The following is a 57,671-nucleotide window of genomic DNA, read 5'->3' as shown; positions in this document are numbered from 1 at the left end:
TCGATCTGCGCCAGAACCTCGATCACGTGGACCGGTTTCAGGAAGCGTTTCCACTTTGGAGGGACGGCAAACTCCAGCGGAACATCGGAGAGGTCCTGTTCCAGCAGGAAGGCAAAACTTTCGAGGTGGCCGTTCTTCTCGGCAACCACGACTTTCCAGTACTTCTCGGGAATGCGGACCCGAATGTCTCCCTCCAGGTCCACGCCCAGGAACACCGGGTCGGTATCGGCCAGAACCGGTCCGCCGAACACCACCAGCTTCTCCGTGTCGGCCTGTCCGAGGATCAGGTTCTCCAGGTCGCCCCAATTGTCCTTGCCGCGGCTGGAGCGGTTGAAGCCGAGGACTTGCGGCGAGCAATTGGTAACGTGAAAGGTGTCGCCGTTGGCGTTCTGCATTTCTTCATAGGTGCGGCCCCAGGCAACATCGTCGCGGCGCACGATATGACCCTTGTCGAAAGCGCCTTTGTCCTTGGTGAAGAACTTGTCCGGCAATTGTTCGCTGGCGAGAATGCGCTGATCGGAAAACCATTTCTCCTGGTCGTTCGGTCCGAGTTTCCCCAGGCCGTCGCGCGTATAGTCGGCATCGGGACGGTTGCCGGGCCGCTTGGCGGCCGCGCTCGCATCGACATTGGCAGCCGTGAAGAGGGCAAGACGCCGCTTCTTGTGCACGGCGAGCGAGAAATGATGGTAGTGGAGCAAGTGCCCGCCGTCATCTACCCTGGCAAGGTCCTCCGGTTTCCTCGGGGTCGGCAGGGGAACTTCAGGGCCCAGAAAATGCGGGTCATACCCCGTGCGGGTGGAATAGTCCGTATCGTGGAAGGGTTCCAGCGCGCGCTCCGTCCCGCCGGCGATGCTCGAGGCTCCGGCGGCCGCGGTGGTTACGCCATCGCCGACCCTGATCGTGATTTCAAGCGGGATGCTGAGTCTGATTTCACCGGTTTTCTGGGCCATCGCACTGGTCCTGTCAGGTAATGGAGAAGAGCTTTTGTCGGGCACGGCCGCGGGAACGGCGGTTTCGGTGGCTTGCCAGTAGGCCTCCCAGGGAACGTTCGACCGCTGCACGGGTCCGGAAAAGCGGACGCCGGTATCGATCACACGGCCGTCACGCGCCAGGTCTCCCGCGGCGACACAAAAATTGGCCTTGCCGTAGTTGCCGCCGAAATGGACACCGAGAACGTCGCCGCTCTTGAGATCGAGTACGCAGGATCCCGAGTTCCCGCCGAGCGTCGAACTGTCATGGGTCAGCGCCTCGACCTCGTGGCGGTAGCTTTCCACCGGTGCGAGGGTCTTGAGGACGCCCGGCTGCAGCCGTTTGATCCCGTAGACGCCATCGAAGACAAAATTCTGCACATCCGCAGGGTTGCGGGGGTCATAGGCAGGGAAGCCGACCAGCGCGACCTCCCGTTCGAGGAGGTTTGCGCCCGGCTCGGTCGACAGCCGCAGCGGACGCCGGCTCTGCCCAAGACCTTCCGCCCTGACGATGGCGACGTCCCAGTAGGGATGGATCAGGACGACGGACGTGATCCTGATGTACTCCTGGCGGGTCGACCGGCGCTCGCGCAGGAAATCCACGCCGCTTTCGACACCGGTGATGAACCGCAGACCGCTTGTGCCGATCCCTTCGCAGAACAATTCCGCCACATGCCGGTTAGTCATCAGCAGACCGTCGCCGACGACGAATGCGGTTCCGCCATAGGGCACGGAGGGGTGGCCCGGCAGCTCGAGCCGACCGATGCTCGGAAAGGCCTGCCGCAGCCTGTCGCGAACGGGCGCCGCATTCAGATTCAGCCAGTCCTGATGCCGGGCCTCGAAGGATCCGTCGACAACGTCGATTGCCGGCCGCCGTTCCGGAATGATGATCGCTTCAAGATGGAAGCGTTCTCGGTCGTTCAGGCGCTGGTCGCTGGCGAGTTTTTCAAGGGTCTTGCGCGTCAGGCACCCTGTCACTCCGGCGGCTTCAAGGCTGCCTGGCTTTTCGATCATTTCCGCCAGATCGCCGCTCTGTGTCGTGCCTAAGAGAAAATTTTTGAGCTCAAGTTCTTTGGTGTGCGACATCAATTCTACCCACCACAATCTCGCAAAACAAACGTCTACTCAAAAATACAATTTTAACGTTAGTAGATGCAACAACCAAATCTCAGAAGGTGAACTGATGCGGTGGATGCCCCCACCCAGCGGCATCGAGTATACCAAGACGGTTCTATATTCACCGAGCGGAGGGCGCATCAATGACATCGAAGATCAGCATTCTGGCGATCGACTTAGCAAAAGGCAGCTTTCAGGTTTGTGCGGTCGGATGCGATGGGACGGTTCTGTATAATCGTGCACTGTCTCGGAACCGGTTGGCGACACTTCTGGGCGAGCAGCCGGCCTGTGTCGTTGCTATGGAAGCATGCGCCACGTCGCATCACTGGGGCCGGATGGCACAGTCTCACGGTCATGAAGTGCGTCTGGTGCCGGCGGCGTATGTGAAACCGTTCGTCAGGCGCCAGAAGAATGACCGCGCGGACGCGGAGGCTATCGCAGAGGCGGCCATGCGCCCGACAATGCGGTTCGTGGCAGTGAAGAGTGCCGAAACCCAGGGCCGTGCTGTCGCGTTCCGCACCCACCAATGCTTGGTCCGGCAGCGCACGCAGCTCATCAACGCGCTCCGCGGACATCTGGCCGAATTCGGCTGGTGGCGCCGAAGGGACCGGCGAGCCTGAAATTACTAGAGAATGCGCTGGCGGACGAGAGCAGCGACCTGCCTGACCCCGTTCGGGAGATGGGGGCGGTGTATCTCGAGCAGATAGCGCGGCTGACCGACGTGATCGAACGGCTGGCAAACGAGTTGGAGGATGCATCGAAGACAGATTGTGAGTTGCGGCGGCTTTGTACCATCCCCGGGATCGGCCCTGTGACGGCAGGGGCCGTTGCGGCGTTTGCGCCCGACCTCGACACTTTTGACAGTGGGCGGAATTTTGCGGCCTGGCTCGGCCTCGTGCCACGGCGGAGGTCCACGGGGGGCAAGGCCAGGCTGGGGGCGGTCAGCAAGATGGGGCAGACCGATATCCGCCGACTGCTAATCGTCGGAGCGATGAGCGTGATCCGCTGGGTGGTCCGAAAGGGTGGCAGCCCGAATCGCTGGCTCGCTGCCCTCGTGGCACGCAAGCCCAGGATGGTCGCGGCCGTTGCGCTGGCGAACAAAATGGCCCGGATGATCTGGGCCATGTCAACCAAGCAAGAGGATTATCGAATGGCGTGACCTGAAACCGTGAAGGGAAAAGGCACGACATGGCCGCAAGGCCTGGGTGAGCGATCGACGAGGAGTACGCGACACGGACTTCGAAGTTCAAGGCAGGGAAATTCAGCCCCGGGGCTCGAGCGCTTGCAGCTCTCTGAACCGATGTGAACCCAGCTTTCCGAACAGCATACCGGCCCGTGGCGTTATCGAAGGCCACAATTTGAGGCCTGACACACGTCCGATCGAAGACCCCGCCGAAAAATCGAAGATAAAGCTTGCCAAACAGGGGGCATCCACACACGGCACGTACGAGCGTTGCCGGGACATAGACGGGAATTTCTCCTGCCACCTAACCGAGTAGAGCACCATGACAGACGACAATCTCTCCGCACTGAACCTGCCATCCCAACAAACCCTGACACCGCTCGAGCGCGGGTTGCTGAGCTTGGTCGAACGCTTGACCAACGCCTTCGAACATTCGACCGCTCAGCTGGAGCATTTGGAAAGACGCTCGACCGACTTGCTGGAAGAGCGACTGACCGAGCTCGAGACGTTGCTCGACAGGTCCATCAGCTCGCAACAGGCTTTCAACGAGGCTTTGCTCGACTTGCTCAGTGCGCCAGAATCCTCAGGCAGATCGGTGGACGAGCTTTGCCGGGTCGTGCGCGAGCTCAAGGAGATCCGCTGCAAATCAGAAAGATAAGATTAATCAGCGCAGTCGGTTTAGAGCGGTAGCAAAAGGCGCGATGTTTATAAACGGGGTCGACCCGGTGCATCTTACTACTTCGGCAATAGCCGCTGACTATAGCTCGTTGTCCGCGAAACCGGCAGCAAGCCATCCAGCCCAGAATCGCAAGGACATTTTCTAAGTAAGTTTTAAGGGAAAGTTCGTCTCAAGCCAGTTCTGCACGCTAGCGACATCCGCATAGCCATTTTCCTTCAGCAGCTTCACGATATCTCCGGCTGAAATGACTATGATTGGGTGCTGGTCTTCCTTGATTTCTTGATAAGCCTGTCGGTCAACAAAGCTCGTTGTAACCAGTACACCAAACTGCCTGTGCCGTAACCGTGAGATTAGGCGGGACATAGGACGGACGCCTATGCTTGAGCTCAACTCATAGCATTTCGCCTCTAGGGCGAAGTCGACTAGAATAGCTGACGAGCCCGTCCCGACCCGCAACTGTCCGATCGCATCACGCCCGCCATCGCGGGAGGGACGCGTCACATCAAGACCTGCGACTTCTGGCAGCATTAGTCGTGCGATTTCCGCGGCGCAATATTCGAAGCTATGGGGATCATTCTCGAAATACCGATGTATACATTTAATAACAGCGACCCCACCGGTGCCGGTTGGCAGTTGCTCTTCTTTTGTTCGATACTCCAGAGACCGTGTTGCCAATAGCGGAGAAAAGTTACCTTTCTCAACCCAGTCGCGCCAAGCTTTGGGAGCATTTTCTGTATACGCGCTCCCAGCTATAATGTCGTTTATCCAAGAACGAGAAATGATCGGCGCATCAAGTATTGTGAAGCGCGCTCGATAGTTTTGAAATCTTGCACCTTCTGCAACTTTCCAAATGGCGACCAAATCTTCAGACGAACTAAGGCTAATCGAACCCGGGACTGCAAGCCCACGAAATCGATAGTCACGACCTTCACCGGTACTCGTAAAGATGAATATGGGCGGCACCCGACGTCGCCCGTCCGGCCCCGCATGCGCACTTTCAAAAATTCGACGCAGTAATTCGTTTCCATTGCGTGGCGTCTCATGCAGCGGTCGTCCGGGACGTTTGTTGTCACCGTAGTAAGTAAAGATACCTGTTTCCGGATTGAGCATGTCTGGCCAATCCGGATCCTTCAATGTCGAGGTCAGAGCAACAAGTTCTAGCGCATCGAGATTACCTCGATATCGGAACCCTCCATTATTGCTAACGCTGACTAGAGGCGGCAGAGGTTCGTCACCTGCATTCCCCTTACGCCCCCCCTGATAGATGGCATCAACATGAAGATCGACATGCTCAAGTTCGGAAAAAGGAACAATCTCACTGGCCATTTCTAATCAATCCTCTCAAGGTAAAAACTACGACTAGAGATAGAATTACAAAGGAACCACAACATTAAGTATCTGCATGAAATTACACATAAGTGTTGAGTTATACACATTTTGAGCGATACTGCCCCTTCCAGTGGAGGTAGGCGCAAATGAGCGACCCCAGTCGAATTCAAGTGCTAATATCAAAAGAAGAAGCTGATCGCTTCGAAGCCTATTGTCGCGAAAAGGGTTTTAAAAAATCGCCTTTGATTGTTCGGCTAATTCGAGAGCACATGAATCAGGCTGGCTACCAAACGCAGCGGGTTTTATTTAAGGGCAATGAAATTGAGTAACGGGGCAGTAGACCAAAAGTTACGTCGATTGAGCTGCGGCGCCGCGCCCCGAGTACTCGACCTCTTTTCCGGTTGCGGTGGCTTGTCCCTCGGCTTTCAAAAGGCAGGCTTCGAGATAACTGCCTCCGTTGAAAATAACCCGGTTGCAGCAGCTTCGCATGCTCAGAATTTTCATCCCGGTGATCATCTCCGCGCTGTCCCATTGGACATTACACAAGTAGAGCCCATCCAACTTGTCCAAGACTTAGGCATTGGCGACATTAAAACAGCGGTAGACGTGATAATTGGCGGACCGCCATGCCAAGCATTTGCGCGAGTTGGAAGATCTAAATTGCGGGAGATTGAAAATCATCCCGAGGCATTTCGACATGATCCGCGCGCCAAGCTCTACACCGCATACCTGAATTACGTCCAAGCGTTCACCCCACTTGCAATACTGATGGAAAATGTTCCTGACGTTATGAATTTTGGGGGGCACAATGTTCCTCAGGAAGTCTGCGAAGTTCTTGAGGATCGCGGTTATGTATGCGCTTACACGCTCCTCAATGCAGCATACTACGGCGTACCACAGATGCGGGAGCGCATGTTTCTGATTGCTTTCCGCCGGGAGCTTGCCCAGAGCATTCATTTCCCTGAGCCTACGCATAGGGTCAACCTGCCACCAGGATATAAAAGCTCGCGCAACGTGGCACTCAAGCTCGTTACCGCTGCAACTCAAACTGGAAACACGCACAACTACATAGCACCTCCTGAGGCTGTAGGCCCTTTGCCCCCTGCAGTAACTGCACATGAAGCGATTGGAGATCTTCCAGAACTTCGGGCACGAGAGATGCTGAAAAAAGGTATCTTGAAGCGAGGCGCGCGCCGCCTGGACCAGCTAACTTCCTATGATGCAAAACGTACGGCCTCGGCCTTTGCAAAACAGATGAAAGAGTGGCCAAACTTTGAAGCTGCGGCGGGTATCCGCGATCACGTTATCCGTTTTTTGCCGCGGGACTACGAGATTTTCTCTCGTATGAGCCCAGGGGATCAGTACCCTCAAGCCTATGAACACGCGCTCACAATGTTCAAGGAGAAGCTCAAGGAAGCCAGAGAACGAGGGGAAAGCATTGGTGCAAATTCACCCGAGTATGAAGACCTCCACAAAAGCATCGTTCCGCCATACGATCATACGAAATTTCCTAACAAGTGGCGGAAGATGTGGAGGGATTATCCAGCCCGCACGATAATGGCCCATCTGGGCAAAGACAGCTACAGCCATATCCACTATGACAGCAACCAAGCTCGAACAATTTCTGTCCGTGAGGCTGCGAGACTGCAATCGTTCCCTGACGGTTTTGTGTTTAGTGGCGCCATGAACCAAGCTTTCCAACAAATCGGCAACGCAGTTCCACCGCTGCTCGCTTTTGCATTGGCGAAAACGATGATGCAGGCGTTCTCAGAGGTAGGCTCTCTGAGTGAGGAGAGCAAAACTTCTTTCGTATCCGCGGGCTGACGTGATCATGTCAGACGTACTCACCCAAGAGCAACGTCGGCATAATATGCAGCGGATAAGACGAAGAAACACCAAGCCAGAGATGCATCTCCGGCGCGGTTTACATGCCAGAGGTTACCGATACCGTGTCGATTACAATGGCTTGCCCGGCCGACCAGATCTCGCTCTCCCAAAGTATAAGGCAGTAATATTCGTCCACGGCTGTTTCTGGCACGGACATAACTGCCCCCTCTTCAAATGGCCCAAGACACGTCAGGAATTCTGGCGGAATAAGATTGAAAGCAACCAGACTCGCGACAAACGTGTGATCGACGACCTACAAAAAGCGGGTTGGAGAGTCCTGATTGTCTGGGAATGCGCCTTGCGTGGAACCGAACGCAAGGTACTAGATGATGTCCTTTCTGAGGTCGAATACTTTCTAAAAACTCACCCAGGCACGTTCAAAGAAATTTCAGGCACTGGCGCGGGCCTCTCCCAGATAACTGAAGAGCCACCTAGTGATTAGACACAGCAGAAAATTCATGGAAACATCATTAGCTATGTTTCAGTTCAGCCAATTTTCATTATGACGCCACCTGTCACCGATCTAACTGGACAAATCGCATCAGCTCCTGATGCGGACGCGACATATGACATCGCACAGCCCGAACCTGCCGCTCTCGTAGAGAGCTTACGAGCGTTCGGCTACAGTCTTCGAACAGCCATAGCCGACCTGATTGATAACAGCATTTCTGCTGAGGCTAAGTCGGTCTGGCTCCACTTCGAATGGGATGGGGCTAATTCCTGGATCACAATTCGTGATGACGGACACGGCATGGCAGAAGACGAGCTTATAACTGCTATGCGTGCTGGTTCAAAGAACCCCCTCGCAGAACGCCCACCCCGCGATCTAGGCCGGTTCGGACTTGGGCTGAAGACAGCATCCTTTTCCCAGTGCCGGCGCCTGAGCGTGATGTCAAAACGCAAGGACCTGCCGGAAGCTACTCGCTGTTGGGATTTGGACTATATCAGTGAATGCGGAGAGTGGCGCCTCCTGAAAAATCTCGAAAAAGCAAAACAAGAAGGCCTTCTTGATACTCAGTCAGGAACAGTCGTTATATGGGACAAAATGGACCGTATTACCGGCGATGCTAAGACAGATGACAACGCCGCATACAAAAGGTTTTTGGAGGCAATCGACCAGGTAAAAGAGCACCTTGCAATGGTGTTCCATCGGTACCTGGAAAAGCCAGGCCGACTAAAAATCTGGATCAATAATCGTCCGATCGAGCCCTGGGACCCGTTCTTGAAAAATGAGGCTGCAACGCAGCAGCTTCCACAGGAGCGCTTGCTCTTTCACGGTCAGAGTGTCCTGGTGACCCCTTACGTTCTGCCTCACCAGTCAAAAATCACAGCAGAAACCCATAAGCGAGCCGCTGGACCAGCAGGGTGGAACGCACAGCAGGGCCTTTACATTTATCGCAACGAACGGCTCCTGGTACCAGGTGACTGGCTCGGACTGGGATTTCAAAAGGAAGAGCATCACAAACTGGCCCGCATGCAGGTAGACCTGCCCAATTCCCTGGACAGCGAATGGCAGATCGATGTCAAGAAATCCCGGGCCCGCCCACCGGGTCCGCTACGTACTGATCTAAAGCGGATCGCAAAATCAACCAGAGAAAGAGCGGTTCAGATCTATCGTCATCGGGGTAAAGTAACCGCTCGCCGCTCATCTCAGGAGCACGTCTTTCTTTGGGAACAGAAGGCGCGCCACGGCAAGTATTATTATGCGATCAACCGGAGCCATCCAGCAATTGAAGACGCATACCGAAACGGCAGCAAGGCCACTGTTGAGCCGCTACTGCGCATGCTTGAGGAAACGGTGCCCGTCGGTTTCATTAACGTCACGAGCTCTGAAACTCCTGAAAGCTTTGCAGCACCATTTGAAGATTGCACATATGAATCTGTTAAACGTGTAATAGAATCGCTTTACAACTCTTTTGTCTCCAGCGGCTGCAGTCGTGAAGATGCGATCGCAAGACTTCTAACGATCGAGCCGTTCAGCCACCGGCCCGAATTCATTCAGGCGTTTCAGGAAGAACAGGAAAGCGGCTGATCATGGCGCAGCGTAACTATGATGATGTCAAGGCAGATATACTCCGCCAGCTCCGCAAAGGGGGAGCCGCGACTGAGGAGAGCGTTCGCAATGAGATCAGCACCCTGCTTACTGCTTACCGCGCTGCAAACCTTGTCGAAGAGATCGATGACGAGGCTCTGTTTTTCGATATCACGACACTGATCAACATCTGGCAGGCTGATCCGTCGGTCTTGCGGGATAAGCACCGCAACTGGCTCCCGGACTGGCGGGGAGAAATTACCTGGGGCTTCTGGAACCGGTATCGAGAATATCTAGAGGAAGAGAAAAACTGGTCTTCCGTCGTCATCAATAAGCTCGACAGTGTAACTGACAGTATCCTCGGCGACATCGGCAACCCGAAGGAAAGTGGCAGCTGGGACCGGCGTGGCATGGTGGTCGGCGACGTCCAGTCCGGCAAGACAGCCAACTATACAGGGCTTGTCTGCAAGGCGACGGATGCGGGCTATAAGCTGATCATTGTGCTGGCCGGCATGACCAATGATCTGCGCAGCCAGACGCAGACGCGCCTTGATACTGAGTTCCTCGGCTTCGAGAGCGAAGTCGGCAAGGTGCAGCAGAATGGCAGCCGGATTGGGGTCGGCCTTCTGCCAGGCCATGACCAGCTGATCGCCCAGCCTCTGACCTTCAGCTCCAAAGACGGAGACTTCAGAAAAAACCGGAGTACGAACATCCCGCTCGGCGGCAATCCCTTGCTGCTGGTAGTGAAAAAGAACAAGGCCGTTCTTGAGCGTATCCTGGCCTGGGTCGAAGGTCAGGCGGTCACTAACCCGGAAACCGGGGAGAAATTGGTCCGGGATCTCCCGCTCCTGCTGCTGGATGACGAGGCAGACAACGCCTCGGTCAACACTAAGAAAGAAGATGAAGACCCCACAGCGATCAACCGGGTGATCCGGAGAATGCTGAAGACCTTCGCGCAGAGCTCCTATGTCGGATACACGGCGACGCCATTCGCCAATATCTTCATTCTGCCGGATGACGAGGCTGATCCCTCAGTGCATGGGGAAGATCTGTTTCCGAGGAACTTCATCTACTACATCAATCCGCCGAACCACTACATCGGTGCGGCCCGTGTCTTCGGGTTTCCGGATGACGTTGAGGATCTTGAGGTCGAAGACAGAAGCCTGCCACTGATCCGCGAGGCCGAAGACGCACAGCTTGCGTTTCCACCGAGGCACAGCAAGATCCTTCAAGTTGATCAGCTGCCGAACTCCCTCCTCGAGGCTGTCCGGGCCTTCGTACTCATCTGTGCGGCCCGTGCTGCCCGCGGTCGGCAAAGCGTCCACAATTCGATGCTGATCCATGTGACGCGCTTCAACAACGTGCAAAGCCAGGTCATCGATCTGGTCGACACCGAGCTCACTAGCATCCGCCGCATGCTGGAGTTCCGGACTGGACCACAAGCCGACGCCCTTCTAGCAGAAATAAAGCGGCTCTGGGATAAGGACTTCGTACCCACCACAGCTGCCGTCTGCGAAAAGACTGGCGACCGAATGCTTACGCGGCTGACCTGGGAGGCGGTGGAGCCTCGCCTGCTCGATGCCGCCCGTAAAATCGAGGTGCGTGGGATCAATGGCGATGCCGGTGGTGTTCTCGACTATGAGCAGAATAAGAACACCGGGTTGCATGTCATCGCGGTTGGCGGCGACAAGCTGTCTCGAGGCCTAACGCTGGAGGATCTGTCCGTCAGCTATTATATCCGCCCGGCCCGCAATTACGATACGCTGCTGCAGATGGGGCGGTGGTTCGGCTATCGGCCGGGATATCTCGATCTCTGCCGACTATACACGACGAATGAGCTGGTCGAGTGGTACCAGCACATCTCTGTGGCGACCGAAGAGCTTAAACGTGAGTTCCGCCTCATGGAGCTCAACAAACTGACTCCGGAGCAGTACGGCCTCAAAGTCCGCACGCATCCTGCCGGGCTCAACATTACGGCCTCGAACAAAATCCGCTCTGGCCAGACACTGCAAGTCAGCTTCTCGGGTCAGTTGTCTCAGACAACGGTCTTCCACAAAGATAATGGTCTGCAGGAGCGGAACTTCGCCCGCCTGGACAGCTGGGTCTCCGGACTTGGCTCAGTATACAAGATCGTTCGTGGCAACCATGTCTGGGAAGGATTAGAGGCCAATCAGATCATCGATCTTTTCGAAGGCCTCTCAACGCACCCGCTGAGCCGGAAGGCCGATACTGATCTGCTCGTCAAGTACATTCGAAAGATGAACAGGAACGGAGAGCTCGAGAACTGGACGGTGATGCTGGCTTCAAGCCAGAAGGGGTTGAAGGGTTCACCGCTGATAAAGCGAGAAATCGGCGGCCTCAATATCGGTCTTACGAAGCGCGCTGATCCTCGGTTGAGCGATATTCACGACGAAAAAAAGACAAGACCCAAAGACTACGACAAATATTTTATGAAAAATTCGAATATTATTGACCCGAAGGATCAATATGTTGATCTGAAAAACGAGCAAATAGACAGAGCACTCGAAGACACGATTGCTGCCTGGAGGCGTGGCGAAAGCCGCGCGAAGAAGGAGCCGACAGAACCCGGCGGCCCTTTCATACGTATGAGAAGACCTGCAGGAAATGGGCTGCTTCTCATTTACCCGCTCGACTATTTATACATTGCCGGTAAAGAAGATCCGGTCTGCGAGACCCCGATTGTCGGCTTTGCAGTGAGCTTTCCGCAGAGCGTCAGTCAAAACACAGCTGTCGAGTACAAAGTAAACACAAAATATTGGGAGGATCGTTACGGCAGCGAAGATGAGGACGAGGCGGATGTCTGAGGCGCTGTGGGAAGAGCTAGAACGCGATGCCGCCTCTCATGGAGCCCCCGGCACCCTCAAGCGCCGTATCGCTCCTTCTGCCCCCAGTCCGCTCTTCCTCGGCATACGCCAGCCAGGGCTCAGGCGGGCCTTCATCCTGCATGTTTCGCAGAGTATTGCCCCGCTGCCCGAGGCGCTGCCGCAATCCCGGGGCTTCAGCTATGAAGTGTTAGTTGCGGGCGATGAGACAAGCTCCGGGGAACTCAGCATTATCCTCTCGGCCTCAGATGCCAGCTACAATGATGTCTTCGCAGCGATCTGCGAGGATCTCACCGTAAAACTCACGCCGCTGACCACCGATCGGGACACAGTCCGGGAATTCCTGAACCGGGTGCGGCTTTGGCAGATCTTCTTCGAAAGACAGGGGGGCGAAGGCCTATCCCCTGAAGCCCAGCGGGGCTTATATGGTGAACTCTGGTTCCTTAAGGAATTCGTGCTGGCGGAACGTGCGGACGAGACTGCGCTCTCCAGTTGGCGGACAGAAGCCCATAGCCAGCATGATTTTCAATTTGGAACGCTCTCGGTTGAGGTGAAGACGAGTGCCGCCCGCAAGCACCAGACACTGACGATCAATGGTGAGCAGCAGTTGGACGAAACTCTCGTTGAGCGGCTCTGCCTCTTCTACCTCTCGGTCGCCATCGTTGAGAATAGCTCGGCCACATTGCCGGTGCTTGTCGATGAGCTCCGCAGGATGCTGAGTTGCAGTACGGCTGCGCAAGACCGTTTCAACAGCATGCTGCTGGGGCGCGGCTACGCGGACCGCCAAAGACAGATCTATGAAAGCACAGGCTACACCATTCGCCGCACAGGGGTCCTCGAGGTCCGGGATGAGTTCCCACGCATACGGGAGTGTGACCTTCGCCCTGGCACGGGTGAGATCAGCTATTCGATAGCGCTGGACGTAGCGTCTGACTATGCACTTGATGAAACAAAGTTCCGAACAGAGCTTCGGGAGGTGCTCTCATGAACGAAGCGGAGCTGATCAACAGCTTTGCTAAGGACCTTCTGCAGGAGGTGATCGCTTCTACGGACAGTCAGGAGGCAGGTAGTAGCCCTCATGAAGAATTTACAAGGGCTGCATCGGACTGGCTAATTGAAGCCGGAGAAATCGACGAAATTCATGTCGTCTATCACCGCTCGCGCGGAATGCAGTTTAGCGGTTATGCTATCAATGGAGACGAGGACTGCCTGGATCTCTTCATCAGCCTATTCGATCCGCAGCTCCCACCGGCATCGATTTCTAAGACACAATGCGGCACCGCTTTTAGGCAGGCAGAGGCCTGCCTGAAGAAAGGCCTAGCGGGGCACCACAGTGCGATGGAGGAAGCCTCCGAAGCCTATGATGCCTTTCAGCGCATATGGGAGCTCCGGAACCAGCTGACACGCTGCCGGGTTTATCTGCTTACCAACGGATTGGTCACACAGGAAGAGTTCCCGGCGGAGAACATAGGCGACATTTCCGTCAACCGGCAGCTCTGGGATATCCGCCGTATCTGCCGCTTCGCGAATTCAGGGAAGAAATTCGAACCAATCGAGATCGACTTCAGACAAGAATTCGGCAGCCCGATCTCATGCCTCTCCCTGGTCGACCCCGGCTCAGACTATCAGGGCTATCTCGCAGTTATTCCTGGCGCCATGCTGGCGAGCATCTATGACCACTACGGTCCCCGGCTGCTCGAACGCAATGTTCGCTCATTTCTACAAGCCAGGGGCAAGGTGAATAAGGGCATCCGACAGACCATCATCAAAGAGCCCCACCGCTTCTTCGCCTATAACAACGGAATTACTGCAACAGCCGACCACATTGATTTTGAAAAGAATGGAAGCTCTTTGCAGATCACGAAGATCCGTAACCTGCAGATCGTGAATGGTGGACAGACGACCGCTTCGCTGGCTCATACAGCAAAGAAAGACAAAGCCGACCTCAGTGGTATCTTCGTCCAGTGCAAACTCTCGGTCATTCCCGAGGAACATATCGACAATATCGTACCGCTAATTTCCCGCTATGCTAATAGCCAGAACAAAGTCAATGACGCGGATTTCTACGCAAATGATCCCTTTCATGTGAACATTGAGGAACTCTCGAGAACGGTCTGGGCTCCCCCTGCATACGGATCAAACCGCAACACTCGTTGGTTCTACGAACGGGCACGCGGTCAGTACGCCGATGCCAAGGCACGTGAAACAACTCCCGCCCGGAAGCGCCAATTTGAAGCTCTCTCCCCAAGCCGACAAAAATTTACAAAAACGGATCTCGCGAAATACGAAAACACCTGGATGCAACTCCCACACATTGTCAGCCTGGGGGCCCAAAAGAATTTCAACGACTTTTCGGTCCGTTTAAAGGAACGCGGTGCAGTTAAAGTCGATATCACGTATTTTCAGCACTTAATTGCCAAAGCAATCTTGTTCAAACGCGCGGATCGAATTGTCCAACAGCAGGCATTCGGGGGCTATAAGGCCAATATCGTCACTTATACATTGGCCTGGCTGGCGCACCACACGAAACAATGTATAGATCTCAACCGGATTTGGAGTGAGCAGGACATCTCCCCGACAATTCAGGAAGCGATCAAAACAGTCTCCCGCCAAGTCCATGCCGTAATTACAAACCCGCCCAATAATAGAAACATCACCGAGTGGTGTAAGCGCAAAGAGTGTTGGGACCAAGTCAGCGGGACAAAGATCGATATCGGGGAACAACTCCAGCAGGAGCTTATCACCGTATCCCCATATACAACTAACTCCCCCGATCGGGGGATCAACGCCCCAAATGAAGAAGACAGCGAGCTCATCAGGAAGGTCTCGGAAATACCGGCAGACGAATGGTTTCGCCTATCAAAGTGGGCCAAGGAAACAAATAATCTGCAGAGCTGGCAGCGAAGCCTCGCCTATTCCATCGGCCGAGCCATTAACAGTGGCCGACCTATCAGCGCGAAACAGGCTAAACAAGCTACAATCGTTATGTCCGAAGCAACACGCCTTGGGCTAAAGTTCTAATCACTGACCTGATACCCGATCCTCTTCCACTGCACTGAGCCCGAAGTTTGGAGCGCCGGAATCTGGAGTTTCCCGGCTGCTGCTCTGATCCCAAAGTCTGGATCGCCGGAGGTTGGAGTTTTCCGGCTTTTTTCACAGTGACGGGCTTGGGTCGCCACCGGGATTATGCATTGCGATCGGGACGTTGTAACCGATCGCCGAATGAGGCCGTTCCACATTGTAGTGTCTACGCCAATCCTCCATCTTTTCGCGGACATCCACAAGCGTCAGGAACCAATGGGCGTTCAAAAATTCCGCCCGGAACTTGCTGTTGAAGGCTTCGATGAAGCATCGAGGATGTCAGCGTTAAGCAGGCAATCGATGGGTCCGCCCCCTTGGCACTATTGAGGCAAGATTCAAACTTTTGCGCATATGAAACACGCGAAAGTCATAATTCTTTGACATTTGAGGCGGATAATCCTAACTTTCTCGTAGATTGAATACGCGAAAGTTAGAAGATTGCTCTATCTCGTTGGCGAAAATCTCGACAAAAGTCGCGCGCACTATCAGGCCGAAACCGGCAAGATTGTGCAACTCATGCGCGGCATCTACGTCGATGCCGGCGCCGATGCGGACGTCGATGTGCTTCGGCATTCCATCCGGATTGCCCGCTATCTCTATCCTCGCGCTTATCTCTCCGCTGCCAGCGCTGTCCTACTTGCCCCGACGCGCGATGGACGGCTCTTCATAAGCGGGCCGCGCAGTCAGCGGACACGTATCAGAACCCTGGAAATCATCCAGAACGTGGCACCCGGACACCCTGCCGTTGCCACCGCCGTCATCGATGATGGCATGGGGGAATTCCACGCCAATGTCTCGTCCGTTCGTCAGCGATTTCTCGAAGGCTTTCGCCTGCGCAGTGAGCATGCCGCTTCAATCGATGAAGCAATGCGTGCCGACATCGCACAGCGACTGGTGGACGAGTACGGCAGCCCCAAAGCCGCTGCCGATGCCCTATGGGCGCTGGCTCGTGAAAACCAGTGGTATCGCGAGGGCGAACAGGCAGAACGCTATCTTCTTCATACCGGCGCCAAAATTGAGATCCGCAACGAAGCGGCGCTCGATTTCATCGTTGCCTGGCACGGAACCCATATCGGGCATCTCTTGTATGACGGCTTTGAATGGCGCTGGAAACCGGACAAGGGGTTCGATCTGCCACTGATTCAGCAGCGCGTTCCCGGCCAGCTACCGCCTTTCATTCTCTCTCTTCTGCCTGAGGGGTGGCTGGAGCGCGTTCTCAAGGAAAGCGACGAACGCGCCGTTTTGCGCTCGGGCAAGCGCTACATGTCGAACATCACCATCAGCACCAAAGCTGCCGAACTTGACGCCTTGCCAGCCGACATTCTGACCTGTCATCTGACCGATTTCAAAACAGATGGCATCTTCACCGGCACCTATGCGGGGCCAGGCCGTGGGGACATCGAGCACAGCTTTGAAGAGAAGCTCGCGCGCCTTTACGCCAGCGCCGACACACCGCGGCTGTCCGGAGTGCAGATCAAGGCACCGATGTTCCTCGGTGACGACGGGAAGCTCGTTCCCAGTACCGGGCTGCCATTTACGCATATACTCAAGCCCGCCGGGACAAGCGGCTTCCAAGCACTGCCGGTGATCGAATTTCTCGCCATGGCACTCGGTCGCCACGCCGGGCTCGACACGCCCTCTACGGCGCTGGTTGCCATGCCGGATGGGATGCCGCCTGCGCTGATTGTCGAGCGCTTCGACATTCGCACTTCCCCTGACGACAAGCGGCGGATAGCGCTTGAGGATTTGTGTTCAGTTCTCGATCTGCCTCCCGAAGCAAAATATGACGGCACGATCGAGCGTATCGCGCGTGCAGTGCGGCCGGTCTCATCCGAGCCGGAAGCCGATCTGCTGCTCCTGCTCAAGCGCGCCTTGTTTGCCTGGCTCATTGCCGATGGAGACATGCACCTCAAGAACCTAGCACTGCTCAAGGTCGCCCAGCCGGATACACGCAGCTTCGAAACCGTGCGTGTCGCGCCGCTCTATGACGCCGTCACCACGGTCGTCTTTCCTGGCCTCGAACATGATCGCATGGCACTGAAGATCAACGGCAAGGACAATCGGCTGCGCCGCTCTGATTTCCTCAGGACGGCAGCGATCGCCGGCTTGACCGCCGGCGCGGCCAACCAGGCGATGGACGCCGTCCTTATTGGGCTTCGGGCGGGTATTGATGCGGTCACCATTCCCGATGTTCCCGGCATAGACGAAGACATCGCCGCCAAGGCCGAGCAAATGCTCAGGCTCTGCCGCGAACGCGTTGACGCTTTCGAATGATTTTGGACCCACAAGGCAATTGCTTTGACTGAACCGCGCCAGCCGTGGCCGCATAACTTAAGCCAAATGGTCTCCGGCAAATTCGGGGCGGTTCACAATCCAGAGACTGGAACCACGTCACCGTTATTAAAGAAAATGGCAATTTTGTTTATTAGCGGCTGCCGTTAATAAATTTCTGAAATTAGTGCCTGAGTAAACTTGGCGCAGCTTGGGGCAGAGACCTCATTGGCTCAGCAAAGCCCGCGCGTCCTGAATGGGAAGAAAGAGGCGAAATGGTGCGTTTTCCAGCTTTCTGAAACCATACCCGATGTAAAGATCCAGCCGTCGTTTGGTTACCTCCGCATCTCCGCAATCCAGGACATCCATGAGCACCACGGCAATGCCGAGCGTATCGGAAGCAAGGGCGAGGTTTTTCAAGGCCTCAACGAGCAAAATGCCGCCTAGTCCGTTCCCCTGGAACCTCTGATCAACGCCAATCATCGAAATGAAGGCAGCCGGAATTGAACCGTGAATCGGCCGCGTTCGAGCATACTTTTTTGGCAACTCGGCATAATCGACTGAATGGGCGTTGACAGCGTAGAAGCCCAGCAATTGCTCGTCCGCATCGAGCAGCACAGACACCCGAACATTTCCGGCTTTCTGGAGCTTGTTTGCTGTTTTCCTGAAATAATTGTCGACCTGGTCGACACCACATGAAAAAGCCGTTCGATCGTGTTTGTCTGGATCGAACGGCTCGAACTTGAGAGGCCGCGATATGTCACTCACTGTCGGCAACCATCTCCCTGTGCAGCTTTGCCGCGGCCAACAGCTTCTCTGTCGGAGCAGCTGGACGCTCAAGAGCATCAAAGAACGCGGCATGATCGACTGGCGCCAGCACCGTCCGTTCGTGCGCTGAAATCACATCCTGCGCGCGCAGCAATGCGGCGTTCGTCGTAAATGTGCTGAGATCCATACCAGAAAGTTCAGCCGCCTTTTCAATCGCCGCCTTAATCGAGGCTTTTGTCCGTATGTTCAGCCTGGCATCGCTCTTCTCTTGCCGAGAAGACGCGAGATCCGTTGCTCCCAACATAGTCGCCTCCTTTGTTTGAGTGGCATGGAAGGGTAAGTCCATGCACAATGTACGTCAAACAGACGCACAATTCAATGACAATAAGTTGACCAATATCCCGTCGCACGACATGCGCGAACGACGATTTATATGGCATTGAGAACCCACATCGGCAGCTCTATTTGGCTTCCCAGCGAGGCGGAACGAATTGCCAAACATGTCGAAAGGGTTTCCGCCAAGTCGGATCGGGGACTCCCAACCAAGAACCAAAGTAGAATTCCATTCTGCTAATCAAATAGAGAAAGACCGCTCCGAAAAGAATCATAAAAAAAAGCAAAGCTACAGTTACTTCACTAATTTCATATAGATTTAGATAGGAAACGACTAAAAAAACAATGGGAATAAGAAGCAAGATCGACGCCAAGAGCTTTACACGCAACGCATATTTGCGCCAATTTTCCGAAAACCCAGTATACAACGCATGAGACCTAAGCATCTCAACATCTTCTTTGGCGGACTTGATTTCCGAACCTTCTAGAATAAAGCCATGCGACAGGGCCGCATCTTGAAATTTCTTTTTGGCTTCATCGACAACAAGCCGGACCCAATAATCGTCTGTCTTATTCATAAACCTAGACCGTCTTGCGCTCTTCTATATTTACGACTTCTTCTCTTTTGTTGGCTTCTTGATAGAGTCTTGCGAACATTTTTTGAATCAAATTCGCCTCTTCCTCTAGATCCATGCTTAAGTTGCATTCCTCCTGAAAAGTTTTAGCCGCTAGATACGCGTTCCTAACCAAACCAACTGGAGGCAGATCTTTCATCTGACCACCTCCTAAAATCAGCCAAGATACTGAAATATTGTGCTTTTCGTGAAGATCAATCACGACCTGTAACGGCAGGCTCTTTGTCCCTTTTTCATACGTCTTGTAAGCCGTTCCCGATATTCCGAGTTCTTCGGCCATCTGAAGTTGGCTCTTTTTCAGCTCTTTCCGAACCTCAAACAAGCGCTGACATATTTCCATGGTAAATATCCACAATAGACGCAAACGCGTCTTTTTTGGTTGCAAAAACAACTTTTCAGGATAATTTATCTGAACCGCCCCAATTTGTAAAAATGAGGAGTTCCATGGACCTTGAAACGTTGAAAGAAGCAGCTGAACGAACGGTCTTCACTGAGGCACGCATTCGATCATGGATCAGAAAGAAGGCAATCCGATACGTTAAAATTGACGGGACGTTCTACCTGCCCGTTGGAGCTATTGACGAACTGGTTTCTCGAAACACGTTTGAACCAAGCGTCAAGAATAACGTCGAAATCCGCACGTAAATTCCATTCAAATTTCCTAATGTCATGCCCCACCAAAAGAAACACACTCGATCTGCAAAATTGGCTGTTAGCCGTTCGACCGCTGCCGACATGTTCGACATTTCACCGACAACCTTCGACACGTGGATCGGCCGCGGTTGGATGCCCAAGGGTTATAAAATCGGCGGGTTAAGGCGATGGGTAGTCCAAGACCTTCAGTCAAGCCTCCACGACCTAACCGAAACAAACTCCGTCATTGACAATGAAGACACCAAGAATCCGTTCGACCACACGGTTGGCTAATCGGAAAAAGATCCCGTTCAAATACCTTTCAGCAGATGTGGATCGGCACGGCAACGTTCGGTTTTATCTGCGTCGACAAGGCATACCCAAGTATCGAATGAAGTCTCCCTATCTGGATGACAGTGGCAGCGTCACCGAGGCATTCAGCACTGAATATCATCGTGTGATGGCGGGAGACGTTGACCGTTCGGCAGAAAAGCGTTCTGAAGAATGGAAGCCAGGCTCAATTGGCTGGCTGTTCAATCAATACCAACGTTCGAAGGTCTTTCAACAACAGGCCCCTGACACACAGCGGGACAAGCGTAGTGTATTAGGACGCTATTGCGACGCTGTGGGCCATCTCCCCTTTCAGAAGCTTAGAAAAGATGATGTGGAAGCCAGCCAAATGAAACGTCGCGAAACACCCGGCGCTGCCGATAAACTCGTCAAATACCTTAGAGCCCTTTTCTATTGGGCAATGGGCAACGATCAAGTCACCTCCCACTACCCCTTGTCACAGAATCCGGCAGCAAAGGTAACCTACATTAATGATTCTGATGGTTTTCATATGTGGTCAACCGATGAAATCGCCGCCTTTCGAGAACACTACCAGCACGGCACTCCAGCGCGCTTAGCTTTTGAATTGCTTTATAATCTTGGTATTCGAAGATCGGATCTCGTCAAACTCGGCCCCGACAATATTGAAGGAAATACGATTAGGTTTGTCCCGCACAAAGGAAAAGGGAAAGAACTGCTGGTCCTGCCGATAACAAGAGCGCTCGCATATGCGCTTAAACACGCGCCAGAAAACCAAAAAACATTTCTGACAACCGAGTACGGCAAACCATTCAGCTCAAACGGCTTTGGCAACAAAATGCGCGAGTGGTGCGACGATGTAGGCCTGAAGCAATGCTCATCACACGGCCTCCGGAAATCTGCCGCGACCGTACTGGCCGAAGCTGGAGCTTCTGAATACCAGCTCATGGCTGTGTTTGGCTGGAAAGACCCCAAGACCGCTCGAATCTACACCAAACAGGCTAAGCAAGTAGTGCTGGCGCAAGACGCCTATGACCGTCTCGAAAAATCAACGGAACAGAAAAATGTCCCACTTTCTTCCCCTGTCAAATCCAGTGAGACAAAAAGAGAAAAAAATGCAGAAAAATCAACACCTCAAAAGAGGAGTGGTGGGCCCGGAGGGACTCGAACCCCCAACCAATCCGTTATGAGCGGACGGCTCTAACCAGTTGAGCTACAGGCCCCTGGATCAACCCCGCCTCATATGCAGTCATACAAGAGCATGGGAGCTGATCGGTTTTCAGGTGCCGGTGCGTCTTGTCTGCACACGTGCGATGACAGGATGCCCCGGAGCGGTTCGTCGCCGAAAGGGGCAACTCGCGCTTCAGGTTTTCCTATACCACGGCAGTTTTCCGGAGCAAGAGCTTTGCGGCCTTTGTGGGAAAAAGTCCGGGAAAGAGTGAAGCGGAACGCCGGAGGGACGCCCGCTCCCGCGCCTGATGACAAAAACCGGTTCCGTTTGCCTTTGGTTTCCGTTCTAAATGACGTTGAAAGCAATGACTGAATCACCTGCCGGAGCCCTCATGCGATCACCGCTCTTTTCCCTCACGCTCAGCCTCATGCTTGTGAGCATGATCGGTTGGCTGCTGGTTGTCGGCCGCTCGCTGCTGCTGCCTTTCGTCATCGCTCTCATCGTCTGGTACATGATCAACGCGCTGTCGCATGTTTTCGGGCGCGTGACCATCGGCCGCTGGAGCCTGCCGCGTTTCATTGCCTTTCCGCTGGCTCTCTTGAGCATATTCGCGGTCGGCACCTTCGTGCTGGATATCGTGACCGTCAATCTCACCCAGCTTGCCCAGGACGCTCCCACCTATCAGAGACGGCTGGAGGATGTCTTCAATCAGACATCTTCCTATTTCAAGCTCAACGATCCGATAGAGCTCAAGGATCTGTTTCCCGATTCGATCGTGCCGCGCATGGTCACCGCCGGTGCAGGTCTGGTTACAGCACTTGCGAGTTCCGCCAGCCTTGTCTTCATCTACGTTCTGTTTCTGCTCCTCGAACAGTCCACATTCGACAGAAAGTTCGAAAAGCTCTTTCCGAATACGGAGAAGGCCCGGGCAGCCTTCGCGATGCGCGCCGAAATCAACCGGTCCATCATGCATTACTTCTCCATCAAGACGTCGGTCTCCATCGCCACCGGCCTCCTGACCAGCCTCGTGCTGATCGTCATCGGACTGCCCTACGCGGCCCTGTTCGGTTTCATCGCTTTTGTGCTCAACTATATCCCGACCATCGGGTCCCTCATCGGGGTGGTTTTCCCGAGCCTGCTGGCGATTGTCTACTACGATACGCTCGGCCCCTTCATCGCCATCGCCACAGGGCTCGGCCTGATTCAGTTTTCGGTCGGCAACTTTGTCGAGCCGCGGCTGATGGGGTCCAACCTCAATCTGTCCGGCCTGGTGATCATGCTGTCGCTGGCCTTCTGGGGGGCTATCTGGGGCGTGGTCGGCATGGTCCTGTGCGTGCCGCTCACCGTGATGATCGTCATCGTCTGCGCCCGTTTCGAGGCGTCACGGCCGATTGCAGTGCTCCTGTCGCAGACGGGCGACATCGGCCTGGATGGTGCGGAGGAATCTTCGCAGGCCAAGTGATCCGGCACCTCCGGTGGAGCTTTGGAAACCTGAATGCGGGCTGAACCGGCAGGCCTTGCCCCTGCCTTAAAGCGGGACAATGTTTCCGCTTGATATGGCTTTCTGGAAAAGGAATTTATCATGACCATTTCGCGTTCCCGCCTGGCGCGGAGCAGCCTGGGCCTCACCCGCCGGGTCGCGCTCGCAGCCAGCCTTGCTGCCGCCCTTGCCGTCCACACCCCGGCTCTTGCCCAGGAAACTGCTTCGGCCGCGGGCAGTATCACAATGGAAGGTCAGGGAACCGTCTCCGTTGCGCCGGACATGGCCGTCATCAACACCAATGTGGTCACCGGCGCAGACACCGCGGCCGAAGCTCTTTCGCAGAACTCCGCGGCAATTGCCAAGGTCATCGCGGCGATCAAGGGCGGCGGAATCGAGGCCAGAGATATCCAGACCCGGGGTTTCTCCATCCAGCCACGTTACGAGCGGTTCGAAAATCCATCAGACCGGCAGCCGAATATCGTCGGCTATGAAGTCCGAAACGGAGTTGAGGTCAATGTGCGCGATCTTGGCAGGCTCGGCGATCTCCTGACCCTGGTGGTGGAGAGCGGCGCCAATTCGGTGGACAATATCCGCTTCGAAGTCAGCGACCCGCAGGACAAACTGGACGAGGCCCGCAAAAAAGCCGTCGAGGCCGCACGCCACAAGGCGGAGATCTTTGCCGCCGCCGCAGGTGTCGAACTCGGACCCATTGCTTCGATTGCCGAAACCGGCATCCAGATGCCGCAACCGATGATGATGCGCGCGGAAAGCATGCTGATGTCCAAGGCGGGACCGGTACCGGTTGAGGCCGGCGAGGAAACCATCGCCGCCAATGTCACCATTCGCTGGTTTCTGCAGTAAACGGAAACGGATGCGGCACAGGCCGCATCCGCTTCGTCCGGTCATGCGGTGTCTTTGAACGGGAACATTTTGAAAGCTCGCGTTTCACATAATAAAACAACCAATCATTGGTTCCGGCTTTGCCGAGTAATGATTGTTGCTTCCGACCAATATTTCGGAACCAACTCTTCGCACTAGTAAATTTTAACAATATAAAAATGCAGTAATTATTATATAAAAATGTAATTTATACTATAATATTTAATTATGAATTTCTAAATACGTAAATTACCTTATGAATTAGTGAAGTTTTTATTTACTTTTTTAGTATCAAATATCTGTAATGCTTTGTTCAAGACCGGCCGGAGAGAACCGATGTCGATTTTTAAAACCAATTCCTGGAAGGCGACTGTAGAAGCTTTCAGCCGATCGCAGGCGATGATCGAGTTCAAACCGGACGGGACCATCCTGACCGCCAACGACAATTTTCTGAACGCGCTTGGGTATACCCTTGAGGAAATCAAGGGCCAGCACCACAAGATGTTCGTCGACCCCGATCTCGCCAACAGCCCGGAATACAAGAATTTCTGGGGCTCCCTCGCACGTGGCGAGTTCAAGGCAGCGGAATTTCTGCGCTTTTCCAAGGACGGCCGGGAGGTCTGGATACAGGCGTCTTACAATCCTGTCCTCAACGCCGCCGGCAAGGTCGTAAAGGTCGTCAAGATCGCCTCCGACATCACGGACCAGAAAAAGCGTAATGCGGATTTCGAAGGCCAGGTGGACGCCATCAACAGGTCCCAGGCAGTCATTCATTTCGAGCTGGATGGCACCATTCTCGACGCCAATGAGAACTTTCTTGCCACAGTCGGTTATTCGCTGGACGAAATCAGGGGGCAGAAACACAGCCTGTTTGTGGAGCCCGCTTACCGGACCAGCAACGAATACAGCCGGTTCTGGGCAGATCTTGGGGCCGGCAAATTCAAAGCGGGCGAGTTCAAGCGCATTGGAAACAACGGCAAGGAAATCTGGATCCAGGCAACATACAATCCGATCCTGGACGCCTCCGGACGGCCGTTCAAGGTGGTGAAATTCGCAAGCGACATCACCGAGCGGATGCTGGAAGAGCAGAAGCGCAAGAGCATTCGGGAAGGCATCGATCAGGATCTGTCGGAAATCTCACAGTCGATTTCCGCGGCTGCGGACCAGGCAACCAACTCCGCGGCGGCCTCCGAACAAACCTCCTCAAGCGTACAGACCGTCGCCGCAGCGGCCGAAGAACTGGTCGCCTCCATTTCGGAAATCAGCCGCCAGGTTGCAACGGCAATGGAAGTCTCCAGCAATGCCATCGGAGAAGCGGAGCGGTCCAGCGAAATCATGTCGGGCCTTTCGGACGATGCCAAGACAATCGGTTCGGTGATCGAACTGATCGACGGCATTGCCGACCAGACAAATCTACTGGCCCTCAACGCGACCATCGAGGCGGCACGGGCCGGAGAGGCCGGAAAAGGCTTTGCGGTCGTGGCGTCGGAGGTCAAAAGCCTCGCCTCCCAGACCAGCAAGGCAACCGAAGAAATCTCTGCCCAGGTCAATTCGGTTCAGGAAACGACCGAAAACGCCGTCGAGGCCATTCAGTCGATCTTGTCGGTCATTACGAATATCGGGGAAATTGCCGCCAGCATCTCCGCCGCCGTTGGAGAGCAGTCCTCGGTCACCACCGAGATTTCCTCCAACATGCAGACAGCCGCCCAGGGCGTGGACCTGATCACGTCGAACATGCAGACGATCTCCACGGCAACCGCCCAGATCGATGCTGCGACCCGCAATGTCAGGGAAGCGTCTCAGGCGCTGATGTAACGCGGCCTGCCAGCGACCTTATCCGAGACGGTTGTCTGGAAGTTCAGATTCAAGAAGCAGTCCGCCTTCACGGTTCCCACCGCGAAGGCGGATTGCTTTCCAGGAACCGGGACCAGACCTGCATCGGTTTGTCCGTTTCTTGCGTGTCGCCGATATCGAGCCAGGGAAACCGGACGATCACGCCATCCAGCTTCTCGTAGCCGCGCTTGCGCCAGAACGCATCGAGTGGCCGGTATTGCGCTGGCCGCATGGGATGATCGCCCGGCCGGATGACAGCACAGAATACAGCCTGGGTGAGGCCGAGGCGTTTGGCGTGCGCTTCGCGTTCATCAAAAAACCGGTGGCCGATCCCCTTGCCGCGATAGGCGGGATCCAGAACGGATTCAGCCAGGTAGAAAATATTCTCCAGCGCATAGCCGCGTGCTTCCAGCGGCGTCCGGAAAGCCGCCAGCTCCCCGCCAAGCGGCTCACCCGTCGCGGCTCCGACCAGCTTTCTTCCGTCGTAAGCGCCGACGATCACAGCACCGTCACTGCGCGCATAGCGCTCAAGATAACCGGCCTCATAGTCAAGCGAGCCCTCATAAAGATAGGGCCAGTCCCGGAAGACGGATATCCTCAGCTGCGCCAGCTGATCAAGGGCATCCTTCAGGTCATCGCCCGTCAGGCTTCTGATCTCGACCGTCATAGCCACCCCTTCTTAGTGTCCTGAAGAATCTGCCCAATCTTATGCTCATCCACCGAACATGCATGACGTCAATACGGTTTTGCAGCAAATTACCTGCAACTCGAAACACGCTGCGGAAGTCCTGATACGTGCTGTTACAGAGTGACACAATTTCGCGTTAACACCTTCGCGAAGAATATGGCAGAACAAACAGGGAGCAAACGGACATTCTCAAATTCAGGAGACCGAGCAAGCCATGTCGAAGACACAGCCAGCCGCATACAGTCCTGTTCATATTCTTCTTCACTGGGCGATTGCCGCCCTCATCTTCTTCCAGCTCGTCTTCGGCGAAAGCATCAAGGACCTCGGGCGCGCCCTGCGCGGGGACGGAACGCCAGACGCCATGACGGCCTTCATGGGCAACGCCCATATATGGGTCGGGATCGCCGTGCTGGTGCTTACCGTTCTTCGCCTGATCGTCCGGGCAAGATTTGGCGTTCCTGCGCCCATTCCCGCATCCAGGGTTCAGGAACTCGCCGCCAGGGGGGGGCACGGCCTGCTCTATCTCCTGATGATTTTTGTGCCGATCACCGGTTTGCTCGCTTGGTATGGCGGCATCCGCGAGGCCGGCGAACTGCACGAACTGGCGAAGCCGCTTTTCATCATCCTGATCGCGCTGCATGTGGCAGGTGCGCTCTATCACCACTTCGCCCTGAAGGACCGGACCATGAAGAGGATGATCACCAGCCGCACCTGAAGCTGCCTGAAATGACGCAACTTCCAGCAGATCAGTCCCGCGCCTCCAGCCAGAGGCGTGCACTGTCCATGTCCTGTGTCATCACCCCGTCCGCAAGTTTCTGGCCAACGACTGCGCCGAACTTGTAGCCGTGGCCCGAGCAGGCGGAAACGACCGTCGCCCTGTCCATCGTGGTTGCGAAAAAGTGTTCATCGGATGTGAAGGTATAGGCACAGGTCACCACTTCATCGACGCGATATTCGGAGATCCGGCCGAAAGGCGGTGAGAAATAGTCACGCAGGATCTCCCCTTCGCCCGGCTTCGCCACCCGGTCCTGATCCGGCAGGGACTTGTGTTTGTGAATGCCCGCGCCGAATTTGAGGCCTGTCCCGGCAACCGGCGGCAACACATAACCGTCTATCGAACCGCCCGGATCCAGGATGCACGGACTGTCCGCCCAGGCCTGGCGCAGATCCTCCGGCGGTGTCAGATAAACAACGGCTGTCCGATAAGTGGTAAGGTTTGCCGCAAGATCAGGAAACAGCCCCAACGTCCAGGCACCGGCCGTGACGATGACATGATCCCCGTTCAGGACGGACCCGTCGGCCAGGGTGACACTGCCCGCCACCGCATCCACGGCCGTCACCTTGCAGTTTTCCCGCACGAGCGCGCCGTTTGCGATCAGCCAGTTTCTGAGTCCAAAGGCGATTCGCTGGCACAGAAGAACCCCGCCTTCCCGGCTGACGGCGCCGTAACGAAGTGTTGCCGCATCGACAAACGGATAGCGCGCGGCGGTCTCTCCCGGCGATAGCTCCTCGAACGGATAGCCACCTTCGAGAAGGCCGTCCCGGTAGATGTCCGCACCGTCGCCTTCCTGTTGGCAAAGCAGCATGAAACCGGTGTCCACGAGATGCTTTTCGCCAAGGTCGGACCACATCTCGTCCCAGGCATCATAGGCCGCGCCGATGCGGCGCTGATATCCACCCTGACCGCCGTAGGCCCGGCGGATGATGCGGTGCTGATCGCCGGAAGCCGACAAGGGATTGGGGATCGGTCCCTGCTCAAGAAGCGTGACCTGCACACCCCGTTTCGTCAGGGCCCACGCCGTGGAAAGGCCGGCAATTCCGGCACCGGCAACAAGTACAGTCATGAGAAAACCATCCTGCGGTATGATGCGGCACATCGGGAAACGGGACCGGGTTCCTGATTTTACGGAAAAGATCGTGACCCTGTAACCTCTATATGCCGGTTATGCATTTGCCCGCGCCGGAAAAAAAGGTGCTACGGCACTCAGGCTGGATTATTTCAGGGGAAATCACCAAGGTCCTGGAGGACGCAACGTGCTCGAACCAGACACCGAAACGCAAGAAAGCCTGGCCCAGCGGCGCTTGTCGGATTACCCGGACTGGGGCTATCTGTTGCGGGAGTTTTACGAAGCCTACCGGTTTCTTTCTTCCGGCGGCAGCGAGAAGATCCGTGCGCATCAACGCACCGTCCGCGAGGCCATCAGCAGGGTCAGCAAATCCAATTCTGAAATCCGCTTTGACGCTCCGGCGCAAAAGCCCGTCACGGCGCATCTGAAGCGCGCCCTGGACGAAGGACGGCAGGAGCGCACCGCTCCCCTCATCCGCGCGGTGGAGAGCGTTCAGGATCATCTGATCTGGCAATATGGATACGAGAAAGTGCCGCGCGGCCTGGACAAGACCTATGCCTATGCCGAAATTTGCGGCCCCAACGGACCGGTCCTGACCACGGAAGTCATCCTGGGGCTGGTTCTGTTCGCACCGGGCTGCACCTATCCGGCGCATTCCCACAGCGAAATTTCAGAAAGCTATATCTGTCTGTCCGGCGCGGTTTCGGAAAATCATCAGGGCGTTTATTCCCCCGGATCGATGATCTTCAATCCGCCCGAACACACCCACCGCATTACCGTTTCCAAGCTGGAACCGGCGCTTCTGGCCTATGCCTGGACCGGCCCGAAGGAGCGGCTCGCCAACCAGAAAATGGTCTTCAGCCGCAAGCGGGGGTAAACACCTGATCCCGGAGATGCACCCAAACGCCTGAAGCAACCCGCCGTCCCGGCCCTGAGCCGGGACCTCATCGTTTCCGGCCAATCTTGCTCCGTCACGACCTTGTCGACCATTTCCCGCCGGTTCGCGAGCCCGGATTTTCCCGCTGCCTGTCATCGCACGCTCGCCCCCGGCCTCGAAATCCGCTGGCGTCCGGTGCCGTGTCAGCAGATCGGCCGGGACAAGACCCCGGCGCAAGCGGTCCGCAATTCAGGCGATGGAAACGGTGACGCGGACGCGCATGATCTGCTCCTCAGGCAACCAGTTGAAAGACCATGCCGGACAGAACGGCACCCGCGAAGCCAAGACCGAGATAGGTAACGAAAACCGATGGCTTCACCAGCGACCAGACGGCGGCCATTGCCGGAATGGAACTGACGGCCCCCGCAATCATGAACGCCATGGCGGCGCCCGATCCCATGCCCTGATCCACAAGGCCCGCAAGCAACGGCGGTGCGACATAGCTGTTGAGATAGGCAGGCATACCGACGAGCGCCGAAATCACGATCGATCCGATACCGCCGCCACCAACCGCCCTCGCAATCAGGTCAGCGGGGACATAAGTCACGAGCGCGGCTTCAAGAACATAGGCAAGCGCCAGCCATTTGATCAGAAAGCCCGCATTGGCTTTCAATTCGACGCCGAATTTGGCTGTCCGCACGCTTTCCCGCCAGAACATCCAGACCGGGCGCCCGGTCTGCGGTGACGCACCGCAGCCGCAGCCGCTGGCAGCCGAGCCGGGTCTTGCAGGACTGGAAAAGACCCCGGCCCTCATGGCCAATGCAACAGCCGCGCCGCCGAACAGGCCCAGGGAAACCGCGAATACGGCCTTGCCGATCGCAAAGGACCAGCCGAGTGCACCTGCGGTGATCAGCAGCGTCGGCGGATCGATCAGCGGCGAGGACAGCCAGAAAGCCATGATGGCGGAGAGCGGCGCACCCACCGCCAGAAGTCCGGCGATGAAGGGGATGACCTCGCAGGAACAGAATGGAGCCAGGCCGCCGAAGAGCGCCGCAAGGCAGATGGCGACTGTTTCCCGCCCTTCGAACGCCTTGCCCACATAGGCCTCGGCGCCCGCAGCCTTGAGCCAGGCGATCAATGCCACGGCGAAGGCAATATAAGGCAGCGTTCCCAGAAACGCCGTGACCGCGAAGCTCGCGAAGGAAACGAATTGCGGTGGGTCGAAAACCAGGACAAGCAACGGCACGCCCAATACGATGGCCCAGGTCGAAAACAGATATTTCTGCCCGGGAATGGCCTTCCACGACCAGTTCGACTTGGGGGTGCTGCAGCACGCCGTTTTCGGGGCGCAGCAGCTCGCGGAGCCCGAATTTCCAGCTGCGGACGTTTCCAGGGTATCAGTCATTCAGGATCTCCAGTTCCACGTCGGGCGTGCCGCAGCCGCCATTGGTCACACATCCGTTTTCTTCGGCACAGCATTCCTTGAGAAGGTAACCCGCCAGACGGTCCAGATGATCGAAGGCCGCCCTGCTGATAACCGAGCGGCCATCCTTTTCCTGCAACACGAGCCCGGCCGAGGACAGGAAGCGCAAGTGGTGGGCAAGCGTCGAGGCGGCCATCCCGGTCCGGGACTGGATATCCCCCACCGTCAAACCTTTTTCACCCGCCTTGACCAGTGCGAGCACCACCTGCAGCCGGGCCTCTGACCCCAGCGCGGCAAATCCCTGAGCGGCTATTTCCAATTTCATATGAGCCTCATCAATATAACTATATTTCTAGTTATATAGTTATATCTAACCTGTCAATGGTCATGACAGCCAGGGTAAGACAGTCGGTGGCGAGTCAGAGAAATGTCAGGAGCCAGAGCACACCGGCATCAAGCCACTTGCGATCTCCACAATCGAGACGGTGCCGAAGAGCATTCGGTTTTACAGCATGGCTCATGACGAAGGGGCTCATTCAAGGACCGCGCGCCATGGCGCGTACATGGGTTACAGCACTGCCGGCGCCCAGGCCCGCAATGCTGCCTGAAACCATTGTCTCCGCGCCAAAGGCACGCCCGCGCGTCGTAGCTTTGGTTGACTGCCCGAAGCATACCAAGGCCGCCCCGCTGCTAGGCGCGTTGAGACGCACCCCCGAGAGCACCTGCCACAAGCACTCTCGCCGCCTCTCCGGCGGCTTCGGCGTATGCCGCGTCCCGGTGCACCAGAATCGTCGAGAAAGCGCCATCCAGCAACAGCATGACATGGCGGGCGAGATCATGCGCCGGATAAGGAGCCAATTCACGGCCCGCAGCCTGAAACTCCTCCGCCATCCAGGCCTCGAATTTCTTCTTGTGGGCCGCGCCGACCTTCATCGCCGGATGACCTGGCATATTAGCAAGCTCGGCAGCCGTGCGCAGGAAGCCGCAGCCTTTCCATTTCGGATGCCGCGCGGATGCCGCGATGTTTTGGAAGATCGCCTGAACCTTGTCCGGCAAGCCCCCCTCAGCTGCTTCGAACCAGCTTCGGAACAGCTCCAGATTTGGCTGGTCCCGGGAAACCAGATAGGCCTCGATCAGGTCGTCCTTGCTCTTGAAATGATAGTAGACGGTCTTTTTCGTGATCCCGGCTTTCGCGGCGATGGTGTCGAGGCTGACCGCGCGGATACCCTCCGCATAAAACAGCTTGTTCGCGGCCGTCAGAATGCGGTCCCGGGCATTTGAGGAAGTGCTTCTCATGCTCAAAGTATACTCACCAGTGAATATACTTCAATAGCGATGCCCATTAGCGTCAGGACATCGACAAGACAAAGGGAAACAGACCATGTCCGAGACCGTGCTACTGGACCGCCACGAAAAAACAGCGCTTTTGACGCTCAACCGGCCGGAAAGGCTCAACGCGCTCAACTACGCGACAAATGATCTGATCCTGCGGTATCTGGACGAACTGGAGCGTGACGACGCGGTGCAGGCGATCATCATCACCGGTGCCGGACGGCGCGCTTTCTCCGCGGGTGGTGACATCCACGAATTCTCCAGAAGCATCGCGGCGGGACCGGACATCGCCGTTCGCGAATTCTGCCGCCGGGGTCAGGCGATGACTGCACGGCTGGAAGCCTTTCCCAAGCCGATCATCGCCGCGGTCAACGGCCTTGCCTATGGCGGGGGCTGTGAGATCGCCGAAGCGGTGCATCTTGCCGTTGCCGCCGATACGGCTGTTTTCGCAAAGCCTGAAATCAACCTCGGCATTCCGCCCACCTTCGGTGGAACCCAGCGCCTGCCAAGGCTGGCCGGACGAAAGCGGGCCCTCGAGCTGCTGCTCACAGGTGACCCGTTCACGGCGGAGCGAGCCTACGAGCTCGGACTGGTCAACAAGGTTGTGGCGCCGGAGGCCGTCCTGGATACGGCGTTCGAGCTGGCCGGCCGCATCCAGCGTCACTCGCCCCTTGCAGCCGCCCGTATCCTGACGGCGGTAACCCGCGGCCTCAACACCAGCATCGACGAGGGTCTGCAGATCGAGCGGGAACAATTCGCGCGCATGGCACCCACCCGCGACGCCCGGGAAGGGCTCGACGCCTGGATCGAACGGCGTATGCCGACCTACGACGGAGGTTAAACACCCTGCTCACGGCCCGAGCCGGTGCGCCGGCGCTGCTGCGCTCCAATCGACGCCTGACAGATAGGGCCCCGGCACACGGGGCTCAAGGCATCACGCCTCTTTCGCACCCTCTTCACCCTTCACCTGACCGATCCAGGTCTGAAGATTGTAGTAAGTGGTGATACGGGCGATCTCGCCGTCACGGATTTCGAAAAAACTGCCTGCCGGTATCTTGTAGGTCTGTCCGTTGGCCGGCGGCAGGCCTTCGTCGGTATCGATATAGCTGCCGTGAACGATGAATTCGGCCGCGGCGCGGCTGCCGTCTTCGTTCACGAACAGCACAATGTCGGAAAGCCGCTCCTTGTAGCAGCGGCTCATATGCACATTGAACGACCAGAACTTGTCCTTGCCGACCCGCTGTTCGCCCTGGTTGACGTCGTGAATCAGGTCATCAGCGACCAGACTTTCCATCTTCCTGGTATCGCCGGCATTAAACGCGGCAAAATAAGTATCGATCAGAAACCGGGACTGTTTGTTGGGCATGGGATCTCGCTGAAACTGGATCACGAACTCGGGAATGAGCATGGAACGGATTGAGTGGGACTGCTCCTCATCTTCTTCAAACGAAGGTGCAGGAAATGTGCTTCGCTTTCAAGCCTTTCGCGATGCTCCCGCATCTCGTGCTCACTCGAACACGGACAAGATGCCCGACCGCTTGGCAGGCGCTCGATTTGTCTGTTTTCGCGTTCAAACGAAAGCAGGTTGATCTAGGAAGAGCCAATCCGGTCACATGGGAATGGCTTCACCTCGCAGTGCCGGGCCGATTGACCGGTCACAAAGCCCTCTCCTCAGGCGCTTCTTCGCGAAGTTTCGCTACTGCCGATGTCATTTCGTCTTCGTTTATGAGTTCACACCCTAAGACATTTTCCCGAACAAGATCCGGTCCAGGCTCAAGGGGCCACCGCCTGCGGTCGACAGGAAGAGAAACACCAGACACAAGAGCACAGCTTCACCGCCACCGTTGAGAAGGGGAAAAAAGCTGAGTGGAGCGTGGGTTATCGAATAGCAGGCCGCCATGGTTCCCGAAGCGAGAAAGCATGCGGGCCGGGTACACAGCCCCACCGCGATCAGAAATCCGCACGCCAGTTCGATCACACCGGCGATGCCGCTGGCGCTCATCGCCAATGTTCCGGAGATTGGACTATGAGGAATGTGCATGAACTTGCTCGTGCCGAACTGTAGAAAAACAAGACCGGCGACAAAGCGCAAAAGACTTTGCAGATAGGGTGTCATAGTGTCAGAAATGCCCATGTAAACCTCTCGCGGGCTTGGCACGAATCACAACGGCGATACTACTTATGATAGAAAAATAATGCACGCATTAAATTTTGGAGTCCAATATTTCTTTATTTTCATAGATTTGAAAATACAACTTGAATTCCTGGTTCTGGCGGAAGGGATGCGACCGCATTCGTGAAAAGTGTGATGTGACGGCATTGACTAAAAACTGGCTCCGGCTGAGACTTTCCGCATTGTTTTTAGAAAAAGCTGGACATTTCATGGGATTTCCCGCCGCTCGACTTTCAGATATGCATACCTGCCCCATGTGCATGGGCGTACCGGCGCCAATAGCATGGAAATGCGCATGGACCGTCCTGACGGGGAACCTGCCGCAGGCACGGGTGACGGACATGTGCGTATGCGTCGGTCCACCCCCGCCTCTTGGCGGGGACCCGATCGTCACCGGAGCCTGGAACGTCCTGGTCGAGGGCATGCCCGCGGCCAGGATGACCGACCTGACCTTGAAAGGTGGTGCGATCGTCACCGGCTTTCCCACAGTGTTGATCGGCATGCAGGGAGGTGGGGCTCCCCCCATGTCGTCCCCTGCCGGTCTCGGTGCTGCCATTGGCAACATGCTGGCGTCGGCAGGAAACGCCATCAGCGATGCCATATCCAGTGCTGTGGACGCCGTTCAAGGCGTTTTTGCCGGCCCCGCACCCGGAGCGGGCCTGCAGGACGCGGTCGACAACGTAAACCCGGAAAACAGCGTCATCAATTGCGGCAACATCATCGACGCAACGGCGGCAAGGTTGAACGGTACCGATCCGAATGCTGTAGCATCCGCGGAACGCGACGGCAGCTTTAGCGACATCGAGAACCGTTTCAACACCGATGTGGCCTGGGGGTCCGACTTCCAGAGTGCCTATGATGCTGTGGAAGCTGGCGGCGATGGTACACAGGCAATCGTCGGCATAGGCTATTCCGGCGGCGGCTCACACGTGGTGCTGCTCGCGAATGATGGTGGAACCGTCGGCATCGTGGAAGGACAGAACTGGGGCGAAGACAACCCGGCGGAGGTGATCACCGATGTGGACCGTGCGAACGAGCGCTATAACAGCGATGGCGGCAGCAATGTTGGTTGGGGCCTTGTTGGCTCAAGGGATTAGTGGTGAGGCGAACAACAACATGGATATTGTCACAGCTCAGCAGGCTGAAAAATACATCGCCGACGAAGTGTTGACGCAGTCGAGCCATGACTTTGTCATTCAGCGGGACAAGACCCTTCCCCGCCCCTTCGGCTTTGTCGTCTTTTATACGACCCGTGAATTTGTGCGCACTGGCAATCCCACGGCCCAAGTGCCCGGGGCGGGGCCGGTCATTGTCATGCGCAACGGTGAAATCGTTCCCTTGACCACCTCCCTTCCACCCGCGAAAGCCATCCAACGTTTCGAAGAAGAGTGGCTGAAGGCGAAAGGTGCTCCGAAACGCTAAAACCCCACCAGTCCCCGCTCCAGCCACTGGCTTTGCGGGATCTCGCCACCGATCTTGAAGGAAAATTTCTCGACCCGGGTTACATCGCTGTCCGTCTCGCAACGAAAGGCGACGTCGAACCACCTGCCGAGGCCTTTGAAAGCCGCCCGGCCGGGTTCCAGGACGGTACCGGGCTGCGGACGAAATGAGGGCAGCAATTCGGGGGGCGCCGGGCTCGCGACAGTGAGTTGGGCGCGCAATTCGGTCATGCAAAGAAGATTGAGCCGCTGGCCCTGCGACATGCCCCGCATGGCTGTTCTGCTGCGCGGATCGTCCAGAATGTCGCGTGAATAGAGTTCTCTGGCAGCCAGCAGATCCCTTCGCGAAGTGGTGTTGCGGCTTGCGCTCTGGCCGGCATCCTGACTGGCTGTCTCCCGGCGCGCGACAGCAGCCGGCCGGGCTGGCTTGGGCGCCGGCGTCGCGTCAGTCACAATCGGCCCGACAATTCCGAAGTCTTCCGCCCTCTCCTCACCGTTCTCGGCAATATCCCGCTCTGCGTCAGTTCCGGCTGCTTCCGGTTCAGCGACAGCAGTTTCCGTTTCCGTTTCCGTTTCCGTTTCCGTTTCGGTCTCGGTCTCGGTCTCGGTCTCGGTCTCGGTCTCGGTCTCGGTCTCGGTCTCGGTCTCGGTCTCGGTCTCGGTCTCGGTCTCGGAAGTCACCTCTTCTTCCGGTGCGGGATCGTCAAGCTCCGGAGTCTCGTTTTCCTCCTCGCTCGCGTCTGCCGCTTCTTCGACATCGGCAGCCTCCTCTTCGCCGGCGACAGTTTCACTGACGGCCTGATCCTGCTCATCCGTGTCATCGTCTTGCGGTCCGGCGTCTTCTTCGCCGAATTCGGTTACCGGCTGCACGACGGATGGCGGTGGCGGTTCCTGGATGTCCGACTGCTCCTCCTCCGGCTGCCGAGGGGGCTCGGGTGGCAAAGGCGGCTCGCTTTCCTCGGCGGCTTCCGGCTGCGGCGCTTCCGGTTCAGCTTCCGCGACTTCCGGCTCCGGAATCTCCGGCTCCGGAGCCGGCAGCTCGGCGGGAGAGACAAGCTCCACCTCAATCGGCTGGACGTCCGGAGACGGCAGGGGCACGACCAGCCAGCCGGCGAACGCCAGCGCAATGAGAACATGTATCGCCAGCGAGATCGCAAGGCCAGCGCCCAGGAAGCGCCGGTCGGAGACCTCGGCGTCTTCCATTGGCTCTTTCATATCTGCGACTAGTGCCAAATCGGCGGCCTCACGGGAGCAACGGACTTCTCGGAAATCGGACATCTGGTCCGGACCGGAACCAGTCTCGATCACCACACTGTAAACGAAAAACCCGGCGTTTCCGCCGGGTCTTTTTAACGCCTTGATCCCTCAGGCAGCCAATCAGCTGTCGAGGAACGACCGCAGCTTGCGCGAGCGGCTCGGGTGCTTGAGCTTCCTGAGCGCCTTTGCCTCGATCTGACGGATACGTTCGCGGGTCACCGAGAACTGCTGGCCGACTTCTTCCAGCGTGTGATCGGTGTTCATGCCGATACCGAAGCGCATGCGCAGGACACGTTCCTCGCGCGGCGTCAGCGAAGCCAGCACGCGGGTGGTTGTTTCGCGCAGGTTCGACTGGATGGCGGCATCGATCGGCAGGACCGCATTCTTGTCCTCGATGAAATCGCCGAGATGGGAATCTTCCTCGTCGCCGATAGGCGTTTCGAGCGAGATCGGTTCCTTGGCGATCTTCAGGACCTTGCGGACCTTCTCAAGCGGCATCTGCAGCTTTTCGGCCAGTTCTTCCGGGGTCGGCTCCCGGCCGATCTCATGCAGCATCTGGCGCGAGGTCCGCACGATCTTGTTGATCGTCTCGATCATGTGCACGGGAATACGGATGGTGCGGGCCTGGTCGGCGATCGACCGGGTAATCGCCTGCCGGATCCACCACGTCGCATAGGTGGAGAACTTGTAGCCGCGCCGGTATTCGAATTTGTCCACCGCCTTCATCAGGCCGATATTGCCTTCCTGGATGAGATCCAGGAACTGCAGGCCGCGGTTGGTGTATTTCTTGGCGATGGAAATCACAAGGCGCAGGTTGGCCTCGACCATTTCCTTCTTGGCGATGCGCGCCTCGCGCTCACCCTTCTGCACCATCGCGACGATGCGGCGGAATTCGGTGATCTCAAGGCCCGTCTCGGTCGCCAGCGTTTGGATCTCCTGACGCAGCTCGCGAACGGTTTCCTTTTCCTTCGCGATGAAGTTCTTCCAGCCGCGCGTGGAAAGATTGGCCACCTTGCGCAGCCAGTTCGGGTCGAGTTCTGCGCCCTGATACTGTTTCAGGAAGTCGGTCCGGTCGACGTTGTAGCTGTCGGCCAGACGCAGCAGCCGGCCCTCATAGCCCATCAGGCGCTTGTTGATGTCATAGAGCTGGGCAACCAGGGCGTCGATACGGTTCTGGTTGAGCGACAGGCTCTTCACATCGACAATGATGTCTTCCTTGAGCTTCTTGTAGCGACGTTCCTGGCTTGGCGACAGGGTCTTGTTCGCCAGCTTGTTTTCCACCAGCTGGTCCTGCAGGCGGCGCAGTTTCTTGTAGTTGTCGGCGATGTTGTCGAAGGTTTCCAGGACACCGGGCTTCAGTTCGGCTTCCATGGCGGAAAGCGAGACGTTGGACTCGAACTCGTCGTCGTCATCGTCCTCTTCGCTTTCTTCGGAATTCTCGGTCTCCTCGGAGGTCCCACCGGCCGGAGCCTCGGCGGCGTTGCCCTCGCCGGGCGCGACATCGTCATTGGCCACGGCCGGGCCGGCCTTGGCGTCAGGCCCCGCATAGGTCGCTTCAAGATCAATGATGTCGCGCAGCAGAACCTTGGCTTCGTTGAGTTCGTCGCGCCAGATGATGATCGCCTGGAAGGTCAGCGGGCTTTCGCACAGGCCCGCGATCATCGCTTCACGGCCGGCCTCGATGCGCTTGGCGATCGCGATCTCGCCTTCGCGAGACAGCAGTTCCACCGATCCCATCTCGCGCAGATACATCCGCACGGGATCGTCCGTCCGGTCGGCCGGCTCCTTGGCGGTGGTCGTCTTGGCCACCGCTGTGGGAGCGGCCGTTACCAGTTCGCCGGCGTCGACCTCTTCCGGACCTTCCTCGGCTTCGTCGGAATCGATCACATTGATGCCCATATCGGAGAGCATCGACATCGTGTCTTCGATTTTCTCGGATGACACCTGCTCGGAAGGCAGGACTTCATTCAGTTCGTCATAGGTGACATAGCCGCGCTTTTTCGCGGCCTTGATCATCTTTTTGACGGCAGCATCCGACAGGTCCAGCAGCGGACCGTCCGGACCGTCCGTGCTCGTTTCCTGACTCTCGTCTGCTTGCGTCGCTTTGGCTACCATATCGTGCTCCAATTCGTGGCCGGAAAGGCCACGCAGCGCCCCTTGTTAAGCTTCAAACCAAATTCGCCTCAGCGCGCCAGCATCATCTGCGGCGGCGTCTGAAAGAATCACCCTTGGGTAGGTTTGTAAGCCGTGTCCCTTAAGTCCCTATTAACCGTACCCTTGATCGACATTGTGAGAAGTCATCATCGACGAAGCACACGATCTTTTAAATTCGCATCCGTATCGCGGATAGCGAAGCGGTATTCAAACGGGTTTGCAGCATCTTTTATCAGACTATAGGCCGCAAGCAGGCTTGAAGGCTGCGGCGCGCACGAGCTGCAAAACTTCTATTTAGCTCTACGCTCACGATTCGCAAGTGTGATTCGTCATCGGTCAATTGGAAAACGCGTTTTTTCGCCCTTTCAGCCCTCAAAAAGCGGAAATTTAAATAAATCCCGTAGGTTCGGCCACTTTGCCGCCTCAATTCCGGCGCTCGCGTGACCTCGGATTTTGCTGCTGGTTTTCCAGGTCTAGCTGGTGGCGACTGCCGCCACGGGCGGCGCGGTCCTGATTTTGCGGGCCCGCTCAGCAAGGTCCGCCTCGTCGCGGGTGCACTCCTCGCGCCGCCGACTCAGATCCTGGGTCAGCGCCTGAATGCGCGTCCAGGCCTGTTCATCCAGATGTTCGTCTGCCCCGGCAAGCTCAGAGGCAAGCTCCGCTTCCAGCGCATTCAACTCCATGACGTCCAGGAAATGCACAAAGGCCGCCTCGACGAAATCCTCGGGCGGATTTGAATTCAGCAGCGGGAACCGGTGGTTCAGGGCTGAAAACTCGGCCTGCCTCTGCTCCTGAAGACCGATTGTCTCCAGCATCATCTCTGACATGATGTTCTTGAGCGGCTCATCCACGCCGCTTGTCAGGTCGCTCACCGGTGTTGTTTCCAGATCGTCGACGATCCGGCAAAGCACGTCTCGCAACTGGGTGTGCAGCTCATTGACGAAAGGCAGCCCCGAAAAGCGCTCGAAATTTCGGTCCAGCAGATGCGGATAGCGCATACCCACACCGAGTATCAGGCGCTCTATCCCGAAATCGTCACTTGTGGCGACCCGCTCGCGCGCCTTGCCGGGGAGCCAGAAACTGTCATCGCCTTTCTTGGCCCCTTGCCCTCCCTGCCTGTTCTGCCGCGCCTGCTCGAAAAACAGATTGGACAGCTTGAATCTGACGTCGAGCTGATACCGCCGGCGAACCCGTTCATCGCGAATGGTGCCGATCAGATCGTCAAACCGTTTTTCAAGAGCCGCCTTGCGCTCCGGCGTGTCCAGACGAGAGACGGAAATCTCGCGGTCCCAGACCACGTTGAACAGCGACTGCGCGCTGCCGACTTCCGCATCAAAACCGGCCAGACCATGTTGTTTGATCAGATCGTCCGGGTCCATTCCGTCCGGAAGGAAGCAGAACTGAAAGGAAAACCCGCTTTTCAGAACCGGGAAAATCCGGTCGATCGACCGGTGCGCCGCAGCTGTTCCCGCCGCGTCCCCGTCAAAACAGATCACCGGTTCGGGTGCGAATTTCCACAGCCGCAGGATCTGATCTTCGGTAAACGCCGTTCCCAGGGACGCCACCACGTGCCGGACACCCGCCTGCCATAACGCGATTGCGTCAAGATACCCCTCAACGACAACCGCCTCGCCGGATTTGAAGGCCGGCTCGCGTGCCCTGTGGGCATTGAACAGCATGACGCCCTTGTGAAACAGCGGCGTCTCCGGTGAATTGAGATACTTCGGCTGTCCGTCCGGTGAAAGCGTGCGCCCGCCAAAGGCGACCACCCGGCCCCGATCGTCCTGGATCGGGATCATCAGCCGCCCTCTGAACCGGTCGTAGGCCGGCCGGCCGCCCTCCGGCCGGATCAGCAGCCCGGCCTCGATCATGTCCGCTTCCGGAACATCCCGCGCGGCAAGATAGGCCTTCAGGGCATCCCTGCTGTCGGGAGCGAAACCGAACCGGAATTCCTGAAGCGTCTCGGGCGCAAGTCCACGCCTGGCGCAATAGGCACGGGCCGCCTCGCCACGCGGACCCTGATATTCGTTTTGAAAAAACCGTGCGGCCATTTCGCAGATTTCGGCGAGCCCTGCACGCTTCTTCTCGCGGCGAGCCGCCTGCGGATCCGGCGCGGGCAATCCGACGCCTGCCTGCTCGGCAAGCCGTTCGACGGATTCCGGAAAGCTCAGGCCCTCGGTTTCGCACAGGAAGGTGAAATGGTCTCCGGAAGCTCCACAGCCGAAACATTTGTAGCGGTTACGCCGGTCGTCGACATGAAAACTCGGGCTTTTTTCCTGATGAAACGGACAACAGGCCCAATAGTCGCCCTTGCCCGGCTGCGTCTTGCGCCTGTCCCAGCTCACGCGACGGCCGACGACTTCCGACAGGGTCAGCCGGGCGCGGATTTCATCGAGAAGACGCGGTTCAAAACGCATGAAACTTGCACTATCCAGGGTTCTGTGGATACGGGCAGCCCCTGACGGCGCGACAAGCGCCGCAGGACGGAGCGTAAGACGTTAATAAATAGAAGGTCCGGACCGGCTATGCCAGTCCTTCAAGAGATCTTCTGGATGACCTGTTGATAGACGGCAGAGCGGATCCTGAAAGCCGGTGTCACGGCAATCCCGGTCGCACGGCCGGAAGCGCGGAGGAAATGGCTCCCTGGCCTAGCCCTTGCCCGCGTCCTTTTCTCCGTTGCCGTCGGTACGCAGCATGTCTTTCATCAGACAGGAAGCCTGGACAAAATCCATCTTGCCGGGATGACGGGTTTTCAACTCGTTCATGCAGCGGCCGATATCGCGCAGACCATGGGCATCGATGTCCTTGACGGTCTCTTCGCACAGTGTTCGCATTTCGTCTTCACTGAGCTGTGCAGGCAGGAATTCGCGAATGATATCCTGCTCGACGCGTTCCTGTTCCGCCAAATCGAGCTGCCCGCCGCTTTCGAACTCAACTGCGGAGGCTTCCCGCTGATGGACCATTTTTCGAAGTATTTCAATTACTTCACTTTCATCAACGCCGTCCTTGCCGTGGTCACGTGCAGCAGCTTCGCGGTCTTTCACCGCGGTCTGGACGAGACGCAAGGTCGCGCAGCGGCGTTTGTCGCCTTCTTCCCGCGCCGCCTTCAAGGCAACATTGATTCTGTCGCGCATTGCTTCGCGCATGGTTTACCCTACCCCTGTCGCACTGAGGCTCCGGGCGCTTGCACGCCCTTTGTGATTGCTCAGCCAAGCTGTTGAATTTTAAAGATCTTTTTTCGCAGGATCATTATTGACGATCCCAGCCGCTTCCCATAGAGTCTCGCGCTTGATGCAGACGGCCAATCGCAGGCACTTTACAGCCTGCCCCAGACGCCTTTCCTGCAGCGCATGATGTCACCAACAGACTCTGGAAACAAGACATGACGATTGCAGACGCATGGTCTGAGACCCCGGCGACCGCCCTGCTTGTGCTCTCCGACGGCAGTATCATCGAGGGGCAAGGCCTCGGCGCCACCGGACAAGCCGTTGGTGAGATTTGCTTTAATACCTCCATGACCGGATATCAGGAAATCCTCACGGACCCTTCCTACTCCGGTCAGATCATAACGTTCACTTTTCCCCATGTCGGCAATGTCGGTGCCAACGATGAGGACATCGAGACGGTCAACATGGCCTCCGACAGCGGGATCCGCGGCGTGGTGCTGGCCGCACATATCACCGATCCGGCCAACTACCGGGCAACGAAACATCTCGATGCATGGCTGAAAAGCCGCAACCTGATCGGCATCAGCGGCATCGACACACGTGCCTTGACGGCTCTGATCCGTGAAAAAGGCGTGCCGAACGGCGTCATTGCCCATTCTCCGGACGGACAATTCGACCTGGAAAGCCTCAAAGTCGCCGCGGCCGCCTGGCCTGGCCTTGTCGGCATGGATCTGGCGAAGGATGCCTCCACCACCCAGTCCCATCCCTGGTCCCAGACGGCATGGAAATGGGAAGAGGGATACAGAGAGTCTAGAGGCGGCCGGTTCAAGGTCGTTGCAATCGACTACGGTATCAAGCGCAACATCCTGCGGCTGCTGACCGAAGCCGGCTGTGAGGTTACCGTCCTACCCGCGACAGCCACAGCCGAAGAAGTTCTCGAGCACAAGCCGGACGGTGTCTTCCTGTCCAACGGTCCTGGAGATCCGGCTGCCACCGGCACCTATTCCGTTCCCATGATCAGGGATATCGTTGAAAAAGGCGTGCCGACATTCGGCATCTGCCTCGGGCACCAGATGCTGGCCCTGGCGCTGGGCGGCAAAACCCTGAAAATGCACCAGGGCCATCACGGCGCCAATCATCCGGTCTTCGATCACACCACAGGCAAGGTCGAGATCACCTCGATGAACCACGGATTTGCGGTCGATGCCGAAAGCCTGCCGGAAAATGTCGCGCAGACCCATGTATCCCTGTTCGACGGTTCCAACTGCGGACTGGCAATGAAGGATAAACCGGTGTTTTCCGTTCAGTATCACCCGGAAGCCTCTCCGGGGCCGCGAGACAGCCATTATCTATTCAAGCGGTTCACGGACATGATGGAAACGGCCGGAGCGTCCTGAGCTCCTTTCTGGTGTGTTGCTCCTGAGAACCGCGTGCACACTGTCCGGAGGCTTCAGGAGCGATGAAACCGTTTTCGTGTCGAAACATGCGAAAACGGTTTGGTCCTCGCCAGGCTGACCGGGAAACCGGCGTGTTTCAATCAAAGCACTCCACACGAAGAAAACCCCAGGACGCGGAAGCAGCCTGGGGTTTGTTCATCCGTTGTCGTGTCAGGTCATTCAGACCAGAGTATCAAAGACAGTCAGGATCTCGACCACCTCGGCAACCTGCTCATCAAGCATCTGCTTCTGTTCGATCAGAATTTCGTGCTGATTTTTGCAGATCTCCTGGATCTCCTTGTACTGGTCCTTGCGTTTGGTGTTGCTTTCGACCAACTTGATCACTCTACGGATCTCGGCGAGCGTAAGACCAATTTTCTTGGCCTGAAGGATGATACGCATCCTGGAAACGTCTCGCGCACCGTAGAAACGTCGAGCGCCTTTACGGACAGGATTAAGGAGACCTTTTTCCTCGTAGAAACGTAAAGTCCGAAGCGTTACTTCAAACCGCTCCGACATCTCCGATATCGCAAGCGCGGGGTCATCCGATACGACTTCCTGCCCCGGTCCAGCTATATCCGGAACAGCGACCATGTTGGTAGCTAGATTGTTCATACTCTTTAGCCCGATCTTGTCTTTTTTTGTTTCAAGTCTGGCTGGGTCTTGCAACACCCCCGAATTCCAGGTCCCACCACCCGGTCCTCAGGTCCCACTTGCACCGCAATAACAGCCTTCGCAGCTCGAAGCGCATAGTCTACAGCTTCACAAGCCTCCATACACCACACTCAATGGAGACTAAGCATTAGACTAATACACCGGATCAACAGTTAAAATCTACGCAAAAATTGGATTTATTGGAGATCTTTCGGGACAACGTTAGTTTAACACACACTAAAACCCGACCTCCATCAGATAGTTCCTGCAACTATAACAACTAATAATATACCAAAACGCTCGTCATAGCCTATAATATTAATTATCGATAATTTAAAGCAAGCAAATATACTGGTTGGAAATATGATGTTCTGTTTCAGGTTTTCTTGACTTCACGGCACCCTACCTGAGGAAAATACTTTATTTTCTCGCGCCCAACACTGACAATTATTACAGTACTCCACAAACGCCGGGAGTGTGTGTGAGCGACCATCGGTTGAAATACTTTTACAACAACCGCCAACAAAAATAGAAGAACTCAAAGAATACGCGTATTGCGTGCATAAATTCTCACATCTAAAAGCTGTGGAACGTTAATTTCACCCCCGAGAAACCCGAATTCAGGCTCTTGGCGGGTCGTGCCGTTTACCCAAACCGGCTTCGGGTAGCACCGTCGAGGGCCCCGGCACTACGAAAGAAGCTTGCAGTTACGAGAGTGTTCTCGCCCGGTGAGTGCCGCCCTGTCTGAGCGCCAGACCCTATAAAAAAGAGCACATTGTGCACTTCACGATTGACAACCGCCTGTGCAGGTTATTTCTGTCAGGTTTGTCGGCCCGTGCACTGCCGACTGTGACCGCAAGGAACCAGGTTACCCCGGAATATCGAGAAATATGGCCGAATCTAAATCAAAAAACCCCGTCCCCGGCATGACTCCGCAGCAATTCCGCCTCTGGCGCCGGACGCTGGGTCTGAAGCAAAAGGACGCTGCCGACCGCCTCGGACTGAAGAAACGCATGATCCAGTATTATGAAAAAGGCAACCGTGACGGCCGGCCGGTGGAAATCCCGAAATCCATTCGCCTTGCCTGCTACGCCCTTTCGGAAGGAATCGGCGATTTTGATGGCCAATCAACCCAGCCGCTGACGACAGATTCAGCCGAAGCTGACTGAACTTTTCTCTCCGAGCAGGAAAACAGCGCCTCTTTGGCCTGCCGGGGTTTCCTAGCGCTTCGCTTTTCCCTATAAGACGCGCTCAGCCAACACCGTCATTCACTTCAGACCCGAGCCAGACCGAATAGCGGGCCCGCTAATCCGGATTGGCCGCCACGAGCCGCGAGCCGAGATGCCCAAACGCACAGATATCTCTTCCATCCTGATCATTGGTGCCGGACCGATTGTCATCGGTCAGGCCTGTGAGTTCGATTATTCCGGCACCCAGGCCTGCAAAGCGCTGCGCGAAGAAGGTTTTCGCATCATCCTTGTGAATTCCAATCCGGCAACGATTATGACCGATCCGGATCTCGCAGACGCCACCTACATCGAGCCCATCACGCCGGAGCTCGTGGCAAAGATCATCGAGAAGGAACGCCCCGACGCGCTTCTGCCAACCATGGGCGGCCAGACCGCGCTCAATTGCGCGCTCGATCTTGAAGAGATGGGGATACTTGAGAAATTCGGCGTCGAGATGATCGGTGCGCGGGCGGATGTGATCGAAAAGGCCGAAGATCGGGAAAAATTCCGCGCCGCGATGGATGTGATCGGCCTGGAAAACCCGCGCGCCGCCATCGCCTCCTCACCAGCCATTCGTGACGAAAACGGCAGGATTGTCGGCTATGACCGCAATGCTGGCTACCTGGAAGCGATGCGCGCCATTGACGAAATCGGCCTGCCGGCCATCATCCGGCCCGCCTTCACGCTCGGCGGCACCGGTGGCGGCGTCGCCTATAACCGTGAAGAATTCGAAACCATCGTCCGCTCCGGGATCGACGCCTCGCCTGTCGGCCAGGTCCTGATCGACGAGAGTCTGCTCGGCTGGAAGGAATACGAGATGGAAGTGGTCCGCGACAAGGCGGACAACTGCATCATTATCTGCTCGATTGAGAACGTCGATCCGATGGGTGTGCATACGGGCGATTCGATCACCGTCGCTCCGGCACTCACCCTGACGGACAAGGAATACCAGATCATGCGCGACGCATCGATTGCGGTGCTGCGCGAAATCGGTGTCGAGACCGGCGGTTCCAACGTCCAGTTCGCGGTCGATCCGGAAAGCGGCCGTCTCGTCGTGATCGAGATGAACCCCCGCGTGTCACGCTCTTCCGCCCTCGCCTCCAAGGCCACCGGCTTCCCGATCGCCAAGATCGCGGCCAAGCTCGCCGTCGGCTATACGCTCAATGAGCTGGAAAACGACATCACCGGCGGAGCGACCCCGGCGTCGTTCGAGCCAACCATCGACTACGTGGTCACCAAGATCCCGCGTTTCGCCTTTGAGAAATTCCCCGGTTCCGAACCGACGCTGACCACGGCGATGAAGTCCGTCGGCGAAGTCATGGCCATCGGGCGTAATTTCAACGAAAGCCTGCAAAAGGCGCTGCGTGGACTGGAGACAGGCCTCAACGGCCTGGATGAAACCGAAATTCCGGGCCTCGACCAGGGGGACGACAGGAACGCCCTGCGTGCGGCGGTCGCCGTCGCGACACCAAGCCGTCTGCTCAATGTCGCACAGGCCATGCGCTTCGGCATGAGCACCGACGAAGTTCATCAGGCCAGCGGCATCAACACCTGGTTCCTGGAACAGATCGCGGATATTCTGGCCATGGAGAGCAAGGTCCGCAATATCGGTCTGCCGAAGGATGCCGAGAATCTGCGCAAACTGAAGGCAATGGGTTTTTCCGATGCCCGCCTGGCAAGCCTTGCGGGACTGGACGCCAACGACGTGGTCAGGTTGCGTGAAGAGCTTGAGGTCCATCCGGTCTACAAACGCATCGACACTTGCGCGGCGGAATTCGCCTCACCGACAGCCTACATGTACTCAACCTATGAAGCCCCCTTCATGGGCGTACCGGCTTGCGAGTCCAATCCGACCGGCAAAAAGAAAGTGGTCATTCTCGGCGGAGGTCCGAACCGGATCGGCCAGGGCATCGAATTCGACTATTGCTGCTGTCATGCCGCCTTCGCCCTGGAAGATGCCGGCTACGAGACCATCATGGTCAACTGCAATCCCGAAACCGTATCCACCGACTATGACACTTCGGACCGGCTCTACTTCGAACCGCTGACAGCCGAAGACGTGCTGGAAGTCATCCGCAAGGAAAAGGAAAACGGCACCTTGCACGGCGTCATCGTCCAGTTCGGCGGCCAGACGCCGCTCAAGCTGGCGCAGGCGCTCGTCAAGGCGGATGTGCCGATCCTCGGCACCTCCCCGGACATGATCGACCTTGCGGAGGACCGGGACCGGTTTCAGAAGCTTCTCGTCAAGCTGAACCTGAAACAGCCGGAAAACGGCATCGCCTATTCGGTCGAACAGGGCCGTCTGATCGCCGGACAGCTCGGCCTTCCGTTGGTTGTCCGCCCGTCTTATGTCCTGGGCGGCCGCGCGATGCAGATCATTCGCGACGAGGAAGCGCTCAATTCCTACCTTCTCGGCACTTTGCCGGAGCTGGTTCCCGGCGAGGTCCGCGCCAAATATCCCAACGACAAGACCGGACAGATCAACACGGTTCTCGGCACCAACCCGCTGCTTTTCGACCGCTATCTGGACGGCGCCATCGAGGTTGACGTAGATGCGCTTTGCGACGGCAAGGACGTTTTCGTCTGCGGCATCATGGAACACATCGAGGAAGCCGGCATTCACTCCGGTGACAGTGCCTGTTCCCTGCCGGCCTTCTCGCTCCAGGAAGACATGATCGAGGAACTCAAGCGCCAGACCCGCGCCCTGGCGCTGGCACTGGAAGTCGGAGGCCTGATGAATGTGCAGTTCGCCATCAGGGACGGCGAGATCTATGTTCTGGAAGTGAACCCGCGGGCCTCCCGGACCGTGCCCTTCGTCGCCAAGACCATCGGCGTGCCGGTCGCGAAGATCGCCAGCCGGATCATGGCTGGTGAAAGCCTCGCGTCCTTCGGACTGACGGAGAAAAAGCTGGACCATATCGCAGTCAAGGAAGCCGTGTTCCCCTTTGCCCGTTTCCCCGGTGTCGACACGATCCTCGGTCCGGAGATGCGTTCAACCGGCGAGGTCATGGGCCTAGACACAGCTTTCGGCAAGGCGTTCGCGAAATCCCAGCTCGGCTGCGGCACCGGTGTGCCGGATCATGGAACGGTGTTTGTCTCCATGCGCGATGAGGACAAGGCGGGCGTCCTGGACGCCGTGCGCAGTCTGGAAGCCGCCGGTTTTCAGATCATCGCAACCGATGGCACGCAGAGGTACCTGGAAAGCAACGGGATTGCGGTGAAGAAAATCAACAAGGTGCTTGAAGGGCGCCCGCATATCGTCGATGCTATCAAGAACGGTGAAGTTCAGCTCGTCTTCAATACGACGGAAGGGGCGCAGGCCATCGCCGATAGCCGGTCAATGCGACGGGCAGCTCTCCTGAACAAGGTGCCATTCTACACGACGCTGGCCGGATCTGTCGCTGCGGCCAAGGGCATTGCTGCCCACAAAGCGGGAAGCCTTGAAGTAAGACCTTTACAATCCTACTTCGGCTAAGTCTAATATACACGCGACCGGCCGGGAAAGCGCACCTTTCCCGGCTTGGTTTGTTTTTGAAGCGTGGTCCTCAGGAAGGGGGACCCAATAAGCTGAAGGTCTGAGACCCATGGAAAAAGTTCCGATGACCTCCGCCGGGTACAAAATGCTTCAGGATGAACTGAGGCAACGTACAACGGTTGAGCGTCCGCGCATCGTAGATGCCATTTCTGAGGCGCGTGCGCATGGCGACCTGTCGGAAAATGCAGAATACCATGCCGCGAAAGAAGCCCAGAGTCACAACGAGGGCCGCATTGGCGAGCTGGAGGACAAATTGTCCCGGGCGGAAGTCATTGACGTGACCAAACTCTCCGGCGACATCGTCAAGTTCGGCGCGACGGTTTTCCTGATCGACGAAGATACGGAAGAAAAAAAGCACTACATGATCGTCGGCGACGTTGAATCCGACGTGAAGCAGAACAAGGTATCGATTTCCTCGCCGATCGCCCGCGCCCTGATCGGCAAGACCGTCGGCGACAGCGTTGAAGTGTCCGCACCAGGCGGGTCTCATTCCTACGAGATCGTTGAAGTGAAATTCGGCTGACCAACCTGACCTTGTCCGGTCGGATATCTCCGATCGGTGTCTCCGGGATCAGGGTGGCCTCTTTGTCAACTCGCGCAAGCTTGCCCTTTGACGCCTGCCGGCCACCCGTTAAGGTAGACCGATATGTGTCGGAGGGCATTTGATGGTTTTCAACGTTATTGCGGTCTGGCTATTGGTCGCGGCGATCCCGCTGTGGATCTATCGCTGGATTGTCTATTCCAGGTTGAGCGGCGCTGAGCGAGGGATTTTCAAGCGGCTTGTCTCTCGAAGGAAAGAGCGCGCCATCGGCTTCGCGTTGCGCATATTCGGCTTCCTGGCCGTTTTCGCCGCGAGCGTGATCATTGTCGTTTTCGGTCTTCGCTACCTGAAACACGGTACACTTCCGCTTGATCCCTACAGGGAGATCATTCGCAGCCGCGTGTATTCCGGTGTCGAGCCGGTCGATCAGGTGTTGGATACGTTCCACTATGATCAGTTGCTGCCGGTCGCGATCCTGACCACGTGCCTTTTGCTGAGTATTGCCTTCACACTGGTCGCGGCCGCACTCCGGGACATTTCCCTGATCGGCCGGCTACGGCGAAAAATTCACAATGTCACACAGCGGACCGGCCAAGTTCTCAGCTAGGGCGTGTCGCGGTGAAGCAGCTTAACGGGTGCTGGAAGACGCTCGAAACAGCGTTCGCATTGCAAATGCGTTCAGGCGATTTCCCGGACTCAATTTAACGCGACACACTCTGAAAATATCCAGCGACTTCAAAATCAGTCAATCGATGGGTACGACCGGTTCGTATTTGGTCCGGCGGATGGTCAGCGCCGTACGGACGCTGTCCACATTCGGCGCGGCAGTCAGGTCGCGGATCACGAAATTCTGGAAGGTCTGCAGATCCGGGGCAACGCATTTCAGCAGAAAATCGACTTCGCCGGAAAGCATGTAACTTTCCCGCACCAGAGGCCATTTCTGCACCGTCTCCTCAAAGGCGATCAGATCGGCCTCGGTCTGACTGTGAAGCCCGACCATCGCGAAGGCCGTGACATCGTAGCCGAGCTGCTTTTCATCCAGCAGTGTCCGGTATCCCAGAATGAGACCGGCATCCTCCAGCGCCCTGACCCGGCGCAAACAGGGCGGTGCGGAAATGCCGACGCGCCTTGCCAGTTCAACATTGGTCATCCGGCCGTCGTCTTGCAGTTCCTTCAGGATCTGCCAGTCAATGGCATCAAGCCGCGCTTTCAAATCTTTCTCCTTCAAACTCAGCTTGGCCAGACCGGCTTTCCTGCGGATCTGTGTGAAAGCCGGTTGAACTAAATGTGGGTTGTTGCCACCGAACCGGCCCGGGCGTCTTGCAGGATAAGAGAATCCCGAGCTAACGTATCCTGAGTGTCGGATTATGATTTTTTGCGCGTTTGTGCAAGACTATAACAAAATCACGCACGATCTCGAAACATTAGGTTGGGGAACCTCGCCAAAAATGACGAGACCGCTCGAGACTGCCCCTTCCTCTGTCTGGATCCTGACCGATGGCAAAGCCGGCGACCTCGCCCAGTGCACCGGCGTCGCGGACGCCTTGAACTGTCCCTGTGAAGCGCGGCTTGTAGCCCCGCGACCTCCCTTTTCGTGGTGGCTGCCTTTCGGCCCGACCGACCCGCGGGAGCGGGAAGGAAGACCGGGCAGTCCACTCGCCCCGCCCTATCCCGATATCGTGATCGCCTCGGGCCGCCGCGCTGTCGGTTATCTGCGCCGCCTCAAGCGGATCTCCCGGGGCCGCACATTCACCGTCTTCTTGAAGGACCCGCGCACCGGAGCAAATACAGCGGATCTGATATGGGTTCCCGAACACGACAAGCTGCGCGGGCGGAACGTTCTGGCGACACCGACTTCGCCTCACGGTTTCCCGGCCGCAAAGCTGGCGAAACTGCGAGCGCAGACGGTTCCAGAAATCGACGCCCTCAACCGGCCCCGGGTCGCGGTGCTGATCGGCGGGGAAAGCCGTCATCACACTTTTACCGAAGAGGACCAGAACCGGTTGTTGAACGGGCTGCGCCGGATCGCGCGCGATGACGGTGCCGCTCTCATGATCACCGCCTCCCGCCGGACGCCACCCGGCCTCGCTTATGGCCTGGCCAGTCTGGCGAAATCCGGAGGACACCTGTACTGGACGGGAGAGACTTCGAACCCGCTCGGATTTTACCTTGCAAAGGCCGATGCCATTGTCGCCACGGCGGACTCCACCAACATGATTGGCGAGGCCGCCGCCACCGGAAAACCGGTTCATGTGTTCCATCCAAGCGGCGGTCACGGCAAGATCACCCGGTTTTTGGACACATTAAGGCAACTCGATGTCACTCACCCCTTTCCAGGTCCGCTGAAAACCACTACCTACGACCCGATTGACGCAACGCCCTTGATCGCAGAACGCATTCTTGCCGACTTTGCGGCATCGCGGCTGCAGGGCAATGCCCCCCTGGCCGGCTGACGCTGGCAGCACCGGCCCGGGACAGATCAAAGCGTAAGGCTATAACAGGAGAAGATGCGCTTCATGAGCACGCAACACAGCAAACTTCTGATCATCGGCTCCGGTCCGGCCGGATACACGGCGGCAATCTACGCGGCCCGCGCCATGATCGAGCCGACGCTGGTCGCCGGAATTCAGCCAGGAGGTCAGCTGACCATCACAACCGATGTCGAAAACTACCCGGGCTTCGCGGATCCTGTCATGGGCCCCTGGCTGATGGAGCAGATGCAGAAGCAGGCCGAGAATGTCGGCACCAAGATTATCCACGACACCATCGTCAGCGCGGACCTCAGCCAGCGGCCGTTCCGGCTTGAGGCCGACAGCGGCACGACCTTCACGACAGACACGCTCGTCATCGCCACCGGTGCCCAGGCCCGCTGGCTGGGCCTTTCATCCGAACAGGACTACATGGGCGCCGGCGTTTCCGCATGCGCGACCTGCGACGGCTTTTTCTACCGCAACAAGGAGGTTGTCGTGGTCGGGGGCGGCAATACCGCTGTGGAAGAAGCGCTTTACCTTGCAAACCTGGCAAGCAAGGTCACACTGGTACACCGCCGCGACAGCTTGCGGGCCGAGAAGATACTGCAGGACCGCCTCTTCCAGAATCCCAAGATCGAGGTGATCTGGGATCACCAGGTCGACGAGATTCTTGGCGGCGGCATCCCCAAAGCCGTGACCGGCATCCGCCTGAAGCATGCCACCACGGGTGAATTGCGTGAAGTTTCCACAGATGGTGTCTTCATCGCGATCGGCCATGCTCCGTCCGTGGAGCTCTTCAAGGATCAGCTGAACCTGAAGCCGAACGGATACCTGCAAACAGCACCGGACTCGACCAAAACCTCCATTCCGGGGGTCTTCGCCGCAGGTGATGTGACCGACGATATCTACCGCCAGGCGGTCACCGCGGCCGGCATGGGCTGCATGGCGGCCCTTGAAGCGGAGAAGTTTCTGGCCGAACATGAAGCGGCATCCACACGACAGGCGGCAGAATAGGCCGCAGACGTCCTCCGGAAGGGGCTCGCATGGACTGGGACAAGCTACGTATTTTTCATGCGGCCGCTCAGGCGGGCAGCTTCACCCACGCGGGTGACACGCTGCACATGAGCCAGTCAGCCGTCAGCCGGCAGGTCAGCGCACTGGAACAGGATCTGGGCGTAGCCCTCTTCCACCGCCATGCGCGCGGCCTCCTGCTGACCGAACAGGGCGACCTGCTCTACAGAACCGCCAGCGATGTCATGATGAAGCTGGACGCGGTGCAAACCAGCCTCACCGACAGCAAGGAGAAGCCCTCGGGCGCGCTGAGGGTCACAACCACGGTCGGCCTTGGCTCGACCTGGCTCACTTCGCGCATCAAGAACTTCATCGATCTTTATCCGGACGTGGACCTGCACCTGATCTTCGACGACGATGAGCTGGACCTAGGTATGCGCGAAGCCGATGTCGCCATCCGCCTGCGCCAGCCTACTCAGCCCGATCTCATTCAACGCAAACTGTTCACGGTGCATTTTCATGTCTATGCCGCGCCGGAATATCTGCAGCGCTTCGGGGCTCCGGTTTCCATCGAGGATCTGGACAACCACCGCATCATAACGTTCGGAGAACAGGCGCCCGCCTACCTGCGATCCATGAACTGGCTGGAGACCGCCGGGCGCGCGGCAACCAATCCGCGCCGTTCCGTACTCAAGGCCAACAACCTTGTCGCCATCAAACGCGCCGTCCAGTCAGGTGTCGGCATCGCCATCCTGCCGGACTATATCATCGACCAGGGGACGACCCTGGTTCCGCTCCTGACGGAACAGGAAGACAAGGTGCCCATATTCGACACCTATTTCGTCTACCCGTCAGAACTGAAGAACACGGCCCGTGTCACGGCCTTCCGTGAGTTTCTGCTCACCAGCGCGGAAAAGTGGGTTTACTAGAGTTCGGGTTGGCAACACACCGCATTCGCAGGAACGCGATATGCTTCAGGCCGATCACGCCGGGTGATCCGGTCAGTCATCCGCATCCTTCTTGCCGTGACGCCCCCTGAATGCATTTTCGATTGTCTCGAAACTTTCCCGCGTTTTGGCGAGACCGAAATGATAGGCTTGGCTCATGTTGATTTCGGGCGGGACAATGAGCGCCTCAGGGTCAACCACGGCGTTGATGACCGTGGGCAGATTGTTGCTGAAAGCCTCTTTGAGCGCTGACTGCAGGCTGTCGTAACTGTCGGCGCGAAGCCCCACACCGCCGCAGGCCTTGGCGAATGCGACAAAATCCGGATTGACGAGATCGATGGAATGCTCGGGCAGTCCCTTGCCTTCCTGTTCCAGCGCGATGAAGCCGAGCTTCTTGTTTTCAAGGATCACCACGGTGATCGGCAGCTCGTAGCGCACGGCTGTGACGAAATCGGCCATCAGCATGGCGAACCCGCCGTCGCCGGCGAGCGCAACAACCGGCCGGTCCGGAAACTTGAGCTGGGCGCCCAGCGCACCCGACATGGCGAATGCCATTGTCCCAAGGCAGGCGGAAAGCACGAACCGCTGGCCGTCGTGTACCTGCAGATGTCGGGCGGACCATGCGGTCACCGTACCCGTGTCGCACAGGAACACGGCATTTTCGGGCGCCAGATCGCCGACCGTCGCCAGAACCGTCTGCGGTTTCAAAGGCGTATCCGACGACGTTTCCTCCTTCACCCAGCTTTTGCGTTCCTTTTCGTGAATCTCCCGGATACTTTGCCGGAAGCCCTCGGAGGATTTGTCCGTAATCAGCGGAACAAGGGCCTTCAGCGTCGATCCGACATCGCCATGAAGAGGCACATCGATCGTCGTCCGCTTTCCAAGTTGCCGGATATCCCGATCGACCTGAATCGTCTTCGCCGACTTCGGATAGAAATCGACATAAGGGTAATCTGTCCCCAGCATGATCAGGCAGTCGCACCCGTCCATCGCCTTGGAACCGGCCCGCCCGCCGAGAAGCCCCAGTCCGCCGACACAATCGACGTGACGCTCGTCAATCCAGTCCTTGGCCCGCAGCGTGCGCACGATCGGTGCCTTCAGTTTCGCGGCCAGTTCCAGAATGTCATCCTTCGCCTCAGCGCCACCTATTCCGGCAAGGATCACGGGCTTGGACGAACCGTTGATCATATCGGCCGCCTGCCGCAACGCCGTGTCCGCCGGAGTGATCTGTGACTGAGCTTTCGCCAGTTGCAGGTTGCCCGGGATGAAGGGCACCTTGCGGCCTGCAATGTTGGTAGGCACGGAAATATGCGCCGGACCGCGTTCGGACAAGGCCGCCTTGATGGCTTCAAGAAGGATGCCCGGCAGCTGCCCCGGGTCCATCACCGTCTTGGAATAGACTGCAACGTCGGAAAACAGGCGTTCGGTATCGACTTCCTGATGATAACCCGTGCCAATGAAATCGGTTGCCACCTGGCCGGTGATTGCGATGACCGGTGCCTTGTCCATCTTGGCATCGTAAAGACCGTTCAGAAGATGGATCGACCCACCGCCCGCAGTCCCCATGCAACAGCTCAGCTCTCCTGTCAGCTTGGCCTGTGCCGAGGCGGCGAAGGCTCCGGCCTCTTCGTGACGGACAAGAACGAAATCCATGTCGGAGCGATTGTGAAGCGCATAGGTAAAGTCGTTGATTGCATCTCCGGGAATGCCGAAAACCTGACGCACGCCATGTTGATAAAGAGCTTCAAGAACAAGTTCGGCGACGCGCATGATTTTCTCCCATAAAACTAATTTGCAACTCCGTTACCTGCCCAAGAAAGGAATCACTTGAAGACAGATTAGAGGATATTAACGCGTCGAACTGAGTTGTCTGCGTCCTTCTGTAATTAAAGATACGTACCTATCCGCGAAACAAAGGCTATGAGAAAATAGAGCCAACACCTGCACGGTTCAGCCAATGGGCCGATTCTGGGAAAAAGGCACCCTCGCTTACCCAGCGTAGATGTACACAATGCGAGCACGCTCTGGGATTAGAATTATCATCCCGACACGTCCATACGCGTAATATGCCCCCGATGAGAAAACGGCTTCGTCCACCATCTGAGCCACATCGCGATCGACACGAATTAGGGCACCCAGGTAGCGTGTCACGCTTGGGCAATTGTAGTGATATCCGTTTGATTCCGGACTATCGGAACAGTTTTCAGGAGCCGCCCATTTTTCATTGGCAGGTATGGGAGTTGATTTCCAATTTCGATATCGCCCCTGCCAACCACTTCGACCATTCGGCGGCATATTCTCGAGCCAATCCAGTCCACCGCTCGCCAAGTGCTGTTTGGTCTTGACCGGCATATCAAAAACTATGATTCCCGCCTCCTTTCCACCGGGACCAAATCCCCAGCTTTCCTCCAAGGCGTAATCCACCCACCAAACATCCATCGCGTCTGGAACGAACTTCAAGTAGTGTCGGTACAGGGAAAATTCCCATGCGGAATATGCGGCTAGGAATGCCGCAATAACTGAGAAAATTATCTTCATACTAGAAACCCAGGTGAGGATCTTGGCTCGCAACCGCTTCAGCCAATGGATTCATGGGTGATGTGCATTTTCTCCCAAAACCATTCTGATATTTTGTCAAATACTACCGTTGAAACATGGTCTTTGTGAAAGCAATAGAGGGCGCGAGGGCATATCCCGTGGCTATTGGCAAGGGCCACTCTAGCCCACCTTCGTTCGATCTCCTGACCTGCCTCCCGACGGCCCTGACCAGGAGTTCCTCGAGCTGATCGATGAACGGACGGTGATAGAACTGAACCTGCACGGTCCCGTCCCTCTGGTTGATTGTCTCGATGGTCCGGCGCTGGTTCTTCCGGAACACGATCTCGTCGATGTACCGCTGAAGATGGCGCTTACTGAGCTGGTTGTAAATACCCAGCTGCGTCCGCTTCAACAGGGCCGCGATGCCTTCGACCGTGTTGGAATGGACGTTGCCCCGGGCATACTGCTTCTTGCCGTGAGTAACTGTGTCATGATCCTTGAAGGCGCGAGCCGCCTTACCGATTGCCTTGTCGTCGTCGGAAATGATGTGGGCGTCGGGCGAAATGAACCGACCCATGAAGCGGCCGATCTGTTCACTGTTGGCTGACGACGACAGGAACGCCGCCTTGACGCGTCCCCCACGCTCCGCGGCTACGGCTACCTCCGGCCGCGTCGTCGCTTTTCCGCGCGGGCGATAGACGTGTTTGTATCGCGGATCCAGGTTCTTTCTCGGCCGCCCACCCATGTAGGTCGTGTCGACCTCGACGATCCCGTCGAGCAGACTGTCCCGGTCGTCCATCATCTCCCGGATCGCGTGCGCCATCTTCCAGGCCGTCGGCTGCCGGACGCCGATCTGCTTCGCCAGCATGACGGATGAGATGCCCTTTGAGGATATGAGCGTCACGTAGAGCGCCTTCAGCCAGGTGCGCAACGGCAGCTTGGTGGCGTGCATCGGGGTTTTCGTCGTAACGGTGAATTGCCCCCGGCAATGCCGACACTCGAACAGACCGTCACGGGACGAGCGTCCCTTTTTCCGGAAACGCCAGACATCCAGGGAGCCGCAATGAGGGCAGTGCGCGCCGTTCGGCCAGACGAGCCGCTCGAACAGGCTCCGCACAGATGTCTCCGTCGGATACGTCCTTTCCAGCCATTCCAGCCATTCCAGGCTGTCCTCGCGCGGCTCTCTCTTCGCAACCATTGTCGCCTCCAAAAAACGGGCGACTTATACCAAACGACAAAATTCAGGACCGATGCGCCCAGTCACGCATTCCGATTGACATGATTTTCCATGGCTGATCGATGAGCGTGTTCCAGGCCCGGCAGCACAGGTCGACGATCTGGTCGTAGTCCTTGAAGACCCGGTTTGAGAGCCAGTTTTCTCGCATGTACTGCCATAGGTTTTCGACAGGATTGAGTTCGGGAGATCGGGGTGGCAAAGGCAAGAGTGTGATGTTGTCCGGGATGGCGAGCTTGTTTGACGTGTGCCATCCGGCCTGATCAAGGATGACCACGCCATGGG

General features: G+C 57.0%; 49 protein-coding genes, 1 tRNA gene and 2 pseudogenes (1 of these 52 running past the window's edge). 27 read left to right on the top strand and 25 right to left on the bottom strand.

What is annotated here, in order from left to right:
* Nucleotides 1–2,054, bottom strand: partial view of a DNA/RNA non-specific endonuclease gene (locus OA90_RS17380; protein WP_068414744.1) — the 5' portion only. Its footprint begins 1,765 nt before the window's first position; only the first 2,054 of its 3,819 coding nucleotides appear in the window; its start codon is at nt 2,052–2,054; its stop codon lies off the left edge, out of view.
* A gap of 173 nt (nt 2,055–2,227) precedes the next feature.
* On the opposite strand from OA90_RS17380, the pseudogene OA90_RS17375 reads away from it, so the two are divergent.
* Both OA90_RS17375 and OA90_RS17370 read left to right on the top strand, forming a co-directional pair.
* Nucleotides 2,228–3,243, top strand: a pseudogene (locus OA90_RS17375) (IS110 family transposase).
* Nucleotides 3,244–3,589: 346 nt separating this feature from the next.
* Nucleotides 3,590–3,925, top strand: a complete 336-nt coding sequence (locus tag OA90_RS17370; protein WP_068414741.1) for a hypothetical protein — start codon at nt 3,590–3,592, stop codon at nt 3,923–3,925.
* 162 nt (nt 3,926–4,087) lie between these two features.
* Here OA90_RS17370 and OA90_RS17365 read toward each other — a convergent pair whose 3' ends face one another.
* A complete protein-coding gene (locus OA90_RS17365; RefSeq protein WP_068414738.1) occupies nt 4,088–5,272 on the bottom strand; it encodes a restriction endonuclease in 1,185 nt (394 codons plus the stop codon).
* A 149-nt stretch (nt 5,273–5,421) separates the two neighbouring features.
* On the opposite strand from OA90_RS17365, the gene OA90_RS28615 reads away from it, so the two are divergent.
* Genes OA90_RS28615 through OA90_RS17335 form a run of 7 tightly spaced genes read left to right on the top strand, consistent with a single transcriptional unit; the run spans nt 5,422 to nt 15,058 of the window.
* Complete coding sequence (locus OA90_RS28615; RefSeq protein ID WP_156510548.1) at nt 5,422–5,604, top strand: hypothetical protein; 183 nt, start codon at nt 5,422–5,424, stop codon at nt 5,602–5,604.
* Nucleotides 5,591–7,099, top strand: a complete 1,509-nt coding sequence (locus tag OA90_RS17360) for a DNA cytosine methyltransferase (protein WP_068414729.1) — start codon at nt 5,591–5,593, stop codon at nt 7,097–7,099. Before OA90_RS28615 ends, OA90_RS17360 begins: the two co-directional genes overlap by 14 nt.
* 7 nt (nt 7,100–7,106) lie before the next feature.
* Nucleotides 7,107–7,604, top strand: a complete 498-nt coding sequence (locus tag OA90_RS17355) for a very short patch repair endonuclease (RefSeq protein ID WP_068415001.1) — start codon at nt 7,107–7,109, stop codon at nt 7,602–7,604.
* A gap of 60 nt (nt 7,605–7,664) precedes the next feature.
* Entirely contained in the window at nt 7,665–9,194 is a 1,530-nt protein-coding gene (locus tag OA90_RS17350) for an ATP-binding protein (protein WP_068414726.1), read from the top strand.
* Nucleotides 9,195–9,196: 2 nt separating this feature from the next.
* Nucleotides 9,197–12,019: a Z1 domain-containing protein gene (locus OA90_RS17345; protein WP_068414723.1), complete on the top strand. Its 2,823-nt coding sequence runs from the start codon at nt 9,197–9,199 to the stop codon at nt 12,017–12,019.
* Complete coding sequence (locus OA90_RS17340) at nt 12,012–13,025, top strand: PD-(D/E)XK motif protein (protein ID WP_068414719.1); 1,014 nt, start codon at nt 12,012–12,014, stop codon at nt 13,023–13,025. Before OA90_RS17345 ends, OA90_RS17340 begins: the two co-directional genes overlap by 8 nt.
* Nucleotides 13,022–15,058, top strand: a complete 2,037-nt coding sequence (locus OA90_RS17335) for an AIPR family protein (RefSeq protein WP_068414717.1) — start codon at nt 13,022–13,024, stop codon at nt 15,056–15,058. The genes OA90_RS17340 and OA90_RS17335 overlap by 4 nt, the downstream gene beginning before the upstream one ends.
* A gap of 132 nt (nt 15,059–15,190) precedes the next feature.
* Here the strand turns inward: OA90_RS17335 and OA90_RS28075 are convergent.
* A pseudogene (locus tag OA90_RS28075) lies at nt 15,191–15,385 on the bottom strand (transposase); the annotation flags it as partial.
* A gap of 171 nt (nt 15,386–15,556) precedes the next feature.
* Between OA90_RS28075 and OA90_RS17330 the strand changes: the two are divergent.
* Complete coding sequence (locus OA90_RS17330; RefSeq protein ID WP_068414714.1) at nt 15,557–17,392, top strand: type II toxin-antitoxin system HipA family toxin; 1,836 nt, start codon at nt 15,557–15,559, stop codon at nt 17,390–17,392.
* Nucleotides 17,393–17,614: 222 nt separating this feature from the next.
* Here the strand turns inward: OA90_RS17330 and OA90_RS17325 are convergent, their stop codons facing one another.
* The 4 genes from OA90_RS17325 to OA90_RS17310 all read right to left on the bottom strand — a co-directional run bounded on the left by OA90_RS17325 (nt 17,615) and on the right by OA90_RS17310 (nt 19,465).
* Nucleotides 17,615–18,157 (bottom strand): GNAT family N-acetyltransferase, encoded by a 543-nt coding sequence (locus OA90_RS17325; protein WP_156510547.1) that lies wholly within the window; start codon nt 18,155–18,157, stop codon nt 17,615–17,617.
* Complete coding sequence (locus OA90_RS17320; protein ID WP_068414998.1) at nt 18,150–18,461, bottom strand: DUF1778 domain-containing protein; 312 nt, start codon at nt 18,459–18,461, stop codon at nt 18,150–18,152. Before OA90_RS17320 ends, OA90_RS17325 begins: the two co-directional genes overlap by 8 nt.
* A 157-nt stretch (nt 18,462–18,618) precedes the next feature.
* The gene (locus tag OA90_RS17315; protein ID WP_068414708.1) at nt 18,619–19,068 is read right to left on the bottom strand and encodes a hypothetical protein; all 450 of its coding nucleotides are present in this window, start codon (nt 19,066–19,068) and stop codon (nt 18,619–18,621) included.
* A 4-nt stretch (nt 19,069–19,072) separates the two neighbouring features.
* The gene (locus OA90_RS17310) at nt 19,073–19,465 is read right to left on the bottom strand and encodes a helix-turn-helix transcriptional regulator (protein ID WP_156510546.1); all 393 of its coding nucleotides are present in this window, start codon (nt 19,463–19,465) and stop codon (nt 19,073–19,075) included.
* Between the two features lie 104 nt (nt 19,466–19,569).
* On the opposite strand from OA90_RS17310, the gene OA90_RS17305 reads away from it, so the two are divergent.
* Complete coding sequence (locus OA90_RS17305; RefSeq protein ID WP_068414703.1) at nt 19,570–19,770, top strand: hypothetical protein; 201 nt, start codon at nt 19,570–19,572, stop codon at nt 19,768–19,770.
* Between the two features lie 1,443 nt (nt 19,771–21,213).
* Here OA90_RS17305 and OA90_RS17290 read toward each other — a convergent pair.
* Nucleotides 21,214–21,290, bottom strand: a tRNA-Ile gene (locus OA90_RS17290).
* A gap of 339 nt (nt 21,291–21,629) precedes the next feature.
* On the opposite strand from OA90_RS17290, the gene OA90_RS17285 reads away from it, so the two are divergent.
* From OA90_RS17285 to OA90_RS17275, 3 genes are all read left to right on the top strand, one after another.
* Nucleotides 21,630–22,700, top strand: a complete 1,071-nt coding sequence (locus OA90_RS17285) for an AI-2E family transporter (protein ID WP_068414696.1) — start codon at nt 21,630–21,632, stop codon at nt 22,698–22,700.
* A gap of 120 nt (nt 22,701–22,820) precedes the next feature.
* Entirely contained in the window at nt 22,821–23,582 is a 762-nt protein-coding gene (locus OA90_RS17280; protein WP_068414693.1) for an SIMPL domain-containing protein, read from the top strand.
* Between the two features lie 354 nt (nt 23,583–23,936).
* Complete coding sequence (locus OA90_RS17275) at nt 23,937–25,415, top strand: PAS domain-containing methyl-accepting chemotaxis protein (protein WP_068414690.1); 1,479 nt, start codon at nt 23,937–23,939, stop codon at nt 25,413–25,415.
* Nucleotides 25,416–25,482: 67 nt separating this feature from the next.
* On the opposite strand, the gene OA90_RS17270 is transcribed toward OA90_RS17275, so the two are convergent.
* Entirely contained in the window at nt 25,483–26,100 is a 618-nt protein-coding gene (locus tag OA90_RS17270) for a GNAT family N-acetyltransferase (protein ID WP_068414687.1), read from the bottom strand.
* A 235-nt stretch (nt 26,101–26,335) separates the two neighbouring features.
* On the opposite strand from OA90_RS17270, the gene OA90_RS17265 reads away from it, so the two are divergent.
* Nucleotides 26,336–26,836 carry a cytochrome b gene (locus OA90_RS17265; RefSeq protein ID WP_068414684.1) on the top strand — a complete coding sequence of 167 codons (501 nt, stop codon included), beginning with the start codon at nt 26,336–26,338 and terminating at the stop codon, nt 26,834–26,836.
* 31 nt (nt 26,837–26,867) lie between these two features.
* Here OA90_RS17265 and OA90_RS17260 read toward each other — a convergent pair whose 3' ends face one another.
* Nucleotides 26,868–27,965, bottom strand: a complete 1,098-nt coding sequence (locus tag OA90_RS17260) for an FAD-dependent oxidoreductase (RefSeq protein WP_068414995.1) — start codon at nt 27,963–27,965, stop codon at nt 26,868–26,870.
* 190 nt (nt 27,966–28,155) lie between these two features.
* On the opposite strand from OA90_RS17260, the gene OA90_RS17255 reads away from it, so the two are divergent.
* The gene (locus tag OA90_RS17255; RefSeq protein WP_068414681.1) at nt 28,156–28,845 is read left to right on the top strand and encodes a dimethylsulfonioproprionate lyase family protein; all 690 of its coding nucleotides are present in this window, start codon (nt 28,156–28,158) and stop codon (nt 28,843–28,845) included.
* A 292-nt stretch (nt 28,846–29,137) separates the two neighbouring features.
* Here the strand turns inward: OA90_RS17255 and OA90_RS17250 are convergent, their stop codons facing one another.
* The 3 genes from OA90_RS17250 to OA90_RS17240 all read right to left on the bottom strand — a co-directional run bounded on the left by OA90_RS17250 (nt 29,138) and on the right by OA90_RS17240 (nt 31,564).
* Nucleotides 29,138–30,250 (bottom strand): permease, encoded by a 1,113-nt coding sequence (locus OA90_RS17250; protein ID WP_082837110.1) that lies wholly within the window; start codon nt 30,248–30,250, stop codon nt 29,138–29,140.
* Nucleotides 30,243–30,593, bottom strand: a complete 351-nt coding sequence (locus tag OA90_RS17245) for a metalloregulator ArsR/SmtB family transcription factor (RefSeq protein WP_068414677.1) — start codon at nt 30,591–30,593, stop codon at nt 30,243–30,245. Before OA90_RS17245 ends, OA90_RS17250 begins: the two co-directional genes overlap by 8 nt.
* A gap of 365 nt (nt 30,594–30,958) precedes the next feature.
* On the bottom strand, nt 30,959–31,564 hold the full coding sequence (locus OA90_RS17240; RefSeq protein ID WP_068414674.1) for a TetR/AcrR family transcriptional regulator: 606 nt from the start codon (nt 31,562–31,564) through the stop codon (nt 30,959–30,961).
* Between the two features lie 85 nt (nt 31,565–31,649).
* Here OA90_RS17240 and OA90_RS17235 point away from each other — a divergent pair, with 85 nt between their 5' ends.
* Nucleotides 31,650–32,441: a crotonase/enoyl-CoA hydratase family protein gene (locus OA90_RS17235; RefSeq protein WP_068414671.1), complete on the top strand. Its 792-nt coding sequence runs from the start codon at nt 31,650–31,652 to the stop codon at nt 32,439–32,441.
* Nucleotides 32,442–32,534: 93 nt separating this feature from the next.
* Here the strand turns inward: OA90_RS17235 and OA90_RS17230 are convergent, their stop codons facing one another.
* Both OA90_RS17230 and OA90_RS17225 read right to left on the bottom strand, forming a co-directional pair.
* Nucleotides 32,535–32,966, bottom strand: coding sequence for a ketosteroid isomerase-related protein (locus tag OA90_RS17230; RefSeq protein WP_068414985.1), 432 nt, complete (start codon nt 32,964–32,966; stop codon nt 32,535–32,537).
* 372 nt (nt 32,967–33,338) lie between these two features.
* On the bottom strand, nt 33,339–33,734 hold the full coding sequence (locus OA90_RS17225) for a DoxX family protein (protein WP_068414668.1): 396 nt from the start codon (nt 33,732–33,734) through the stop codon (nt 33,339–33,341).
* Between the two features lie 248 nt (nt 33,735–33,982).
* Here OA90_RS17225 and OA90_RS17220 point away from each other — a divergent pair, with 248 nt between their 5' ends.
* Nucleotides 33,983–34,870, top strand: a complete 888-nt coding sequence (locus OA90_RS17220) for a PAAR domain-containing protein (protein WP_156510545.1) — start codon at nt 33,983–33,985, stop codon at nt 34,868–34,870.
* A complete protein-coding gene (locus OA90_RS17215) occupies nt 34,836–35,195 on the top strand; it encodes a YrhB domain-containing protein (RefSeq protein ID WP_199823751.1) in 360 nt (119 codons plus the stop codon). Before OA90_RS17220 ends, OA90_RS17215 begins: the two co-directional genes overlap by 35 nt.
* On the opposite strand, the gene OA90_RS17210 is transcribed toward OA90_RS17215, so the two are convergent.
* The 4 genes from OA90_RS17210 to OA90_RS17195 form a co-directional block, all read right to left on the bottom strand.
* Nucleotides 35,192–36,415 (bottom strand): DUF930 domain-containing protein, encoded by a 1,224-nt coding sequence (locus OA90_RS17210; RefSeq protein ID WP_068414659.1) that lies wholly within the window; start codon nt 36,413–36,415, stop codon nt 35,192–35,194. The genes OA90_RS17215 and OA90_RS17210 overlap by 4 nt on opposite strands.
* A 174-nt stretch (nt 36,416–36,589) precedes the next feature.
* Nucleotides 36,590–38,584 carry an RNA polymerase sigma factor RpoD gene (gene rpoD, locus OA90_RS17205; protein WP_068414656.1) on the bottom strand — a complete coding sequence of 665 codons (1,995 nt, stop codon included), beginning with the start codon at nt 38,582–38,584 and terminating at the stop codon, nt 36,590–36,592.
* A 512-nt stretch (nt 38,585–39,096) separates the two neighbouring features.
* Nucleotides 39,097–41,040: a DNA primase gene (gene dnaG / locus OA90_RS17200; protein ID WP_068414653.1), complete on the bottom strand. Its 1,944-nt coding sequence runs from the start codon at nt 41,038–41,040 to the stop codon at nt 39,097–39,099.
* 231 nt (nt 41,041–41,271) lie between these two features.
* Nucleotides 41,272–41,757: a GatB/YqeY domain-containing protein gene (locus OA90_RS17195; protein WP_068414982.1), complete on the bottom strand. Its 486-nt coding sequence runs from the start codon at nt 41,755–41,757 to the stop codon at nt 41,272–41,274.
* Nucleotides 41,758–42,005: 248 nt separating this feature from the next.
* On the opposite strand from OA90_RS17195, the gene carA reads away from it, so the two are divergent.
* The gene (gene carA, locus OA90_RS17190) at nt 42,006–43,187 is read left to right on the top strand and encodes a glutamine-hydrolyzing carbamoyl-phosphate synthase small subunit (protein WP_068414650.1); all 1,182 of its coding nucleotides are present in this window, start codon (nt 42,006–42,008) and stop codon (nt 43,185–43,187) included.
* 219 nt (nt 43,188–43,406) lie between these two features.
* Here the strand turns inward: carA and OA90_RS17185 are convergent, their stop codons facing one another.
* Nucleotides 43,407–43,841 carry a MerR family transcriptional regulator gene (locus OA90_RS17185; protein WP_068414979.1) on the bottom strand — a complete coding sequence of 145 codons (435 nt, stop codon included), beginning with the start codon at nt 43,839–43,841 and terminating at the stop codon, nt 43,407–43,409.
* A gap of 929 nt (nt 43,842–44,770) precedes the next feature.
* On the opposite strand from OA90_RS17185, the gene OA90_RS17180 reads away from it, so the two are divergent.
* The 4 genes from OA90_RS17180 to OA90_RS17165 all read left to right on the top strand — a co-directional run bounded on the left by OA90_RS17180 (nt 44,771) and on the right by OA90_RS17165 (nt 49,792).
* Nucleotides 44,771–45,049 (top strand): helix-turn-helix transcriptional regulator, encoded by a 279-nt coding sequence (locus OA90_RS17180; protein ID WP_199823750.1) that lies wholly within the window; start codon nt 44,771–44,773, stop codon nt 45,047–45,049.
* A gap of 172 nt (nt 45,050–45,221) precedes the next feature.
* Nucleotides 45,222–48,584: a carbamoyl-phosphate synthase large subunit gene (carB, locus tag OA90_RS17175; protein WP_068414643.1), complete on the top strand. Its 3,363-nt coding sequence runs from the start codon at nt 45,222–45,224 to the stop codon at nt 48,582–48,584.
* Nucleotides 48,585–48,693: 109 nt separating this feature from the next.
* Complete coding sequence (gene greA, locus OA90_RS17170; RefSeq protein WP_068414640.1) at nt 48,694–49,167, top strand: transcription elongation factor GreA; 474 nt, start codon at nt 48,694–48,696, stop codon at nt 49,165–49,167.
* A 142-nt stretch (nt 49,168–49,309) separates the two neighbouring features.
* Nucleotides 49,310–49,792, top strand: a complete 483-nt coding sequence (locus OA90_RS17165) for a hypothetical protein (protein WP_068414638.1) — start codon at nt 49,310–49,312, stop codon at nt 49,790–49,792.
* Between the two features lie 138 nt (nt 49,793–49,930).
* Here the strand turns inward: OA90_RS17165 and OA90_RS17160 are convergent, their stop codons facing one another.
* Entirely contained in the window at nt 49,931–50,398 is a 468-nt protein-coding gene (locus OA90_RS17160; protein ID WP_068414976.1) for an Lrp/AsnC family transcriptional regulator, read from the bottom strand.
* A gap of 235 nt (nt 50,399–50,633) precedes the next feature.
* On the opposite strand from OA90_RS17160, the gene OA90_RS17155 reads away from it, so the two are divergent.
* From OA90_RS17155 to OA90_RS17145, 3 genes are all read left to right on the top strand, one after another.
* Nucleotides 50,634–51,638 carry a mitochondrial fission ELM1 family protein gene (locus OA90_RS17155; protein ID WP_068414635.1) on the top strand — a complete coding sequence of 335 codons (1,005 nt, stop codon included), beginning with the start codon at nt 50,634–50,636 and terminating at the stop codon, nt 51,636–51,638.
* A gap of 63 nt (nt 51,639–51,701) precedes the next feature.
* Nucleotides 51,702–52,670: a thioredoxin-disulfide reductase gene (gene trxB, locus OA90_RS17150; protein WP_068414973.1), complete on the top strand. Its 969-nt coding sequence runs from the start codon at nt 51,702–51,704 to the stop codon at nt 52,668–52,670.
* Between the two features lie 29 nt (nt 52,671–52,699).
* A complete protein-coding gene (locus tag OA90_RS17145; RefSeq protein ID WP_068414632.1) occupies nt 52,700–53,596 on the top strand; it encodes a LysR family transcriptional regulator in 897 nt (298 codons plus the stop codon).
* A 72-nt stretch (nt 53,597–53,668) separates the two neighbouring features.
* Here the strand turns inward: OA90_RS17145 and OA90_RS17140 are convergent, their stop codons facing one another.
* The 4 genes from OA90_RS17140 to OA90_RS17125 form a co-directional block, all read right to left on the bottom strand.
* The gene (locus tag OA90_RS17140) at nt 53,669–55,384 is read right to left on the bottom strand and encodes a thiamine pyrophosphate-dependent enzyme (protein WP_068414629.1); all 1,716 of its coding nucleotides are present in this window, start codon (nt 55,382–55,384) and stop codon (nt 53,669–53,671) included.
* Between the two features lie 219 nt (nt 55,385–55,603).
* Nucleotides 55,604–56,152, bottom strand: coding sequence for a hypothetical protein (locus OA90_RS17135; RefSeq protein WP_156510543.1), 549 nt, complete (start codon nt 56,150–56,152; stop codon nt 55,604–55,606).
* 103 nt (nt 56,153–56,255) lie between these two features.
* A complete protein-coding gene (locus tag OA90_RS17130) occupies nt 56,256–57,350 on the bottom strand; it encodes an IS1595 family transposase (protein ID WP_068414621.1) in 1,095 nt (364 codons plus the stop codon).
* A gap of 43 nt (nt 57,351–57,393) precedes the next feature.
* Nucleotides 57,394–57,671 (bottom strand): transposase (locus tag OA90_RS17125; protein WP_199823654.1); only part of this gene is annotated, 278 nt, incomplete at its 5' end.

It is taken from the genome of Labrenzia sp. OB1, assembly GCF_001624695.1.
Classification (GTDB): domain Bacteria; phylum Pseudomonadota; class Alphaproteobacteria; order Rhizobiales; family Stappiaceae; genus Roseibium.
Note: the sequence above shows the minus strand (reverse complement) of the source record. Positions and strands in the feature narration are given on the sequence as shown.

What these genes read in the sequence shown, in the direction of transcription:
- OA90_RS17185 (WP_068414979.1), bottom strand. Translation starts at nt 43,841, where the DNA reads ATGAACAATCTAGCTACCAACATGGTCGCTGTTCCGGATATAGCTGGA.
- OA90_RS17230 (WP_068414985.1), bottom strand. Translation starts at nt 32,966, where the DNA reads ATGCCCAACAAACAGTCCCGGTTTCTGATCGATACTTATTTTGCCGCG.
- OA90_RS17195 (WP_068414982.1), bottom strand. Translation starts at nt 41,757, where the DNA reads ATGCGCGACAGAATCAATGTTGCCTTGAAGGCGGCGCGGGAAGAAGGC.
- OA90_RS17285 (WP_068414696.1), top strand. Translation starts at nt 21,630, where the DNA reads ATGCGATCACCGCTCTTTTCCCTCACGCTCAGCCTCATGCTTGTGAGC.
- OA90_RS17370 (WP_068414741.1), top strand. Translation starts at nt 3,590, where the DNA reads ATGACAGACGACAATCTCTCCGCACTGAACCTGCCATCCCAACAAACC.
- OA90_RS17155 (WP_068414635.1), top strand. Translation starts at nt 50,634, where the DNA reads ATGACGAGACCGCTCGAGACTGCCCCTTCCTCTGTCTGGATCCTGACC.
- OA90_RS17210 (WP_068414659.1), bottom strand. Translation starts at nt 36,415, where the DNA reads ATGGAAGACGCCGAGGTCTCCGACCGGCGCTTCCTGGGCGCTGGCCTT.
- OA90_RS17220 (WP_156510545.1), top strand. Translation starts at nt 33,983, where the DNA reads ATGGGATTTCCCGCCGCTCGACTTTCAGATATGCATACCTGCCCCATG.
- OA90_RS17345 (WP_068414723.1), top strand. Translation starts at nt 9,197, where the DNA reads ATGGCGCAGCGTAACTATGATGATGTCAAGGCAGATATACTCCGCCAG.
- OA90_RS17165 (WP_068414638.1), top strand. Translation starts at nt 49,310, where the DNA reads ATGGTTTTCAACGTTATTGCGGTCTGGCTATTGGTCGCGGCGATCCCG.
- OA90_RS17350 (WP_068414726.1), top strand. Translation starts at nt 7,665, where the DNA reads ATGACGCCACCTGTCACCGATCTAACTGGACAAATCGCATCAGCTCCT.
- OA90_RS28615 (WP_156510548.1), top strand. Translation starts at nt 5,422, where the DNA reads ATGAGCGACCCCAGTCGAATTCAAGTGCTAATATCAAAAGAAGAAGCT.
- OA90_RS17260 (WP_068414995.1), bottom strand. Translation starts at nt 27,965, where the DNA reads ATGACTGTACTTGTTGCCGGTGCCGGAATTGCCGGCCTTTCCACGGCG.
- OA90_RS17135 (WP_156510543.1), bottom strand. Translation starts at nt 56,152, where the DNA reads ATGAAGATAATTTTCTCAGTTATTGCGGCATTCCTAGCCGCATATTCC.
- greA (WP_068414640.1), top strand. Translation starts at nt 48,694, where the DNA reads ATGGAAAAAGTTCCGATGACCTCCGCCGGGTACAAAATGCTTCAGGAT.
- trxB (WP_068414973.1), top strand. Translation starts at nt 51,702, where the DNA reads ATGAGCACGCAACACAGCAAACTTCTGATCATCGGCTCCGGTCCGGCC.
- OA90_RS17275 (WP_068414690.1), top strand. Translation starts at nt 23,937, where the DNA reads ATGTCGATTTTTAAAACCAATTCCTGGAAGGCGACTGTAGAAGCTTTC.
- OA90_RS17280 (WP_068414693.1), top strand. Translation starts at nt 22,821, where the DNA reads ATGACCATTTCGCGTTCCCGCCTGGCGCGGAGCAGCCTGGGCCTCACC.
- OA90_RS17130 (WP_068414621.1), bottom strand. Translation starts at nt 57,350, where the DNA reads ATGGTTGCGAAGAGAGAGCCGCGCGAGGACAGCCTGGAATGGCTGGAA.
- OA90_RS17145 (WP_068414632.1), top strand. Translation starts at nt 52,700, where the DNA reads ATGGACTGGGACAAGCTACGTATTTTTCATGCGGCCGCTCAGGCGGGC.
- carA (WP_068414650.1), top strand. Translation starts at nt 42,006, where the DNA reads ATGACGATTGCAGACGCATGGTCTGAGACCCCGGCGACCGCCCTGCTT.
- OA90_RS17270 (WP_068414687.1), bottom strand. Translation starts at nt 26,100, where the DNA reads ATGACGGTCGAGATCAGAAGCCTGACGGGCGATGACCTGAAGGATGCC.
- rpoD (WP_068414656.1), bottom strand. Translation starts at nt 38,584, where the DNA reads ATGGTAGCCAAAGCGACGCAAGCAGACGAGAGTCAGGAAACGAGCACG.
- dnaG (WP_068414653.1), bottom strand. Translation starts at nt 41,040, where the DNA reads ATGCGTTTTGAACCGCGTCTTCTCGATGAAATCCGCGCCCGGCTGACC.
- OA90_RS17335 (WP_068414717.1), top strand. Translation starts at nt 13,022, where the DNA reads ATGAACGAAGCGGAGCTGATCAACAGCTTTGCTAAGGACCTTCTGCAG.
- OA90_RS17320 (WP_068414998.1), bottom strand. Translation starts at nt 18,461, where the DNA reads ATGTTGGGAGCAACGGATCTCGCGTCTTCTCGGCAAGAGAAGAGCGAT.
- OA90_RS17225 (WP_068414668.1), bottom strand. Translation starts at nt 33,734, where the DNA reads ATGGGCATTTCTGACACTATGACACCCTATCTGCAAAGTCTTTTGCGC.
- OA90_RS17140 (WP_068414629.1), bottom strand. Translation starts at nt 55,384, where the DNA reads ATGCGCGTCGCCGAACTTGTTCTTGAAGCTCTTTATCAACATGGCGTG.
- OA90_RS17340 (WP_068414719.1), top strand. Translation starts at nt 12,012, where the DNA reads ATGTCTGAGGCGCTGTGGGAAGAGCTAGAACGCGATGCCGCCTCTCAT.
- OA90_RS17360 (WP_068414729.1), top strand. Translation starts at nt 5,591, where the DNA reads ATGAAATTGAGTAACGGGGCAGTAGACCAAAAGTTACGTCGATTGAGC.
- OA90_RS17235 (WP_068414671.1), top strand. Translation starts at nt 31,650, where the DNA reads ATGTCCGAGACCGTGCTACTGGACCGCCACGAAAAAACAGCGCTTTTG.
- OA90_RS17355 (WP_068415001.1), top strand. Translation starts at nt 7,107, where the DNA reads ATGTCAGACGTACTCACCCAAGAGCAACGTCGGCATAATATGCAGCGG.
- OA90_RS17180 (WP_199823750.1), top strand. Translation starts at nt 44,771, where the DNA reads ATGGCCGAATCTAAATCAAAAAACCCCGTCCCCGGCATGACTCCGCAG.
- OA90_RS17310 (WP_156510546.1), bottom strand. Translation starts at nt 19,465, where the DNA reads ATGGAAATATGTCAGCGCTTGTTTGAGGTTCGGAAAGAGCTGAAAAAG.
- OA90_RS17365 (WP_068414738.1), bottom strand. Translation starts at nt 5,272, where the DNA reads ATGGCCAGTGAGATTGTTCCTTTTTCCGAACTTGAGCATGTCGATCTT.
- OA90_RS17245 (WP_068414677.1), bottom strand. Translation starts at nt 30,593, where the DNA reads ATGAAATTGGAAATAGCCGCTCAGGGATTTGCCGCGCTGGGGTCAGAG.
- OA90_RS17265 (WP_068414684.1), top strand. Translation starts at nt 26,336, where the DNA reads ATGTCGAAGACACAGCCAGCCGCATACAGTCCTGTTCATATTCTTCTT.
- OA90_RS17240 (WP_068414674.1), bottom strand. Translation starts at nt 31,564, where the DNA reads ATGAGAAGCACTTCCTCAAATGCCCGGGACCGCATTCTGACGGCCGCG.
- OA90_RS17250 (WP_082837110.1), bottom strand. Translation starts at nt 30,250, where the DNA reads ATGACTGATACCCTGGAAACGTCCGCAGCTGGAAATTCGGGCTCCGCG.
- OA90_RS17305 (WP_068414703.1), top strand. Translation starts at nt 19,570, where the DNA reads ATGGACCTTGAAACGTTGAAAGAAGCAGCTGAACGAACGGTCTTCACT.
- OA90_RS17215 (WP_199823751.1), top strand. Translation starts at nt 34,836, where the DNA reads ATGTTGGTTGGGGCCTTGTTGGCTCAAGGGATTAGTGGTGAGGCGAAC.
- carB (WP_068414643.1), top strand. Translation starts at nt 45,222, where the DNA reads ATGCCCAAACGCACAGATATCTCTTCCATCCTGATCATTGGTGCCGGA.
- OA90_RS17315 (WP_068414708.1), bottom strand. Translation starts at nt 19,068, where the DNA reads ATGAATAAGACAGACGATTATTGGGTCCGGCTTGTTGTCGATGAAGCC.